The organism is Methanococcus mangrovi, from assembly GCF_054506835.1.
On record NZ_CP197114.1, the window covers coordinates 1378033 to 1433236 of the forward strand.

66 protein-coding genes and 3 tRNA genes (2 of these 69 running past the window's edge) are annotated in these 55204 nt (G+C 34.6%); 40 read left to right on the forward strand and 29 right to left on the reverse strand.

Annotation, left to right across the window (positions count from 1 at the left end; genetic code table 11):
* Positions 1-183, forward strand: the 3' end of a protein-coding gene (locus ACS5L2_RS07415; RefSeq protein WP_459201376.1) for a DUF3343 domain-containing protein. The gene continues 375 nt to the left of window position 1, outside the view; 183 of the gene's 558 nt are visible here — the last part of the coding sequence; its start codon lies off the left edge, out of view; the stop codon is at positions 181-183.
* Positions 180-1001: an NAD(P)H-hydrate dehydratase gene (locus ACS5L2_RS07420; RefSeq protein ID WP_459201377.1), complete on the forward strand. Its 822-nt coding sequence runs from the start codon at positions 180-182 to the stop codon at positions 999-1001. Before ACS5L2_RS07415 ends, ACS5L2_RS07420 begins: the two co-directional genes overlap by 4 nt.
* A 22-nt stretch (positions 1002-1023) precedes the next feature.
* On the opposite strand, the gene ACS5L2_RS07425 is transcribed toward ACS5L2_RS07420, so the two are convergent.
* The gene (locus ACS5L2_RS07425) at positions 1024-1341 is read right to left on the reverse strand and encodes a DUF4870 domain-containing protein (protein ID WP_459201378.1); all 318 of its coding nucleotides are present in this window, start codon (positions 1339-1341) and stop codon (positions 1024-1026) included.
* A gap of 160 nt (positions 1342-1501) precedes the next feature.
* Between ACS5L2_RS07425 and ACS5L2_RS07430 the strand changes: the two genes are divergently transcribed.
* Positions 1502-1576: transfer RNA gene (locus ACS5L2_RS07430), tRNA-Ile, on the forward strand.
* A 62-nt stretch (positions 1577-1638) separates the two neighbouring features.
* Here the strand turns inward: ACS5L2_RS07430 and ACS5L2_RS07435 are convergent.
* A complete protein-coding gene (locus tag ACS5L2_RS07435) occupies positions 1639-2229 on the reverse strand; it encodes a haloacid dehalogenase (RefSeq protein ID WP_459201379.1) in 591 nt (196 codons plus the stop codon).
* A gap of 267 nt (positions 2230-2496) precedes the next feature.
* Here ACS5L2_RS07435 and ACS5L2_RS07440 point away from each other — a divergent pair, with 267 nt between their 5' ends.
* The 5 genes from ACS5L2_RS07440 to ACS5L2_RS07460 are packed head-to-tail and all read left to right on the forward strand — an operon-like array spanning position 2497 to position 5859.
* A complete protein-coding gene (locus ACS5L2_RS07440) occupies positions 2497-3501 on the forward strand; it encodes a 50S ribosomal protein L3 (protein WP_459201380.1) in 1005 nt (334 codons plus the stop codon).
* 30 nt (positions 3502-3531) lie between these two features.
* Positions 3532-4290 carry a 50S ribosomal protein L4 gene (rpl4p, locus tag ACS5L2_RS07445; RefSeq protein WP_459201381.1) on the forward strand — a complete coding sequence of 253 codons (759 nt, stop codon included), beginning with the start codon at positions 3532-3534 and terminating at the stop codon, positions 4288-4290.
* A gap of 21 nt (positions 4291-4311) precedes the next feature.
* Entirely contained in the window at positions 4312-4572 is a 261-nt protein-coding gene (locus ACS5L2_RS07450) for a 50S ribosomal protein L23 (protein ID WP_459201382.1), read from the forward strand.
* 40 nt (positions 4573-4612) lie between these two features.
* Entirely contained in the window at positions 4613-5335 is a 723-nt protein-coding gene (locus ACS5L2_RS07455; RefSeq protein WP_459201383.1) for a 50S ribosomal protein L2, read from the forward strand.
* A 38-nt stretch (positions 5336-5373) separates the two neighbouring features.
* Positions 5374-5859: a 30S ribosomal protein S19 gene (locus ACS5L2_RS07460; protein ID WP_459201384.1), complete on the forward strand. Its 486-nt coding sequence runs from the start codon at positions 5374-5376 to the stop codon at positions 5857-5859.
* An 85-nt stretch (positions 5860-5944) separates the two neighbouring features.
* Here ACS5L2_RS07460 and ACS5L2_RS07465 read toward each other — a convergent pair whose 3' ends face one another.
* Positions 5945-6517, reverse strand: a complete 573-nt coding sequence (locus ACS5L2_RS07465; RefSeq protein ID WP_459201385.1) for a FumA C-terminus/TtdB family hydratase beta subunit — start codon at positions 6515-6517, stop codon at positions 5945-5947.
* Positions 6518-6594: 77 nt separating this feature from the next.
* Here ACS5L2_RS07465 and ACS5L2_RS07470 point away from each other — a divergent pair, with 77 nt between their 5' ends.
* Both ACS5L2_RS07470 and npdG read left to right on the forward strand, forming a co-directional pair.
* Positions 6595-7401 (forward strand): sugar phosphate isomerase/epimerase family protein, encoded by an 807-nt coding sequence (locus ACS5L2_RS07470; RefSeq protein ID WP_459201386.1) that lies wholly within the window; start codon positions 6595-6597, stop codon positions 7399-7401.
* Positions 7402-7417: 16 nt separating this feature from the next.
* The gene (gene npdG / locus ACS5L2_RS07475) at positions 7418-8089 is read left to right on the forward strand and encodes an NADPH-dependent F420 reductase (protein ID WP_459201387.1); all 672 of its coding nucleotides are present in this window, start codon (positions 7418-7420) and stop codon (positions 8087-8089) included.
* On the opposite strand, the gene ACS5L2_RS07480 is transcribed toward npdG, so the two are convergent.
* From ACS5L2_RS07480 to ACS5L2_RS07495, 4 genes are all read right to left on the reverse strand, one after another.
* Positions 8086-8304 carry a hypothetical protein gene (locus ACS5L2_RS07480; RefSeq protein ID WP_459201388.1) on the reverse strand — a complete coding sequence of 73 codons (219 nt, stop codon included), beginning with the start codon at positions 8302-8304 and terminating at the stop codon, positions 8086-8088. The two genes, npdG and ACS5L2_RS07480, sit on opposite strands and share 4 nt — an antisense overlap.
* 146 nt (positions 8305-8450) lie before the next feature.
* Positions 8451-9803, reverse strand: coding sequence for a signal recognition particle protein Srp54 (locus ACS5L2_RS07485; RefSeq protein ID WP_459201389.1), 1353 nt, complete (start codon positions 9801-9803; stop codon positions 8451-8453).
* Between the two features lie 26 nt (positions 9804-9829).
* Positions 9830-10387 (reverse strand): UbiX family flavin prenyltransferase, encoded by a 558-nt coding sequence (locus tag ACS5L2_RS07490; RefSeq protein WP_459201390.1) that lies wholly within the window; start codon positions 10385-10387, stop codon positions 9830-9832.
* Positions 10388-10627: 240 nt separating this feature from the next.
* Positions 10628-10712, reverse strand: a tRNA-Leu gene (locus ACS5L2_RS07495).
* Positions 10713-10841: 129 nt separating this feature from the next.
* Between ACS5L2_RS07495 and ACS5L2_RS07500 the strand changes: the two genes are divergently transcribed.
* Positions 10842-10956, forward strand: a tRNA-Met gene (locus ACS5L2_RS07500).
* A 72-nt stretch (positions 10957-11028) separates the two neighbouring features.
* Here ACS5L2_RS07500 and mmp10 read toward each other — a convergent pair.
* Positions 11029-12339: a methyl coenzyme M reductase-arginine methyltransferase Mmp10 gene (mmp10, locus tag ACS5L2_RS07505; RefSeq protein WP_459201391.1), complete on the reverse strand. Its 1311-nt coding sequence runs from the start codon at positions 12337-12339 to the stop codon at positions 11029-11031.
* A gap of 259 nt (positions 12340-12598) precedes the next feature.
* On the opposite strand from mmp10, the gene mcrB reads away from it, so the two are divergent.
* From mcrB to mtrH, 13 genes are all read left to right on the forward strand, one after another.
* Positions 12599-13930, forward strand: coding sequence for a coenzyme-B sulfoethylthiotransferase subunit beta (mcrB, locus tag ACS5L2_RS07510; RefSeq protein WP_459201392.1), 1332 nt, complete (start codon positions 12599-12601; stop codon positions 13928-13930).
* A gap of 11 nt (positions 13931-13941) precedes the next feature.
* Positions 13942-14421: a methyl-coenzyme M reductase operon protein D gene (gene mcrD, locus ACS5L2_RS07515; protein WP_459201393.1), complete on the forward strand. Its 480-nt coding sequence runs from the start codon at positions 13942-13944 to the stop codon at positions 14419-14421.
* 7 nt (positions 14422-14428) lie between these two features.
* Entirely contained in the window at positions 14429-15025 is a 597-nt protein-coding gene (gene mcrC, locus ACS5L2_RS07520; RefSeq protein ID WP_459201394.1) for a methyl-coenzyme M reductase I operon protein C, read from the forward strand.
* A gap of 9 nt (positions 15026-15034) precedes the next feature.
* Positions 15035-15817: a coenzyme-B sulfoethylthiotransferase subunit gamma gene (mcrG, locus tag ACS5L2_RS07525; RefSeq protein ID WP_459201395.1), complete on the forward strand. Its 783-nt coding sequence runs from the start codon at positions 15035-15037 to the stop codon at positions 15815-15817.
* Positions 15818-15864: 47 nt separating this feature from the next.
* Positions 15865-17526 (forward strand): coenzyme-B sulfoethylthiotransferase subunit alpha, encoded by a 1662-nt coding sequence (gene mcrA / locus ACS5L2_RS07530; protein WP_459201396.1) that lies wholly within the window; start codon positions 15865-15867, stop codon positions 17524-17526.
* Between the two features lie 268 nt (positions 17527-17794).
* Positions 17795-18694 (forward strand): tetrahydromethanopterin S-methyltransferase subunit E, encoded by a 900-nt coding sequence (gene mtrE, locus ACS5L2_RS07535; RefSeq protein WP_459201397.1) that lies wholly within the window; start codon positions 17795-17797, stop codon positions 18692-18694.
* A gap of 26 nt (positions 18695-18720) precedes the next feature.
* Positions 18721-19428 carry a tetrahydromethanopterin S-methyltransferase subunit D gene (mtrD, locus tag ACS5L2_RS07540; RefSeq protein WP_459201398.1) on the forward strand — a complete coding sequence of 236 codons (708 nt, stop codon included), beginning with the start codon at positions 18721-18723 and terminating at the stop codon, positions 19426-19428.
* Between the two features lie 37 nt (positions 19429-19465).
* Complete coding sequence (mtrC, locus tag ACS5L2_RS07545) at positions 19466-20254, forward strand: tetrahydromethanopterin S-methyltransferase subunit MtrC (RefSeq protein ID WP_459201399.1); 789 nt, start codon at positions 19466-19468, stop codon at positions 20252-20254.
* A gap of 10 nt (positions 20255-20264) precedes the next feature.
* Positions 20265-20591 (forward strand): tetrahydromethanopterin S-methyltransferase subunit B, encoded by a 327-nt coding sequence (locus tag ACS5L2_RS07550; RefSeq protein ID WP_459201400.1) that lies wholly within the window; start codon positions 20265-20267, stop codon positions 20589-20591.
* 21 nt (positions 20592-20612) lie between these two features.
* A complete protein-coding gene (gene mtrA, locus ACS5L2_RS07555; protein WP_459201401.1) occupies positions 20613-21332 on the forward strand; it encodes a tetrahydromethanopterin S-methyltransferase subunit A in 720 nt (239 codons plus the stop codon).
* Positions 21333-21348: 16 nt separating this feature from the next.
* Positions 21349-22110, forward strand: coding sequence for a tetrahydromethanopterin S-methyltransferase subunit A (gene mtrA, locus ACS5L2_RS07560; protein WP_459201402.1), 762 nt, complete (start codon positions 21349-21351; stop codon positions 22108-22110).
* A gap of 4 nt (positions 22111-22114) precedes the next feature.
* Entirely contained in the window at positions 22115-22339 is a 225-nt protein-coding gene (gene mtrG, locus ACS5L2_RS07565; protein WP_011867789.1) for a tetrahydromethanopterin S-methyltransferase subunit MtrG, read from the forward strand.
* 24 nt (positions 22340-22363) lie between these two features.
* Positions 22364-23323, forward strand: coding sequence for a tetrahydromethanopterin S-methyltransferase subunit H (gene mtrH / locus ACS5L2_RS07570; protein ID WP_459201403.1), 960 nt, complete (start codon positions 22364-22366; stop codon positions 23321-23323).
* Between the two features lie 83 nt (positions 23324-23406).
* On the opposite strand, the gene ACS5L2_RS07575 is transcribed toward mtrH, so the two are convergent.
* Genes ACS5L2_RS07575 through ACS5L2_RS07590 form a run of 4 tightly spaced genes read right to left on the reverse strand, consistent with a single transcriptional unit; the run spans position 23407 to position 25944 of the window.
* The gene (locus ACS5L2_RS07575; protein WP_459201404.1) at positions 23407-23943 is read right to left on the reverse strand and encodes a DUF2096 family protein; all 537 of its coding nucleotides are present in this window, start codon (positions 23941-23943) and stop codon (positions 23407-23409) included.
* Positions 23918-24226: a DUF749 family protein gene (locus ACS5L2_RS07580; RefSeq protein ID WP_459201405.1), complete on the reverse strand. Its 309-nt coding sequence runs from the start codon at positions 24224-24226 to the stop codon at positions 23918-23920. Before ACS5L2_RS07580 ends, ACS5L2_RS07575 begins: the two co-directional genes overlap by 26 nt.
* 10 nt (positions 24227-24236) lie before the next feature.
* Positions 24237-24992: a YchF/TatD family DNA exonuclease gene (locus ACS5L2_RS07585; RefSeq protein ID WP_459201406.1), complete on the reverse strand. Its 756-nt coding sequence runs from the start codon at positions 24990-24992 to the stop codon at positions 24237-24239.
* A gap of 16 nt (positions 24993-25008) precedes the next feature.
* Positions 25009-25944: a nucleoside recognition domain-containing protein gene (locus tag ACS5L2_RS07590; protein ID WP_459201407.1), complete on the reverse strand. Its 936-nt coding sequence runs from the start codon at positions 25942-25944 to the stop codon at positions 25009-25011.
* Between the two features lie 88 nt (positions 25945-26032).
* Between ACS5L2_RS07590 and ACS5L2_RS07595 the strand changes: the two genes are divergently transcribed.
* Entirely contained in the window at positions 26033-26329 is a 297-nt protein-coding gene (locus ACS5L2_RS07595; RefSeq protein WP_459201408.1) for a hypothetical protein, read from the forward strand.
* Between the two features lie 22 nt (positions 26330-26351).
* Here the strand turns inward: ACS5L2_RS07595 and bioD are convergent, their stop codons facing one another.
* The 3 genes from bioD to ACS5L2_RS07610 are packed head-to-tail and all read right to left on the reverse strand — an operon-like array spanning position 26352 to position 28852.
* Entirely contained in the window at positions 26352-26927 is a 576-nt protein-coding gene (gene bioD, locus ACS5L2_RS07600) for a dethiobiotin synthase (RefSeq protein WP_459202632.1), read from the reverse strand.
* A 60-nt stretch (positions 26928-26987) separates the two neighbouring features.
* Positions 26988-28109: an aminotransferase class I/II-fold pyridoxal phosphate-dependent enzyme gene (locus ACS5L2_RS07605; RefSeq protein ID WP_459201409.1), complete on the reverse strand. Its 1122-nt coding sequence runs from the start codon at positions 28107-28109 to the stop codon at positions 26988-26990.
* Between the two features lie 8 nt (positions 28110-28117).
* On the reverse strand, positions 28118-28852 hold the full coding sequence (locus ACS5L2_RS07610; RefSeq protein WP_459201410.1) for a 6-carboxyhexanoate--CoA ligase: 735 nt from the start codon (positions 28850-28852) through the stop codon (positions 28118-28120).
* A gap of 186 nt (positions 28853-29038) precedes the next feature.
* On the opposite strand from ACS5L2_RS07610, the gene ACS5L2_RS07615 reads away from it, so the two are divergent.
* Positions 29039-29194, forward strand: a complete 156-nt coding sequence (locus ACS5L2_RS07615) for a hypothetical protein (protein ID WP_459201411.1) — start codon at positions 29039-29041, stop codon at positions 29192-29194.
* 18 nt (positions 29195-29212) lie between these two features.
* On the opposite strand, the gene ACS5L2_RS07620 is transcribed toward ACS5L2_RS07615, so the two are convergent.
* Positions 29213-30838 carry a tRNA uridine(34) 5-carboxymethylaminomethyl modification radical SAM/GNAT enzyme Elp3 gene (locus ACS5L2_RS07620; RefSeq protein ID WP_459201412.1) on the reverse strand — a complete coding sequence of 542 codons (1626 nt, stop codon included), beginning with the start codon at positions 30836-30838 and terminating at the stop codon, positions 29213-29215.
* Positions 30839-30967: 129 nt separating this feature from the next.
* Here ACS5L2_RS07620 and ACS5L2_RS07625 point away from each other — a divergent pair, with 129 nt between their 5' ends.
* Both ACS5L2_RS07625 and ACS5L2_RS07630 read left to right on the forward strand, forming a co-directional pair.
* Positions 30968-31483 (forward strand): nicotinamide-nucleotide adenylyltransferase, encoded by a 516-nt coding sequence (locus ACS5L2_RS07625; protein ID WP_459201413.1) that lies wholly within the window; start codon positions 30968-30970, stop codon positions 31481-31483.
* Positions 31484-31630: 147 nt separating this feature from the next.
* Positions 31631-32086: a 30S ribosomal protein S15 gene (locus ACS5L2_RS07630; protein WP_459201414.1), complete on the forward strand. Its 456-nt coding sequence runs from the start codon at positions 31631-31633 to the stop codon at positions 32084-32086.
* Between the two features lie 69 nt (positions 32087-32155).
* Here ACS5L2_RS07630 and ACS5L2_RS07635 read toward each other — a convergent pair whose 3' ends face one another.
* The gene (locus ACS5L2_RS07635) at positions 32156-33727 is read right to left on the reverse strand and encodes a dihydropteroate synthase-like protein (protein WP_459201415.1); all 1572 of its coding nucleotides are present in this window, start codon (positions 33725-33727) and stop codon (positions 32156-32158) included.
* A gap of 121 nt (positions 33728-33848) precedes the next feature.
* Here ACS5L2_RS07635 and ACS5L2_RS07640 point away from each other — a divergent pair, with 121 nt between their 5' ends.
* From ACS5L2_RS07640 to ACS5L2_RS07665, 6 genes are all read left to right on the forward strand, one after another.
* Entirely contained in the window at positions 33849-35750 is a 1902-nt protein-coding gene (locus ACS5L2_RS07640; protein ID WP_459201416.1) for an IGHMBP2 family helicase, read from the forward strand.
* A 181-nt stretch (positions 35751-35931) separates the two neighbouring features.
* Positions 35932-36426, forward strand: a complete 495-nt coding sequence (locus ACS5L2_RS07645) for a pyruvoyl-dependent arginine decarboxylase (protein ID WP_459201417.1) — start codon at positions 35932-35934, stop codon at positions 36424-36426.
* Positions 36427-36549: 123 nt separating this feature from the next.
* Positions 36550-36918, forward strand: coding sequence for an adenosylmethionine decarboxylase (gene speD / locus ACS5L2_RS07650; protein ID WP_459201418.1), 369 nt, complete (start codon positions 36550-36552; stop codon positions 36916-36918).
* Entirely contained in the window at positions 36915-37757 is an 843-nt protein-coding gene (gene speE, locus ACS5L2_RS07655; RefSeq protein ID WP_459201419.1) for a polyamine aminopropyltransferase, read from the forward strand. Before speD ends, speE begins: the two co-directional genes overlap by 4 nt.
* Before the next feature lie 40 nt (positions 37758-37797).
* Positions 37798-38646 (forward strand): agmatinase, encoded by an 849-nt coding sequence (gene speB, locus ACS5L2_RS07660; protein WP_459201420.1) that lies wholly within the window; start codon positions 37798-37800, stop codon positions 38644-38646.
* Between the two features lie 102 nt (positions 38647-38748).
* Positions 38749-38991, forward strand: a complete 243-nt coding sequence (locus ACS5L2_RS07665; RefSeq protein ID WP_459201421.1) for a hypothetical protein — start codon at positions 38749-38751, stop codon at positions 38989-38991.
* Positions 38992-39012: 21 nt separating this feature from the next.
* On the opposite strand, the gene ACS5L2_RS07670 is transcribed toward ACS5L2_RS07665, so the two are convergent.
* Together ACS5L2_RS07670 and serA are read right to left on the reverse strand one after the other, a co-directional pair.
* A complete protein-coding gene (locus ACS5L2_RS07670; protein ID WP_459201422.1) occupies positions 39013-39426 on the reverse strand; it encodes an EamA family transporter in 414 nt (137 codons plus the stop codon).
* Positions 39427-39456: 30 nt separating this feature from the next.
* Entirely contained in the window at positions 39457-41028 is a 1572-nt protein-coding gene (serA, locus tag ACS5L2_RS07675) for a phosphoglycerate dehydrogenase (protein ID WP_459201423.1), read from the reverse strand.
* Between the two features lie 142 nt (positions 41029-41170).
* On the opposite strand from serA, the gene carA reads away from it, so the two are divergent.
* Both carA and ACS5L2_RS07685 read left to right on the forward strand, forming a co-directional pair.
* Positions 41171-42271, forward strand: coding sequence for a glutamine-hydrolyzing carbamoyl-phosphate synthase small subunit (gene carA / locus ACS5L2_RS07680; RefSeq protein ID WP_459201424.1), 1101 nt, complete (start codon positions 41171-41173; stop codon positions 42269-42271).
* A gap of 85 nt (positions 42272-42356) precedes the next feature.
* Positions 42357-43142 (forward strand): 7-cyano-7-deazaguanine synthase, encoded by a 786-nt coding sequence (locus ACS5L2_RS07685; RefSeq protein ID WP_459201425.1) that lies wholly within the window; start codon positions 42357-42359, stop codon positions 43140-43142.
* Here the strand turns inward: ACS5L2_RS07685 and ACS5L2_RS07690 are convergent, their stop codons facing one another.
* The 6 genes from ACS5L2_RS07690 to ACS5L2_RS07715 all read right to left on the reverse strand — a co-directional run bounded on the left by ACS5L2_RS07690 (position 43143) and on the right by ACS5L2_RS07715 (position 49087).
* Complete coding sequence (locus ACS5L2_RS07690) at positions 43143-44114, reverse strand: cobalt-precorrin 5A hydrolase (protein WP_459201426.1); 972 nt, start codon at positions 44112-44114, stop codon at positions 43143-43145.
* A 39-nt stretch (positions 44115-44153) separates the two neighbouring features.
* Positions 44154-45230: a tryptophan--tRNA ligase gene (locus ACS5L2_RS07695; protein ID WP_459201427.1), complete on the reverse strand. Its 1077-nt coding sequence runs from the start codon at positions 45228-45230 to the stop codon at positions 44154-44156.
* Positions 45231-45268: 38 nt separating this feature from the next.
* The gene (gene mmp11, locus ACS5L2_RS07700; protein ID WP_459201428.1) at positions 45269-46174 is read right to left on the reverse strand and encodes a methanogenesis marker protein 11; all 906 of its coding nucleotides are present in this window, start codon (positions 46172-46174) and stop codon (positions 45269-45271) included.
* A 12-nt stretch (positions 46175-46186) separates the two neighbouring features.
* The gene (locus tag ACS5L2_RS07705) at positions 46187-46729 is read right to left on the reverse strand and encodes a hypothetical protein (RefSeq protein WP_459201429.1); all 543 of its coding nucleotides are present in this window, start codon (positions 46727-46729) and stop codon (positions 46187-46189) included.
* Positions 46730-46791: 62 nt separating this feature from the next.
* Positions 46792-48408, reverse strand: coding sequence for an archaeosine synthase subunit alpha (gene arcS / locus ACS5L2_RS07710; protein WP_459201430.1), 1617 nt, complete (start codon positions 48406-48408; stop codon positions 46792-46794).
* 88 nt (positions 48409-48496) lie between these two features.
* Complete coding sequence (locus ACS5L2_RS07715; RefSeq protein WP_459201431.1) at positions 48497-49087, reverse strand: stage II sporulation protein M; 591 nt, start codon at positions 49085-49087, stop codon at positions 48497-48499.
* A gap of 19 nt (positions 49088-49106) precedes the next feature.
* Here ACS5L2_RS07715 and ACS5L2_RS07720 point away from each other — a divergent pair, with 19 nt between their 5' ends.
* The 3 genes from ACS5L2_RS07720 (at position 49107) to ACS5L2_RS07730 (ending at position 50946) form a co-directional block, all read left to right on the forward strand.
* A complete protein-coding gene (locus ACS5L2_RS07720; RefSeq protein WP_459201432.1) occupies positions 49107-49595 on the forward strand; it encodes a phosphatidylglycerophosphatase A in 489 nt (162 codons plus the stop codon).
* 116 nt (positions 49596-49711) lie between these two features.
* Entirely contained in the window at positions 49712-50266 is a 555-nt protein-coding gene (locus ACS5L2_RS07725; RefSeq protein ID WP_459201433.1) for a DUF483 domain-containing protein, read from the forward strand.
* A gap of 14 nt (positions 50267-50280) precedes the next feature.
* Entirely contained in the window at positions 50281-50946 is a 666-nt protein-coding gene (locus ACS5L2_RS07730; protein ID WP_459201434.1) for an NAD-binding protein, read from the forward strand.
* 53 nt (positions 50947-50999) lie between these two features.
* On the opposite strand, the gene ACS5L2_RS07735 is transcribed toward ACS5L2_RS07730, so the two are convergent.
* The 3 genes from ACS5L2_RS07735 to ACS5L2_RS07745 all read right to left on the reverse strand — a co-directional run bounded on the left by ACS5L2_RS07735 (position 51000) and on the right by ACS5L2_RS07745 (position 52985).
* The gene (locus tag ACS5L2_RS07735; protein ID WP_459201435.1) at positions 51000-51809 is read right to left on the reverse strand and encodes an ATP-grasp domain-containing protein; all 810 of its coding nucleotides are present in this window, start codon (positions 51807-51809) and stop codon (positions 51000-51002) included.
* 8 nt (positions 51810-51817) lie between these two features.
* On the reverse strand, positions 51818-52600 hold the full coding sequence (locus ACS5L2_RS07740) for a 50S ribosomal protein L11 methyltransferase (protein ID WP_459201436.1): 783 nt from the start codon (positions 52598-52600) through the stop codon (positions 51818-51820).
* A gap of 157 nt (positions 52601-52757) precedes the next feature.
* Positions 52758-52985, reverse strand: coding sequence for a hypothetical protein (locus tag ACS5L2_RS07745; RefSeq protein ID WP_459201437.1), 228 nt, complete (start codon positions 52983-52985; stop codon positions 52758-52760).
* Between the two features lie 330 nt (positions 52986-53315).
* On the opposite strand from ACS5L2_RS07745, the gene ACS5L2_RS07750 reads away from it, so the two are divergent.
* Positions 53316-54482, forward strand: a complete 1167-nt coding sequence (locus ACS5L2_RS07750) for a methanogenesis marker 16 metalloprotein (RefSeq protein ID WP_459201438.1) — start codon at positions 53316-53318, stop codon at positions 54480-54482.
* Positions 54483-54507: 25 nt separating this feature from the next.
* Here the strand turns inward: ACS5L2_RS07750 and ACS5L2_RS07755 are convergent, their stop codons facing one another.
* On the reverse strand, positions 54508-55204 hold the 3' portion of the coding sequence (locus ACS5L2_RS07755) for a DUF4013 domain-containing protein (protein ID WP_459201439.1). It continues 173 nt past the right edge of the window; only the last 697 of its 870 coding nucleotides appear in the window; the start codon falls outside the window, past its right edge — the gene reads right to left on this strand; the stop codon is at positions 54508-54510.

Sequence of the window (55204 nt, forward strand, 5' to 3'; positions counted from 1 at the left end):
GTGAATATTTCTGGAGGGGGTTGTCCTGACGTTCCATATCTAAATTTAAAATTAAAAGGAAAAAACATATTAAAAGTGCCTGAAGAGGATAGTCCTAAAAATTTAGGATACACACTTTGTGCATACACGCTCAATAAAGCTTTTGAAAAGGCGAAAACAATTGCATCAGGGGGTACAAAATGATTATTGCCGGTGCTGTACCTGTGAAAGGGATGGAACTTATTAAAGGGCCAATTAAAGTCAATAAAAACACTTTTGAAATAAAAAATAAAGAACTCCCTGTATCCATGGGAACTTGCGCTCTTTTAAGTGCTGCTTTTAAAACATTGGAATATTTTGGAAAAGAGGATGAACTAACGTTTATCACTGCTGGAGACATTGGGGATGGGAACGGAAGTTTAAAAATTTACGAAGAACTGCGCGAAATTGACGACGATTTGACAATAATTCACTACATCAAACCAAAAATATCCGAAATTATTAAAGTTGATTTCTCAAAAAAAGTCATTGGGGATGCCGGTGGAATGTACGCTGGAAAAGCCGCAGGAATAGGCGATAAATTCCACATGTTCTTTCCAGATGTTGGAGAACTCGCGTTTTTAGCAGATGAAAAGTCATCTCACCCTGCATACGTAAGAGGATTTATCTCAGAAATCGATGACAAAGAAATTCCAAAACTAATCAAAATGGCGTATACTCAAAAAATGCCAAAAAATATGGTTGTAAAAGGAAGTAAAGACCACATCGTGCATGATGGAAATATTATTGATACTGTTGAATATCCTAAATTTGAAGCAATGGAGTGTATTGGGGGAACGGGCGACACATTAACAGGAATTGCATCTTCATTAATTGCATGCGGAGTTAAAACAGAAAAAGCCGGGATATTAGGATGTAAAATCAACAGAAAATTAGGAGAACTGGTAAAACCAAGACCGGATACCCAAATTTATGAAATAATTCAAAAAATACCTGAAGCTTTAAAAGAATTTGAATTTTAAAAAAAGAAATAAATGAAAACAATTAAATTTGTTTTTCAGCAATATCCCCGATTATTGGGAATTTATATTTTTCTCCCTGGTATGCTTTTACCATTCCAACAATCCAGATGATTAACCCGATTAAACTTAAAAGGCTACCTAAAATACCGCCAACTCCAGGAATATAGCCTGCAATTATATTTAAAATAAATATTGCCCCGAAAGCTATCGTTGATTGCATTGCGTGGAATTTTACAAAGCTACTTTCTTTTTCAAGGAGTAACACAATAATTCCAGAAATAAACCCTAAAAGATATGCCAAAACTGCCGTGTGTGTATCTTTAAGACCAAATAGTGCCATGCTCTACCTCTATCATAGTTTAACATATATAACGTATATATCATCTGCCACTACAGGTAATTATTACTTTTGGTTTGAAACATTTTAAAAAACAGTTTCATAGAAAAGTTTATATATGAAAACACCTTATTTCATTTTGCTTCGAAAAGCATTGGAAATTAGGGCAGTGGCTCAGCCTGGTTAGAGTGCTCGGCTGATAACCGAGTGGCCCGGGGTTCGAATCCCCGCTGCCCTACTTTTTTTTTCATTTTGGGAAAATTAATTTATACATCTGAATTTATAAATAATTAAAAAAGATTATTTATTAAATTTTGAAAGTTCCATTCTAAGTTTCAGATTTTCATTGAAATTAACGATATCCCCGTGTGTTTTTTCAATTAAACTTCTTGAAACATCTTGTTTTCTTCGAAGGCCATCGATTACGTGATAGTTATCAAATTCCATTAAAAAGTCGTAAATTTTCTCCATGTATTCAAAATAAAGTTCTGCTTTTGTTTTTTCATCTTCTCGAATCGATTCAAGAGTTATTCTTCTAAGTTCACCAATAACATCGCACAACCCCAAAATATAGTTTTCTTCCAAGATATTTTCAAAATCAGAAAAGCTCAAAATTTTATTTTCGAAAATTATCGAATTATAAACTTTTGCTTCGACATACTCTTGTTCAGGAGTTCCACGATATTTTTGGAATTCGAAGTGAATTTCCGAGAATTTTTTTAATTCTTTTAATTTTTCTTCGATATTTGAAAAATCAATCCTTTCACCTTTCTGTATTTTTCGAATAATAAGCCCTGAATCGTTTACAATTTCTCTTGAAATCTTCAAAATTTTTTCTCTCATTTCATTCTTTTTTTCAAAGAATTCGAGTAAATAAATACTATTTTCCACATAATCACCATTTTTAATTAACTAAATACAATAATAAGTAAAAATATTTCTTTTTTAGAATAAATACTGATTTAGTCAGTTGTGGAGTTAACTATTTATATTGTAATGATTAATGTTTGTAGGCAACTATGTGGAAGACCTGAAAAGGCGCGAGCCATTAATAGGTTGCTTTGTTTTTAAAAAAACTTAACAAACACTTCAAAAAACGACTAGTTCTACGCGAATAAAACACGGGAATTCTAGTTAACTATCATAGGAGGTTATACTATGGGTATGAAAAAAAGCAGACCTCGTAGAGGTTCCCTAGCATTTAGCCCAAGAAAAAGAGCTAAGAAATTAGTTCCTAAAATCAGATCATGGCCTACAGATAAAAAAGTAGGGTTACAAGCATTCCCTGTATACAAAGCAGGAACAACACATGCTTTATTGATCGAAAACAACCCTAAAAGTCCAAACAATGGTCAGGAAATATTCACACCTGTAACCATATTAGAAACACCGGACATTACCGTAGCAGGAATCAGACTCTACGAAAAAACAACCAAAGGGTTACAAGCATTAACCGAAGTATGGGCTGAACAGTTAGATGGCGACTTAGGAAGAAAATTAACTTTAGCTAAAAAAGAAGAGAAAAAAACTGCTGATGCTTTAGATGCAGTTTTAGAAAAAGCTACTGAAGTAAGAGCTATTGTTCACACAAACCCAAAAACTACAGGAATACCAAAGAAAAAACCTGAAGTTGTTGAAATTAGAATCGGTGGATCATCAGTTGCTGAAAGATTAGCTTACGCTAAAGAAATCTTAGGCAAAACACTCGCAATTAGCGATGTATTTGAAGCTGGAGAAAGTATCGATACTTTAGCAGTTACCAAAGGTAAAGGATTCCAAGGATCAGTTAAAAGATGGGGAATCAAAGTTCAATTCGGAAAACACAGAAGAAAAGGTGTTGGTAGACACACAGGTTCAATCGGTCCATGGAGACCAAAAAGAGTTATGTGGACTGTACCATTACCTGGTCAGATGGGTTTCCACCAAAGAACTGAATACAATAAAAGAATCTTAAAATTAGGCAGCGAAGGCGCTGAAATTACACCTAAAGGCGGATTCTTAAACTACGGTGCTGTTAAAAACGGATACGTTGTAGTTAAGGGAACTGTTCAAGGTCCTGCAAAAAGATTAGTAGTTTTAAGAGGATCTGTAAGAGCTGCTGAAGACAAATTCGGCTTACCTGAAATTGCTTACATCAGTACAGAATCCAAACAAGGAAACTAATTACTCAAAAACACGAGCAGGTGTTAACTTATGAATGTTAAAGTTTACAATTTAGATGGTTCTGAAAAGGGAGATATCGAATTACCCGCTGTATTTGAAACAGAATACAGACCAGATTTAATCAAAAGGGCAGTAATCTCATCACTAACCGCAAAATTACAACCAAAAGGTTGCGATGCATTTGCAGGTTACAGAACTTCAGCAAAATCAATCGGAAAAGGACACGGTAAAGCGAGAGTTAGAAGAACCGCACAAGGTGCTGGTGCATTCGTTCCCCAAGCAGTTGGTGGAAGAAGAGCTCACCCTCCAAAAGTTGAAAAAATCTTATTCGAAAGAATAAACAGAAAAGAAAGATTAAAAGCATTAGCAAGCGCTATTGCAGCTTCAGCAAACCCTGAAATCGTTTCAGCAAGAGGCCACAAAATCGAAGGCGTTCCTTCATTACCATTAGTTGTTAACGCAGACTTCGAAAGCCTTGCTAAAACAAAAGAAGTTTTAGGAGTTTTCACAGCTTTAAAATTAGATGCTGATTTAGAAAGAGCTAAAGATGGCGTTACAATTAAAGCTGGAAGAGGAAAATTAAGAGGAAGAAAATACAAAAAACCAAAAAGTGTTTTGGTTGTTGTAGGCGATGCATGTGACGCAGTTGCTGCATCAAGAAACCTTGCAGGTGTAGATGTAATTACAGCTAACGATTTAAGCGCAATACACATTGCACCAGGAACAATGGCTGGAAGATTAACACTCTGGACTGAAAATGCCATTGAAAAAATAAACGGAAGATTTTAAGCTCAATATGAGGTGAATGGCATGGATGCCTTTGATGTTATAAAAACACCGATCGTCAGTGAAAAAACAATGAAACTCATTGAAGAAGAAAACAGATTGGTATTTTACGTTGAAAGAAAAGCAACAAAAGCAGACATTAGAGCAGCAATCAAAGAATTGTTCGATGCTGAAGTTGCAGATATAAACACAAGCATTACTCCAAAAGGAAAGAAAAAAGCATACATTACGTTGAAAGCTGAATACAACGCTGGAGAAGTAGCTGCAGGTTTAGGAATCTACTAATTCGATTTAAGAAAACACTATTAAGTAATATGGTGATATAATGGGTAAAAGACTGATTTCCCAGAATAGAGGACGAGGGACCCCAAAATACAGATCCCCAACTCATAAAAGAAAAGGTGCAGTTAAATACAGAAGTTACGACGAAATGGAAAAGGACGGAAAAATCCTCGGAACCGTTGTGGACATCTTACACGACCCTGGACGATCTGCACCAGTTGCAAAAATAAGATTTGCTAACGATGAAGAACGATTAGTATTAATTCCAGAAGGAATTCAAGTTGGAGAACAGATTGAATGCGGTATCAGCGCAGAAATCAAACCTGGAAACGTTTTACCACTTGGTGAAATCCCAGAAGGTATTCCGGTATACAACATTGAAACCATCCCTGGAGATGGCGGTAAATTAGTAAGAGCTGGTGGATGTTACGCACACGTTGTTTCACACGACGTTGGAAAAACAGTTATAAAACTACCTTCAGGCTTTTCAAAAGTTTTAAACCCTGCATGCAGAGCAACAGTTGGTGTTGTTGCAGGCGGTGGAAGAAAAGAAAAACCATTTGTTAAAGCAGGTAAAAAACACCATTCATTAAGCGCTAAAGCTGTTGCATGGCCAAAAGTTAGAGGTGTTGCAATGAACGCTGTAGATCACCCTTACGGTGGTGGAAGACACCAACACATAGGAAAACCTTCAAGCGTTTCAAGAAATACCTCCCCAGGTAGAAAAGTAGGACATATCGCTTCAAGAAGAACCGGTAGAAAATAACAACTTAAGCTATCTCTTTAAATTTTAAAGGTGAAAACATGGCCAGACAACAAAAGTATAGTGGCAAAGGTGGCGCCAAAAAGAAAAATAAACAAAAACAAAGTGTGGCACCAAGAAGAAGAGTAGAATTCAGATATAAAGGCTTCAATTTGGAAGAACTTCAAGAAATGCCTATCAAAAAATTCATGGAAATTGTTCCTTCAAGACAGAGAAGAACAATGGCTAGAGGAATTACCCCTAACCAAAGAAAATTAGTTATGAAAATCAAAAAAGCCAGAAGATTAACAAACAGAGGCAAAGAACCAAGAGTTATAAGAACTCACTGCAGAGACTTCGTTATAACTCCTGAAATGATTGGATTAACCTTTGGTATCTACAACGGTAAAGAATTCAAAGAAATCAAATTAGTTGAAGAAACCGTTGGAAGATTCTTAGGAGAAATGGCCCCAACAAGAGCAATTGTTCAACACGGTTCACCAGGTATGGGTGCAACAAGAGGTTCAATGTTTGTTCCAATTAAATAATTGGAATTCAAAATCTCTTTTTTTATTTTTGGAAAATAATATTTGTAAATTTAAATTAATAGAATTAATATTCATTTTAAAAAAATTATAAGTTTTTGAGAATATTTTCTAAATTTTTATCGACGTTGTCATTAACTTTAGAATATAAACTATTCCCATGCGAATCCATTGCAACAATTAATGGTCCAAAATTTTCAACACGTAATTCCCAGAACGCTTCCGGCATTCCAAGTTCAAGATGATAAACGTTTTTTACGTTTTTTACTGAATCTGCCAAAAGCGCTGCACAACCCCCGGGTGCTGCAAGATAAATTACACCAAATTCTTCAAAAATTTTCAAAAGCTTATCTTCCATGCCACCTTTTCCAATGATTGCTGAAATATTTGTAATCCTTATGAATTCTTCTTCGAGTCCGTTCATACGGGCAGATGTTGTCGGCCCGATGGCAACACATTTCCATGTTTCATTTTCTTTTTTCATTATTGGGCCTGCATGGTAAATTACCCCATTTTCAAGATTTATTGGAGGTTTTTTTTCTTCTATCGTTGTTATGTGTGCTTCATCTCGTCCAGTACATATATCGCCGCTTAAATATACGATATCCCCAACTTTAAGTTTTTTAACGTCTTCCTTTGAAATTGGTGTTTTTAATTGCACGTTATCACCAGAATAAAAACTGATTAATAGATAGAATGCTTTTATTATATTAATAGATAAAGCGGGGAGAGATAGTCATGAAATACGGAATATCATCTTTAGTATTTTTACCAGAAACTCTCCAGTCCTCAATGGAAAAGGTTGCAACAAACTCCTTTGACTGCTGGGAAATCGTTTCTGAGGGAAGTCATCAATTAAATCCAAAAAATATAAAATATTTAAGAAATTTAAGGGAAGAATACGATGTTGATTTGGTAATTCACGCACCGTTTTCAGATTTAAATCCTGCGTCAATGAATAGGGATGTTAGAAATTTAACAACAAACAGCATTATTGAAGCAATTGAGGGTGCTTTTGAACTCGATGCAAATGTTGTTACAGTTCATCCAGGCTATTTACCGCCTCTTTGGTCTGACTATACAAAAGAAATTTTAGATAACAATTTTTCTTCATTAAACGACATAGTGGAAATGGCAGAAGACTACGAAGTAATGATTGGGCTTGAAAATATGCCAAATTACCATGGAGTTTTGGGAGTTACTATTGAATCATTAAAGGATATTATAAAAGATATCAACTCGAAATACCTTGGAATTACCTTTGATATTGGTCACGCAAACACTGCAACAAAAAACCCCGAAACTTTCGTAAAAGAGTTAAATAAAATTGGACAGGGAATTGTTCACGTTCATATTCATGATAATCAGGGAACTGAAGACGAACATGCATTAATAGGTGCTGGAAACATCGACTTTTTAAAAATATTAAGTGAATTAAAAGATATTAATTACGATAATGTTTTATCTTTTGAATCTAAAAGTATAAGAGATGCAGTAAATGGCAGAGAAACGATAAAAAAATATCTATCGATGCTTGAAAAATAAATTAAAAGGTGTGATTATGAAGATTGCGATAATTGGTGGAACAGGAGACCAGGGATTTGGCCTTGCACTTAGATTTTCAAAAAATCATGAAATATTGATCGGATCGAGAAAAGAAGAAAAAGCTATTGAAGCTTCCGAAAATGCGTTAAAAATACTTTCGGATAGGGGATTTTCTGCAAATATTAAAGGAATGACCAATATTGAAGCTTCAAAGTTAGCTGATGTAGTTATTATAGCTTTGCCTTTCGAATATACAATTTCCACATTAAAAGAATTAAAAGAAGGGTTAAAAGGAAAAATTGTTGTATCAATTGGAGTTCCACTTGCAACTGCAATTGGAGACAAACCAACAAGAGTTATTGCATGCCCCCAAGGCTCAGTTGCAGAATTAATCCAAGAAATGCTTCCGGAATCAAAAGTTGTCAGCGGATTTCAAAACATCTGTTCAAAATGTTTAGAAGATTTAGACTGTGAAGTTGCGTGCGATGTGTTAATTGCAGGAAATGATAACGATGCTAAAAAAGTAATTGTTGAACTTGCAAGCGAAATTCCTGGTGTTAGAGGAATTGATGCTGGAAAATTAGAAATTTCAAAATTTATAGAACAGATTACGCCATTATTGATACAATTAAATATAAAATACAAATTAAAAGGTGCAGGAATCCACATTACTGGGTTAAACCTTTAATATCGAATTACTACTCCTTTTTTCCAAAAAACAATAGATATTACTGCAAACAATACTCCAAGAAATCTTAGAGTATTTACAATTATCCATACTATCTGATTCACGATCGGGTTATTAATATCTGACAAAAACACAGCGTGTACACCCTGCAATAAAAAAGCAATAATAAATACTGCAACGCTTGTTATTAACGAATCATTTACGGTAAATCTCATTTTTTATCTCCAAAAAACATTTATATCAAACATTAACCCATATTCAACTGATCCAAAGTTAGCCTATAGCAAACACGGTTTTTTGATATATATTATTTTCGTGAAAATGATTCGATTAAAAAAAGAGTAATAATTGATTTTTTTAGTTAATCTTTATACATTAACTGCCTCATGATCTGGCCCATCTGTCCACCCATTTTTGGCATTTTTCCACGCTTCAAATTTCCAAAAGCATTTTTGGTAGTTGAATAGTATTTTAAAAGGTCTTTTATTTCTTCCTGTTTTACTCCCGCACCCCTTGCAATCCTCTGGAGCCTTGAAGTTTTTATAAGTTCAGGATTTTCTTTTTCTTCCATTGTCATTGAGTCCATCATGATTTTGTATCTTTTTAACTTGTCTTCAGTTAACTGTGCAGCTTCTTTTGGCATGTTTCCACCCATTCCAGGAATCATGCTTAAAATCTGTTTCATTGGACCCATTTTTGATATTGTTTCAAGCTGTGCGTAAAGTTCGATTAATGTAAATTTACCCTTTAAAATTGAATCAATGCTTTCTTCCGTTGATTCATCCATTATATCTTCAGTTTTTTCTAACAAGGACTCTAAATCCCCCATTCCAAGAATTCTCGAGATGAATTTTTTTGGGTCGAACTGTTCTAAATTGTCGACTCCTTCACCAGTTCCAATAAATTTAATCGGTGCATCTATCTCTGCAACAGCACTCAAAGCACCACCACCTTTTGCAGAACCATCCAATTTTGTAACGAGAATGCTCCCAATTTCTGAAACTGATTCCTTGAATGCTTTTGCTTGATTTTTAGCCTGCTGACCTAATGTTCCATCGATTACAAGGATTATTTCGTTTGGATTTGTTAAATCTTTCATTTCTTTCATTTCAGCTAAAAGACCTTCTTCTTCCTTGTGTCTACCTGCTGTATCGATGATTAAAACATCCGCTTTTTTCAGTTTTTCCATTCCTTCTTTGGTAATTTCTACAGGTGTTTTTGTTCTTGTTTCGTCACCAAATAATGGAACATTTATTTTTTCAGATAGCTGTTTTAATTGCTGGTATGCTGCAGGCCTGTAAACGTCCGCTGCGATTAATCCAGGCCTTAAACCTTTTTTCTGGATATACCTTGCAAGTTTTGCAGCACTCGTAGTCTTACCACTTCCCTGAATACCAATAAGTAAAATTACAGATTTTTTGGAAGGGTCAAGCTCTAATTTTTGAGTGGTTTCACCGAGTAATTTTACGAGTTCATCGTAAACAATCTTTACAATATGTTCTTTTTTTGAGAGCCCTTTTGGAGGTGCTTCTTCGATAGCTTTTCTCTCAATTTCCTTGCTCATGTTAAATACTAATTTCACGTTAACATCAGACTGTATTAACGCTTTCTGAATATCTTTAATTACTTCTTTTACGAGTTTTTTATCGACAAAAGTAGCGTTCTTAATTTTGTTTAGTGCGTCAGAGAGGTTCTGGCCTAATTTATCAAGCATATTTTCACCAAATTATCAGCAGGTAATTATTCTCCCCATCTCTTAAATACGTTATTTTCGATTTTTAAATTGTCCAAAATTCTTCCAACTACAAAGTCCACGAGGTCATCTATTGTTTTTGGATCGTTGTAAAATCCCGGGGCTGGCGGAATTACTGAAACTCCCAAGTTTGACAGTTTCGTCATATTTTCAAGATGAATTGTACTAAATGGCATTTCTCTTGGAACGATTATTAAATCTCTTCGCTCTTTTAATGCAATATCACAGACTCTTCCAATTAAATTATCGCTGTATCCTGTTGCTATCGATGACAACGACTTCATAGAACATGGAACTACCACAGCTGCTTTAAATTTATGAGAACCCGATGCTACGGGTGAAAAAAAGTTATCATTTTCATAGTAGTTATCGGCAAGCTTTTTAAATTCGTCAATTTCCATTTTAAGTTCGTGTTTAATTATTTTTTTCGCGGAATTTGAGATTATCAGCGATGTTTTAATATTTTCTTCTTTCAAAACTTCTAAAAGCCGTTTTGAATAAATTACACCGCTTGCCCCTGTAATACAAACTATTATCTCATCCATTCTATCCCTTCGATGATTATAATAAAAACTATTCCTCTGACCTTTATATATAGAATTGTGTAAAAATTGAAAAATTTAGATAATATAATATTTACAATAGATATGGAAAAATCATTTTTAAAATAAACTTTAGAAAAAACGCATTGACTTGTTTAAAAAATATGCGAGGGAAGGGATTTAAACGCAACCCTTTGAAAAAGTGTTGCATCCCAAAAATCGCATTGACTTGTTTAAAAAATATGCGAGGGAAGGGATTCGAACCCTCGAACTCCTATGAGACTAGGCCCTCAACCTAGCGCCTTTAACCAGGCTTGGCAACCCTCGCACAGTGAACCTTTTAAAAGTGCTTATTCAATTAAGCATAGTGTAGTTTTGTATTTCAGTATATAAAACTTTCTACAAAAACTATATATATTTGTTCTGCTTACTTTAAGATGCTTTGATGAAGCACATTGCCGAGGTGGCTTAGGCTGGTTATAGCGCTCGGCTCATACGGAAATTCCTAAGGGGTTCTTCCCCTTGGGTCCTGGGAAACCGAGAGGTCGGGGGTTCAAGTCCCCCCCTCGGCATTTTTCTTTTTGGGTAAATTAATTTATATATCTAAATTTATAATTATATTTAATTATAAAAAAATTAAAAAATTAAACAGGATTTCCAAAGAAATTTATCTTTTCAATTAATTCATTGAAGGCATTTACTTCAAATTCTATTGCATCTTCTTTTGTAAAAATTCCTGAAACTTCCCCATCCATTGTTAATTTATCGATTCCCCTTAAAACAATTCTTTTCATACCATCTTTTGTAAAAATATCTTCTGCATCTCGCTCGTGAACAAGTGCATTTTGGGGATAAAGTACTGTATCGGTTACTTCTGACAAATCAACTGTTTCGAGGTCTTTTTTGGTAATTAAATCTGCAATATCTTTATTTACAGAAATAACTTTTATTGGAGTATTCTCAAAAATTTTACGTAAATATCCGTAAGATACATTTCCAGTAATTATCGTTGCTTGTGCTTTAATTTTAGCTCGTAATTCATTCAAAATTTCGTCTTCATAATAAATTGCAAACGGAGTGTTTGTTACTGGATCATATACTGGAGTTCCAGAAATTCTTACACTATTTCCAAACAATTCATACATTTCTTTGACAGTTTTTCCAAATTCTTCAACAGTTTGAACAGATATACCCTCAATCAATGGTTCATTTCCGAAAATAAGTCCATTTTCTTCGTTATTTGCAAACCTCATCAGTATTACTGCATTCGCACCCCATGAAACGAGGTCTGAAATCGTATTTTTTAACACTTCCCCATCATTCACTCCAGGAACTACGATTATCGCACAGTGGGTTTCACAGGTTTTACAGAAATATTTCAAACATTCGAGAGATTTTTCAGGATTTTTATCGTTCATCCATTCTTCCCTAAGTTTTGGGTCAGTTGAAAAAACAGAAAATGTAATTTCATTTACGCCGGAATCAACAAGATATTTTGCCGATTCAATACCGGTTAAACCCTTACCTGAAGTGTATCCAAGATGTATCTTTAAACCCATTTCACCGAGTATTTTACATAAATCTTCAAGATATGGGTAGTAACTGGTATCCCCGCCGCTTGTAATATTTACTTTTTCATATCTTTTAAATAATAATGCATTTTGAACCTGTTCAATTGCAAAAGGCACAGGAATAAAGTTTCCATTGATTTCCCTTATCGAATTTGTACAGTAGTCACATCCTACTTGAAAGGTACACTGTCCACAGCCTAAAGGTTCAGGATTATTAAAATTAACTTTCCTAAAGTAACAAAATTTACAAAACCCGCCACAATTCTTCCCAGGTTCTCCTTTGAGGTCTATTAAAAGCTGTGATTTAGTATTTACGTTATTATCATTATTATCTTCAAAGCCGAAACCCACATCAATATTATTAAATCCAAACTTTTGGTTCATATTACCATCTTATTTGAGTTTATAAAAATAGTAATTCCTATTAATTCATTAAAAACATCCGGCATATCTCAACGATACTTTGGTTAATTTTAATTTAACACAGTATTACGTAGTAAAAATTGAAATATTTAACCTAATCTAAAACTTAATCGATGATAGAGAGTATATATATTTTTCTATTTGAGTTTAATGAAAACTTGAATATATATTCCTTCAATAATGTTATGATGTATATATCAAAAAAATAGGAGTGGTTCCTATGGTAAAGTATGAAGATAAGATAAGTTTGTACGATGCGAAAGGAAACCTAGTAGCTGATAATGTACCATTGGAAGCTATTAGCCCATTATACAACCCTACCATCAAAAGCATGGTAAAAAATATTAAAAGAACAGTTGCTGTTAACCTCGCTGGTATCGAAAGCAGTTTAGCTATCGGTAAAATCGGTGGAAAAGGATGCCAAGTTCCAGGAAGAACTTTGGACTTATCCGTAGTAAGCAACGCTCAGGCTATTGCTGACGAAGTAGAAAAAATATTAAAAGTATCCGACGATGACGATACAGCCGTAAAATTAATTAACGGCGGAAAACAAATGGCTGTGCAAGTTCCAACCGCAAGATTGGACGTAGCTGCAGAATACTCAGTATCAATGCTCACAACTGCTATGGCATTGAAAGAAGCACTTATTAAAACATTCAACATCGACATGTTCGATGGTTCAACAGTGCACGCTGCAATTATCGGTAACTACCCACAGGTTATGGATTACGCAGGCGGTAACATCGCTTCACTCTTAGGTGCACCTTCAAACATGGAAGGTTTAGGTTACGCTTTAAGAAACATCCCTGTTAACCACGCAGTTGCTACAACCAAGAAAAACATGATGAACGCTATTGCATTCTCATCAGTTATGGAACAAACTGCAACATTCGAAATGGGTGACGCAGTAGGAGCATTTGAAAGACAGCACTTACTTGGTTTAGCTTACCAAGGATTAAACGCTGACAACTTAGTTATTGACTTCATTAAAGCAAACGCAAAAGGAACTGTTGGTTCAGTCGTTGAAACAGTTGTTGAAAGAGCAATTGCTGACGGCGTAATCGTTGTTGACAAAACAATGAGCTCAGGATTCAACATGTACAAACCAGCTGACGTAAACAAATGGAACGCTTATGCAGCAGCAGGTTTAGTTGCAGCAGTTGCAGTAAGCTGTGGTGCAGCAAGAGCAGCACAAAACGTTGCTTCAGTTATTTTATACTTCAACGATATTTTAGAGTACGAAACTGGTTTACCTGGTGTTGACTACGGTAGATCAATGGGTACTGCAGTAGGATTCTCATTCTTCTCACACTCAATCTACGGTGGTGGTGGACCTGGTATCTTCAACGGTAACCACGTTGTAACCAGACACTCCAAAGGATTCGCAATTCCTCCAGTATGTGCAGCAATGTGTGCAGATGCAGGTACACAGATGTTCTCACCTGAACACACTTCAGCATTAGTTGGTGCTGTATACTCAGCATTCGATGAGTTCAGAGAACCAATGAAATACGTAATTGAAGGAGCTTTAAGCATTAAAGACCAGTTCTAAGGTAATAAACAATGATTGAATTAGAAGTCTTCCCACATAGGTATTTAAAAGCGGAAACTACCGAAAAATTCCTGAATAGTGCTTATTCATTGAGTACAGTTCAAAGAGTAGTATTACATGGAGAATCACTCCCTAAAAAAGTTGGATACGGTCCAGCTAAGGGAACTCTTGTAAATCACTCTGAAAAAAAGGAAATTACTGTTAAAGGAGTCCCTGTAGAACTCATGCTTCAAGTTGGAAGGTTATGGGTTTTATTAGATGATGAAAGCGAAATTGAAAAAATCGAAGAAATCTGTAAGGATCTTTTCCCATTTGGATACCGGTTAACAAAGGGTAAATTCTTAAGGGATACCCCTACGGTAACGGATTTCATAAAATACGGGGAATCTGCTGTTAATGATATTGACAAAAGATTATTAGGTGCAACTGATCCAAGAAGCAAATTTGATTCTTCTGTTGCCATGATACCAAAACGTGAAGCAGACGAATAGTGATTTTATGCCAGTAGGTAGAAAAGAACAAATCGTTGACTGTAGAGCCGTTATGGGCCTTGGTGAAGGAGGGGGGCTTGCTCAAAGAGGAACATTTGCAGAAGGGCTACGTAACGACGTAGTCGTTGTTGCAATGTCTCCAGGAAGAAGACACATTACAAAACCCGTATGTGAAATTACCTATGGAATAAGGGAAGCGGGAATTCAGACCAGTGTTCTTGTATTGGATGCAGGAGGGGGAATTCCGTCAGACGCTCCACAAGGAAGTTTGGGTTCTACATTTGGACTTAAACCCGAGGAAGCTGAACAAGTTAATAGACATAAATTATGTGTAATACACTTCGGAAATGTTAAGAGCCATATAATCTACAAAGCTAGATTATTCTTAAAATACGTGGATATTCCTACAATAATTGTTTGCCAAGCTCCCGTGGATATGGAAGACTTTGCAGCAGTTGGAGTAAAAACGAGAGACGCGTTGCCTTTAGAACCCAAAACTGAAGGTACTGTCGTTGAAATTATTACTGGAGTAATTAGAGGAGAATCTGCTCCTCAGAAAAAAATTGATGAAATCATTGAACGCATAAAAAAACATTTAGGTTAAGGTGATCTTATGGCATACAAGCCTCAGTTCTACCCTGGTGCAACAAAAGTTGCTGAAAACAGAAGAAATCACTTGAATCCAAACTACGAATTGGAAAAATTAAGAGAAATCCCTGATGAAGATGTTGTAAAAATCATGGGACACAGACAACCTGGTGAAGACTACAAAACAGTTCACCCGCCACTTGAAGAAATGGACTTCGTAGAAGACTACGCAAGAGACTTAGTAGAACCATTAAACGGTGCTAAAGAAGGACACAGAGTTAGATACATTCAGTTTGCTGACTCAATGTACTTTGCTCCTGCTCAACCATACGACAGATCAAGATCATACATGATCAGATTAAGAGGAGTAGATGCAGGTACACTCTCAGGAAGACAAGTTGTTGAATGTAGAGAAAGTGACCTCGAAGAATTCTCCAAAAACATACTCATGGATACAGAACTCTTTGACCCTGCAACATCAGGTGTTAGAGGTGCAACTGTACACGGACACTCTTTAAGATTGGACGAAAACGGTATGATGTTTGATGCATTACAAAGATCCGTATTCGACGAAAAAACCGGACACGTTATGTACGTAAAAGATCAGGTTGGAAAACCACTCGACGCACCTGTTGATGTTGGAGAACCACTCCCTGAAGCAAAATTAAGAGAAATGACAACCATCTACAGAAAAGATGGTATTGCAATGAGAGCAGATCCTGACGTTATCGAAGTTGTAAAAAGAATTCACAGAGCAAGAACACTCGGTGGATACATCCCTACAAACGAAATATTCAAAGGATTATAATTAATTCGTAAATTAAAAAAAACCTCTTAAACCTTTGAGGTGAACTTATGGAAGCTGAAAAAAGATTATTCTTGAAAGCATTAAAGGAAAAATTCGAAGAAGACCCAAAAGAAAAATACACAAAATTCTATACCTTCGGCGGCTGGCAACAGTCCGCTAGGAAAAGAGAATTCGTTGAAGCTAATGAAAAAATCGTAGCTGAAAAAAGACATGGAATCCCACTCTACAACCCAGACATTGGTGTTCCTCTCGGACAAAGAAAATTAATGCCTTACAAATTGTCAAACACTGACGACTACTGTGAAGGTGACGACTTACACTTCATGAACAACGCTGCTATCCAACAGTTATGGGACGATATCAGAAGAACTGTTGTTGTAGGTATGGATACCGCTCACTCAGTTTTAGAAAAAAGATTGGGTGTAGAAGTAACACCTGAAACAATCAACGAATACATGCACACAATCAACCACGCTCTTGCTGGTGGTGCTGTTGTTCAAGAACACATGGTTGAAGTTCACCCTTCCCTTGCATGGGACTGTTACGCTAGAATATTCACCGGTGACGATGAATTAGCTGACGAATTAGACAGCAGATTCTTAATCGACATTAACAAATTGTTCCCTGAAGAACAAGCTGAAACTTTAAAAGCTGCAATCGGTAAAAAAACATACCAAGTATCAAGATGTCCATCACTCGTAGGTAGAGTATGTGATGGTGGTACAATCTCAAGATGGTCTGCAATGCAGATTGGAATGTCATTCATTACAGCATACAAACTTTGTGCAGGGGAAGCTGCAACAGCTGACTTCTCATACGCTTCAAAACACGCTGACGTAATTCAGATGGGTAACGCTTTACCAGGAAGAAGAGCAAGAGGACCAAACGAGCCAGGAGGAATCCAGTTCGGTATCCTTTCAGATGTTGTACAAACTACAAGAGTTTCAGATGACCCAGTTGAACAATCATTAGAAGTAGTAGCAACAGGTGCTGCTTTATATGACCAAATCTGGCTCGGTGCATACATGTCGGGTGGTGTAGGTTTCACACAATACGCTACCGCATCATACACCGATGATATCTTAGATGACTTCTCATACTACGCACTCGACTACGTTGAGAAAAAATACGGTAGAATGGGAACAAAAGCTACAATGGATGTAGTAGAAGATGTTGCTGGAGAAGTTACACTCTACTCATTAGAACAGTACGATGAATACCCAGCATTATTAGAAGACCACTTCGGTGGATCACAAAGAGCTGCAGTTGCTGCTGCTGCATCCGGTATCGGTGTATGTATGGCAACAGGAAACTCAAACGCTGGTGTAAACGGCTGGTACTTATCACAAATCTTACACAAAGAATACCACAGCAGACTCGGATTCTACGGTTACGACTTGCAGGACCAGTGTGGTGCTTCAAACTCACTCGCAATCAGAAACGACGAAGCTGCACCTCTTGAATTAAGAGGACCTAACTACCCTAACTACGCAATGAACGTAGGTCACCAGGGAGAATACGCAGGTATTGCACAAGCTGCTCACTCCGCAAGAGGAGATGCATTTGCAATGAACCCACTTATTAAAGTTGCATTCGCTGACCCAATGCTCGTATTCGACTTCTCCAAACCAAGAAAAGAGTTTGCTAGAGGAGCATTAAGAGAATTCGAAGCTGCAGGAGAAAGAGACGTTATCTTACCTGCTAAATAAATTCTCTAAAAATTAAGGGAGCCTCATGGCTTCCTTTTTTTATACCTATTATATATTGTTTCATAATCATTAACAATTATAGTTTAATTAAAATCTACTTTAATTAAATTAAAGAAAATATGGCTTTATTCGATGAAAAACGGAATACAAAGTAATATATATCATATAACAAGATAATAACTGAATAGCTAACGGCATAGATACATCTCTAAGCTTAAAAAGCCAGTAAAGGCATAGCTAACAGTCCCGTATATTGTGAGGTGAAATAATGGATCCAACATTGATTTCTCTGGGGGCATTGGCCCTAGCTGGGGCGGCTGCAACTGTCTCAGGTTGTGCTGAAGACTTGGAATCCGATGTCGGTTCACAGTCAAACCCTAACTCTCAGGTTCAATTAGGTCCGCAAATGGGCAATATCCACAGATACTTTAACAAGGCCATATCTGGGGAACCGGTATCATACGGTTTGTATGTTGCAGTTGCAGGTACCATTGCTTGGGCACTAATTAACGCTGGATTAAACGTAGTCTTAGCGATAATCGTAGGTTCAGGTGTTGCTGCAATCGTGCACGGTGCTTACTCAGTTAGTGCATTCCTTGGAAGGATTGTGGGTCAGTCCAAAAAGTTCGGACAACCTGTTTACATGGATGTTCTTACATCACACATAGGTCCAATCGTAGGACACGGATTTATAGCTGTTTTCACAATGGTTATTGCTGCATATTTAGCAACAACAGCATTAGGAAACCCATTCCCATTACCATTGGTTGCATTAATCTTCGGTATTACTGTAGGTGCTATCGGTTCATCAACTGGTGACGTTCACTACGGTGCTGAAAGAGAATACCAAAAATACCCATTCGGTGGCGGTATTCCTGTTGCTAACCAAGGTGACATCGATATTTACGCAGAATACGGTGTAAGAAACGGATTAGATTCTTCATATTTCTGTTCAAGATTTGGTGGTCCACTTACAGGATTATGCTTTGGTTTAATTATCTTCCTCGATGGATGGAGAAGCATTCTCGGTAACATCGTTGGTGGAGACTTAGTAACAAAAACATCAATCGCACTTTTAGTAGGTCTCTTAGTAGTGGCCGTTGCAGCAGTTATCAACAGGAAACTCGAGGTATATGCTAGAAACAAATACGGACCATACAGAAATTAATTAAAATAAGGAAGATTGGTGATATTATGGATGCTACAAGCTTTATATTACCTCTTGCGGAAATAACCATTGCAGGAGCGATTATCAACGCAAGCGTTCACTTCGTTCCAGTAGGTGGTGCTCCAGCAGCGATGGCTACTTCAACAGGGGTAGGTACAGGTACAACACAGTTAGCAGCAGGTGCAGGTTTTACTGGTCTCTTGGCTGCAGCTACAATGGCTTCACAAGCTGGTGTTTCATTGGCTAATCCAGTTCACATGTTATTAATCATGTTATCAGGTGCTGTCGGTGCAATGATCATGTTAGGCCTTACAATGTTAATTGGTCAGATTATCTATGTATACGGTATTGGTATCGTCCCTGCAGCAGATAAGTGTGAAAAAGACCCAATTACAGGAGATATTCAAAAACCATACATCACACCAGGTACAACAGGACACGGTATTCCAACCGTTTGTTTTGTAAGTGGTTCAATTGGTGCAGCGCTCGGTGGTCTTGGTGGTGCTCTTGCATACATCGCACTCCAACAGTTAGGATTTGCTGCAGCTATTGCAGGTGTTTTGGCAATTGGTTTCTTCTTCATGAACGCAGTTTTAGCTTCATACAACATTGGTGGTACGATCGAAGGATTCCACGACCCTAAATTTAAGAAAATGCCAAACGGAGTTATTGCTTCATTTGTTTCTTCATTAATCGCAGGTGCAGTATTAATTGGAATGGCTATGGGACTTTAAGTCTGCATGGTTTTCAAAAAATATTTGAGGTGTAATTATGTCACATGGTGGCGGAGGACACGCAGCAGAACTATTCCCTGAAAATCAGGTTTTAGCAATCGGTGCTGTATTATCACTCATCGGAATGTACGTAGCACAATTTGTTCCGTCATTAGCTATGCTCATTGGTGGGTTATTGGCAGCAGGAGCGTGTGTTGCAGGTGCAAACACTACAAGAAGAGTAGCCGCATACGGTTTAGGTACCGGTGTTCCATCAATAGGAATGGTAAGTTTAGGTATGGGTACAATTTCAGCATTGGCAGGTATTTTAATACCCTCAGTATTTGGAATTCCAGCACTTGCTACACCAATCCTTGCTGCAGTGATTGCAGTGATTGTTGGATTTATCGTTGGTAAATTAACACAAAATCCAGTAGGAATGAAAGTACCTATTATCGTTTCAAGTATGACTAAACTCTCATTAATGGGTGCTTTAGCAATTTTAGGATTCTGTACTGCATTTGCAGGCGGATTTTCAGCTGATATAATTATTAATGGTGCAATCACCAATGGAGTTATTGCATTGGCATTTATTGCAGCAGGTATGTCAATTTTACACCCATTCAACGCATGTATCGGTCCAGATGAAAGCCACAAGAGAACAATCACTCTTGCAGTTGCATGTGGATTAATGGCATGGTTGATATTCTCAATTGCAAAATTAGACATAGTTTCAACAGCAGTAGCTGCAATCTTCTGGTTATACACTTATGGATCATTCGTAAAAATGTCACTTGCTGACGCTTGCGAAGTTAAATATGTACCAGAATTGCCTAAGAAAGAGTAAGGTGGTATAAATGGATATCGTCAAAGTATGTCCCGAACTTCATATAGTAATGGACGTAGACTCAGGTTTAATAGCCGAAATGAGAAAAGACATTCTCGTTGTAGATTTACACCCTGTTGAAGACGAAATAAACAAATTAGCACAATATGCAAAAGCATTAGAAAACTCACTTGATCCAAGAAACTCACCTATGAAAGCATACGCTGGAAGAGAAGGAACCTACAAACTTGCAGGTATGTTCCAAGGAATGTTCTTTGGTTTCTGGGTAACAATGGCAATTCTCGTGCTTGTAACTATATTGGCTGTTAAAATGAATTTAAGCCTAATAGGGTTGTAATCTGAATAGGAGGTGCAAACAATGGCAGATAAAAAAGCCCCAGCAGCAGGATGGCCTGTTGCTAACGGTGAATATGTAGTGGGTAACCCTGAAAGCTGTGTTGCAGTAGTTACACTCGGTTCCCACGGTTTGGACCAGGCTGCGATTGATGCTGGTGCAGCTATCTCAGGGCCATGCCACACAGAAAACTTAGGAATTGAAAAAGTTGTTGCAAACTACATTTCAAACCCAAACATCAGATTTATGGTAATTGCTGGATCAGAAGTTCAAGGACACATTACTGGACAATGTATCAAAGCATTATATGAAAACGGAATTGGTGACGATGGTGGTATCATCGGAGCTAAAGGAGCTATTCCATTCATGGAAAATGTAGGAAAAGAACCAGTTGGAAGACTCCAAACTCAAATTGTTGAATGCATCGATTTAATTGATGTTGAAGACAAAGGAAAAATTGCAGATGCAATCAAAAACTGTATTTCAAAAGACCCTGGAGCATTTGAAGAAGATGCAATGGTCATTGAATTAGAAGGTAGCGCAGCTGTTGCTGGTGACGAATCAACTTCAATAAAACCTACCTCACCAGAAATGGCATTATTAGAAGCTAGAATGAGAATCGTCTCCGAAAAAATGAATGAAGCTGCAATGATTGCTAAATTTAACTCAGGATACTACAACGGAAAAATCCAAGGTATTGCAATAGGCTTGTTCCTTTCAATATTGGTATTCTCATTACTCTAAGGAGGAGGTGCAAACAATGGCAGATAAAAAAGCCCCAGCAGCAGGATGGCCTGTTGCTAACGGTGAATATGTAGTGGGTAACCCTGAAAGCTGTGTTGCAGTAGTTACACTCGGTTCCCACGGTTTGGACCAGGCTGCGATTGATGCTGGTGCAGCTATCTCAGGGCCATGCCACACAGAAAACTTAGGAATTGAAAAAGTTGTTGCAAACTACATTTCAAACCCAAACATCAGATTTATGGTAATTGCTGGATCAGAAGTTCAAGGACACATTACTGGACAATGTATCAAAGCATTATATGAAAACGGAATTGGTGACGATGGTGGTATCATCGGAGCTAAAGGAGCTATTCCATTCATGGAAAATGTAGGAAAAGAACCAGTTGGAAGACTCCAAACTCAAATTGTTGAATGCATCGATTTAATTGATGTTGAAGACAAAGGAAAAATTGCAGATGCAATCAAAAACTGTATTTCAAAAGACCCTGGAGCATTTGAAGAAGATGCAATGGTCATTGAATTAGAAGGTAGCGCAGCTGTTGCTGGTGACGAAGAAGGGGGCCTCATGATTGAAGGTATCCCTACTGTAGCAGAACCAGACCTTGAATCAATAAAATCATTAAATGAAGCATTGGATTACAAAGTAGGATTGATGACAAGAGACATTGGATTAGCTTCCGGTGTTCAAACTGAAACTGTTACAGGATTAATGTACGGTTCAGTATTTGCTATCGTATTAGTTGCAATCCCAATAGCTTTAAAATTCTTGATGGGGTGAGTAGATGTCTGAAATTCCAACAGTAGTCACACCAACAAAAGACTACAAAAAACTTCAAGCAAAACTCGATGAAATTGAAAACACCGTTGAAAATACCAACGCTGAAATAATCCAGAGAACCGGTAAAAAGGCAGGAAGAGACGTAGGTATTGCATACGGACTCGCAATAGGATTTATATTCGTATATGTTCTCGGAACCGTTTTACCATTATTTGACTTAATAAAATAAGAGAGCCTAAACAGAGGTGGAATAATGTTTAGATTTGACAAAGAACAAATGGTCATTGAGTTCGCTGGTGCAAAATTCGGTGGACAACCAGGAGAATACCCAACCGCATTATCCGGTACAATTTTCTACTCAAGACACAAAATTGTAGAAGATGCTAAAAAAGGTATCTTCGATAAAAAAGCTGCTGAGGCTTTAATCAACAAACAAGCTGAAATGCAAGACATCACAGGAAACTCAGCATTCGTGCAAGTTTTCGGTGGTACTGAAGAAGCTTTAGTTAACTACATTGATTTCGTTTCCGAAGTATGGGAAGGTCCAATGTTACTTGACTCAACATCCGGTAAAGCAAGAATGGCTGCTGCAAACAGAGCTACAGAAGCAGGATACGCAAACCAGTGTATCTACAACTCAATCAACGTTGCTGCAGAAGACGAAGAAATCGAAAACTTAACTAACAGTGATGTTGAAGCTTCGATCGTTTTATGTTTCGACCCAATGGACCCATCTGTTGGAGGTAAATTAAACGTATTAAACGATGGTGGTAAAACAAAAGACATCGGTATGTTAGAACTTGCAGAAAAAGCAGGTATCAAATACCCACTCATCGACGTTGCAGTAACCCCAATGGGTAACGGTGCAGGTCACGCTGTTAGGGCTGCTTTTGCAGTTAAAGCAAAACTCGGTTTACCAGTAGGTAGCGGTATTCACAACGTACCTTCCGCATGGGACTGGCTCAGAGAATTCAGAAAAGGATTAAGAGAAGAAGGAAAAGAACAGACCGCAAAAGATGTACACCACGTATGTGACATTGGTGCAAACATTGTACAAACAATGGCTTCAGGTGACTACGTTTTATACGGTCCAATCGACAATGCTGAACTCGCATTCCCTGCAGTTGCAATGACCGACATGATCATCGCAGAAACCGCAAAAGAAATGGGAACAATGCCTGTTGCAGAACACCCATTAAACAAATTAATTTAATTAATTTGTTTTTTCTTTTATTTTTGGAAAATAATATTTGTAAATTTAAATTTATAAATTATAGTTTATAAAAAAATAAAAAATTAATTATCATGAAATTTCCATATTACGGAAAAATCTTTTAATGCGGCAGTTATTTTTTCTTTTACGCCTTCAATAAGAACTTTTTGCTCATCTTCCTGACTTAATTCAAATATTACCCCGTTGTGCTCACTAAGTTCCCCAAGAACTTCAATGTGAACTTCCACAGGCAGGGTTATCCTTATTGTTTCAGAACTTTTCTTTCTTTTAACTTCAGTATTAAATTGTGTTTTTTTGAGCGGAAATTCAAGATCAATCTCATTTCTCAATGCCTGACCCATTTTAATCAGATATTCTTTTGAAGTATCTGGCTCAGCCATCCCAAATAAGATTGCCTGTATTTTAGAGATTTCCTTTTCAGCATCCCTTAAAACTTCAAAATCTGCGTGTTCATCAAGTAAATAGTAGGTAATTATATTATTTGCAATCCTGAGTTTTGAATAAACGTCTTCAGGAAGTGGCCGATTTTTAGAGATTTTTGATGCCAGTTCGTTTAGTATTACCCACTGTTTATCAATCCCCTTGGCATCCTTCATCATTCATCCTCTCGATGTATTTTTTAATTATCTCTTCGGAATTGTGGTTTAATAATGCGCCGTATTTTTCCAAATCTGCCTTTATATCTTCAACATTTGTATCTGGATCAACAAAATACGCTTGGTAACTCGTAGTTCCTTCGATATTAAGAATTGCCACATTTTGATTTGGGTCAAGTTCCCTATCATCATACGAAGCTCTGACTCTAACTGTTCCAGAAACTTCAGAATTCAGTGCTTCTTCAACTTTTATAATCGATATCAATTTTGCAGTAAATTTTACCATTATCTCACCCTCAGATATGGTATAACCTCTTTGTGTTATCGTATATAATTTTAGTGATTTCATCTAAAGCGTATTCATCCTTTTTTAATTCCCATATCGCTTCAACAACCTTTACTACATTTTTTGGTTCATTTTTTTCACTTTTTATTGGTGAAAGATAAGGACTATCTGTTTCCACGACTACATTTTCAAGACCCATATTTTTAACCAGATTTTTGTGATGTTCAGAAAAACATACTAATGTAGAATATGAAATAAAATTGCCGTTTTCAATCAATTCTTTTGCAAGCTCCACCGAACCGCTGTAGCAGTGATACATCGAAACTACATCATTTTTTAAAATTTCAAATGCCCTATTTTCCATGCCTCTCGCGTGAATTACTACCGGTTTATTTAATTCTTTTGAAAGATTTATAAATTTTTTAAATATATTTTCCTGTCTTTCAATATTTTCTACATCAAAATCAAGACCGATTTCCCCGACTGCCAAAATATCCTTTTCTTTTGATTGAATAAACCTGTAAACTTTTTCAATTGCATTATCTTCTGCATTTACTCTTCCGGGATGGTATCCAAGAGTTATGTAAATTCCATATTTCTCTTTTAATTCAACTGCTCTTCTACAGCTGCCCAAATTCGTTCCACTCGTTACCATCTGCACTTTTTCGTCAAAAGCCCGTTTCAAAATATCTTCACGACACTTGTTGAGCGATTTATCTTCCACGTGACAGTGCGAATCTATATACTTAAAATCTTCTAAATTCATAAAAACACCAAAACACTTAAAATGACATTAAAAGCCAGATTATCAATATATCCAAAACTATTGTAACACTCGAATTTAAAAGTATTATTTTAGTACCTCTTTTTGAACCGAATAATGAAAAATGAAGCGGAATTGAATGTTTTACCGACCTTGTGGAAAATGCCACGATGTTTCCGAATATGAGTCCGATTAAAACCTCGTTTTGTGATAAGGTTGCGTCATTTAAAAAAGTTCCTGCCATCACCATTGCAGCTGAGACATTTATTATCTCGGTTATCGCCAAAATTCCAGTATTTGGATTTAAATTAAATATGTTCGTTACAGGCATTATGATTGTAGAAAAAACATTAAAAAATCCAGTTTTTGATAAATACAAAACCAAAAACATCGAAACAAACATTACCGGAACAAATCTTCTCGCAAATTTAAATGTCTTCTCAAAGGGACTCGTTTTATTATTTGTGTTATTTAACTGATTATTTACTTTCTTTTCACTTTTTCTTGAAATCATCAAAAGAACCGCTAATCCAAGAATACTTTTCATAAATGCAATCGAAAGTCTTAAAATCACGTAAATTATACCAGTATATCCCAAAATCGGTATCACGACTGGAACGTAATAGGTTAAAACATGCGATAAAACCGCTGGAAACGAATTTGCAAGCGTTCCGGCCAAAACTTCTGTTTCGGTTAATTCTTTTTCGTCTATTCCATCCGCAAGCATCGTGTATCCGACAGTCGGGCTGAAAAACGAAACGAGTATTGAAGAAACTAAAAAGCTGTTTAAATTAAGTTTTTTAGTTACTGGTGAAGTATACCTTGAAATTTTTTCTAAAAGCCCCTTGCTAACGAAATAATTCACGATATAAATTGTTAGAAGTACAACTGCAGAAATCCTTAAAGTATATAAAAAAGAACTGTAAAAAGAGTCTGCAATTAAGGTACTATCCAAATTATCACCATGTAAACTAATAAATATGATTTTTGCGTAAAAATGATTATATTTATTACCAATATATAACCTGTTGTATGGTTTTAAAATGACAACAAATGAAAAAAATGACCTTACCGACCTTAAAAAACGCTTAACTATTATCACAAAAACTGAAACGTTAGAAGTTGAATCCAAAATAGAAGAAATTGGAAAAAAATGGCAAAAAATAATTGAAGAAACTAAAAATGATTTTGAATTAGCTTCGATTTTGCATTTAATCGATTTTCGAAAAGAAAAACTAATATCTGAAGTTTTTGAAAAAAACATTTCTGAAAAAGATAGAGAAGTTCTTATCGCCAAAATTTACGAAATAAGACAGAACTTAGAAATTACAAAAAAATAAAAAATTTAAAAAAACAGTTTAATTAAAGCAGTTTTTCAATTTTTATATTATAATCGTCCTTATTTCTCACAACCCCGATTATCTCGATATTTCCAAACTCTTCAATTGCCTCGAACGTTTCCTTGTAGTAAGGAACACTTTCAAGTTCGTTGATACAGTTTATAATTACCCCTTTTACCAAAATTCCTTTTTTTCGCAGATATTCAACTGACAGTATCGTGTGGTTTATAGTTCCAAGGTCAGGCCTTGTAACCAAAACACAGGGTAAATTTAACTCTTTAATTAAATCAGCCATTAAATAATTAGTTTTTACTGGAACACAAACCCCGCCTGCACCTTCAACAATCATATAATCGTGACTTTCCTTTAATTTTTGAAAAGATTTTTTTATTTTTTCGATGTCTATCTCGATATTTTCGATTGCTGCCGCGATATTTGGTGATAGGGGATTTTTCAAATTCACAGGATTTAAAACTTCGATATCTTCGGAAAGTTCAAGTTCAGTTTTAGCGTAAACCGTATCTTCAACCCCGCCTGATTCGATAGGCTTAATGTATCCAACATTTACGCCCCTTTCCTTTAAAATCTTTCCTAAAATTACTGAAACGTAAGTTTTTCCAACTCCTGTATCGGTTCCTGTTACAAATAACGTTTTAAATCACCTGCTATTTATTTTTGAAATACATTCACATAAATATTCAAAATCTTCCTTTTTATTATCTGCAGTTATACTTACTCTTATTCGCTCAGAACCTTTTTTAACAGTTGGATACCTTATTCCAACACAAAAAATTCCATAATTTGAAAGTTCTTCCGAAATTTCTATTGATTTTTCACCAAATATAAACGGATATATTGGAGTAATCTGTTCTTTTTCAATAACCCCTGATAATTTAAAGATTTTGTTTGCAGTATCAATATTTTTAGATAATTTATCGGTAAATTTGCCTGTTTTTATCAGTTCAAAGGATTTAATACTCGCAGAAATTACTGCTGGAGGAAGTGCTGTTGAATAGATAAAACTTCTTGAAGTATTTATTAAATAATCGATTAATTCTTCAATTCCACTTACAAATCCCCCTACAGTTCCAACTGCCTTTGAAAGAGTTCCAATTTGAATAATATTATCCGTTGGTTTTATTTTAAAATGGTGAAGTGTTCCTTTTCCACCACCCAAAACACCGGTCCCGTGAGCATCGTCAAGTATCAACACAGCGTTATACTCATCTGCTATTTTTTTTAATTCGTCCACCTGTACAATATCTCCATCCATGCTGAAAACTGCATCTGATACAATAAATTTATTTTCGTAATTTTTGTTTTTTTCCAAAATTTCGATTAAATTACCAGTATTGTTGTGAGAATAAATCTTTTTGTCTGCCCTTGAAAGCCTTATTCCGTCAACTATTGATGCGTGGTTTAATTCGTCGCTTAAAATCAAATCTCCGTTTTTACAGAGCGAACTTATAACGCCCAAGTTTGTGCCATATCCTGAAGAATAAACGAGTGATTTTTCAGTTTCCTTAAATTCTGAAATTTTTTCTTCGAGTTTTTCGTGGTTTATGTTTCCAGAGGTCAGTCTTGAACCCGTTGCTCCTGCACCGTATTTCAATCCGTCATTATAGGCTTCAATTACTTCACTATTTTTTGATAATCCTAAATAATCGTTTGTAGTAAAGTTTAAACTGGTATTTTCTTTATTTTCATATTTTTTTAATTTTCGATAGAGATTTTGATTTTTTATCAAATCAAGTTCTTTTTTTAAGTTTTCTCTAAACATAAAGACACCTAATAAACAATAACAGGCATATTTTCAAGTTTATCATACAACTCATCAACATCCGAATCTTCAACAAAAAACACTCTTCCCCCAACCTGGCCCTTATCTTTAAGGTTTAAAATTCTAAAATACCCGTCTTTGGTTGCAACGTAACCTGTCGTATAAGAAAAATTATCCGAAGTACATAGTTCTGCGATAACATTGCAGTTTACAACTTTTGTCGCGATTGCAATTGCGTCAATTGTTCTTTCTGTTAACGAAATATCATTTAAAATTTTTTCTGAAAGTTCTTCGGCAGTATCTATATTTCTTACGCGAATACCTCTATCGGAACTGTTTTCAAGCCTGTTTCCATCCAAATCTAAAATTGCAGCCCCTCGCATATTTCCTGCATCGACAATTTCTAAGGCAAAATCTATCAACCCATCGATTTTTTCAACATTTTTTCCATTTTTTAAGAAATATTTTTCAAGCTCATTTTTCAAAATATTTCTTGCAACATCCCTTGAATTTTCTTTTGAATCTGAATCAATCGTATTTATTTTGAGATGCTTGATGTAATTAATTTTTTCAGTGACTTTTTCTACCTTTAAATTTATAAAATCTGGAACGCCATTTTCATGATTAAGCGCACGTTTTATCAGTTCTGAAGAAATTTCTTCAATTTTTTCTTCTTTAACTAACCTTTCAGCCCCGGAAACATGAATTCCATTGCTTGAGGCCCTCATTTTTAAACTAAACATTTTTTTAATCCCTTAATTTTTCTTTAAATATAAATCAATTTTTTTGTATTTATCATTATCGATAATTATAATAAAGACGGGTAATCTGTCATTATTTTTCATTAAAAACATCTATCACGATTTATAATGAGCAAATAGCTATATATATGGGCTATTTCATAGTAATATCCAACAACAGGTGAAATTATGATAAATACAAAAGTTAAAACCCAAGAATTAGAATTCAAAGAAATAGATGAAATTTCAAACGACCTTAAAAGACCATACAGGGGAAACAACGCCATAAAATACGTAGCTTACGCATTCAACATGGTAGTAATCGCATCTTTATTCTTACACTAATTTAAAAAAGTAAAAAAATTATTTAAGATTTTTACCCATATAAGGACCGACTCTTTTGTATCCAAGTTTTTTATAGTATTCTCGGACCCCAATTCCGCTGTTAATTAACATCAAGTCTTTTTCGAACTCTTCTCTTGCAATTCTTTCAGCTTCATCAATTAGAAGTCTTCCGTAACCTTTGTGTTGCCAAGAAAGTTCTTTTGAACTACCTTCAAGTTCTTTCTGCTGTCCACAAATATGAACCTGCCTTATAAGTGCTGTTTTATCGGTTATTTCTTTTCTAAATGGATTATCTGGAATTCTAAGTCTTAAATAACCTATCAAAAGGTCGTTTTTAGTGTCTTCGAAGGATAAAAATATCTCTTTTCCACCACTCGCTTCGTAATCTTCCCTACATAATGCAATACTTTCTAAATCGGGTTTTATTCCTTTTTTGTAAGTGACATGGCCAACTTCCCTGCATCTTATACATTTGCAGTGTATTCCTTTTTCTTCTAAATTATTGTACACGAGTTCTCCAAGGTTACTTTTCATAACCCCTGCATCAATTACGGTTACGGGAATATCTCTTTGGATTCTCGAAGTCCTGACCCATTTTGGCATGATTGATTTTCCATAAGTAATCACGTCTACTGCCTGTTCATCAGTCATCGGATTAAATTCTCCACTTTGCCACAAGCCATACACTTCGGTTCCAGGAATTACGAGGCACGGGTAAAATTTAATCAAATCAGGTTTAAAGTTTGAATTTTCAAATACTGTTTTAATTGTTTCTTTATCCATTTCAGGAGTTGTTTTTGGAAGTCCCGGAATTAAGTGATATGAAACTTTTAAACCGCTATCTTTTAAAAGCTGGGTTGCCTTAATTGATGCGCCTGTTCCGTGTCCTCTTTTTACAAACTCTAAAACTTCATCGTTTGTACTTTGAATTCCAAGTTCTACTCTTGTAGTGCCTAATTTTAACATTTCATTTATTTCCTTTTCATTACAGTAGTCAGGTCTTGTTTCAAGGGTAAGTGCAACACACCGGTGCTTTGCAGTTTCGTTTTTTTCTTGTGCTTTTTCAAGTGTTTCTGAAACTTCACCATTCATTGCATCGAGACATCTTTTTATAAAATTTTCCTGATATTCAATGTCTCTTGCTGGAAACGTTCCGCCCATTATTATCAGTTCTACTTTATCTGTCGGGTGACCTACTTTTTCAAGTTGTGAAAGCCTTTCACTCGTCTGGATGTAAGGATCAAAGTTGTACATTACTCCACGCATTGTCGCGGGTTCTTTTCCAGTATAACTCTGCGGAACATCTCCAAAGTTACTTTCCTTTCCACCGGGGCAGAACGAACATTTCCCGTGAGGACATGGTTCAGGTGAAGTCATTACTGCAACAACTGCAACACCTGAAAGTGTTCTTATCGGTTTTTTTCTTAAAAGTGGAAGCAATTCCTTTTTTTCTTCTTCTGAAGCCTGATTGATAATGTCTGAATTTGGAGGAAATCCAATATTTAAATCAAATTTACGAAGACATCTCGCCTTGATATCCTCTACTTTTTGTTTTTTTCGCTTTGAGTCCAAATCCTTTATTTTTTCTTTTTCTGCTAAAAGATTAGAAATGATACATCGTATGAATTCTGAATAGTCGCTCAAAAAATCACCTGTCTCGAAATGCTAAACAGTAATATATAAAAACAGAATATAATTTTATTAACTAATTCTTAGTTCGTTATCTTATTCAATTATATTTATGTTTATCTTTTTACGAAAATTGGTGGTTTTATGAGAGCTTTTCTAATCGGCAGGTGGCAGCCATTTCACAAAGGGCATTTAGAAATAATAAAAAAAATATCAGAAGAAGTTGACGAGATAATTATTGGTATTGGAAGTTGCCAAAAAAGCCATACTTTAACAGACCCATTTACTGCAGGGGAAAGAATGATGATGATTACAAAGACCCTTGAAAACTACGGCATAAATTATTACGCAATCCCAATTAATGATATTGATTATAATGCAGTATGGGTTTCATGTGTTGAATCGTTAACTCCGCCATTTACTACCATTTATACCGGAAATTCACTTGTTCGAGAATTATTCTCTGAAAAAAACTATGTTGTCAGAAAACCCGAATTATACAACAGAACTGAATATTCTGGAACTAAAATAAGGAAAAAAATGCTCGAAGGAAATAGCTGGCAACATCTCGTTCCAGAAGAAGTTGTAAAAGTAATTGAAGAAATCGACGGGATTAATAGGATTAGAAGATTGAGCGAAAAAGATTACGATGAAGAGTAATCAAAATAAAAAAAATGAAATAAAATAAAACTCAAACTAAGCCACCCAATAATTATATATAATATACCGAACTAACAGGTCTAAGTCAATGACTTAGGTAGTAACCTTACTCATTGAACTGGGAATCATCTATTGAGGTAGATACAAATGGCAAGATTACACTCAGGAAAAAGAGGTTCCTCCGGTTCAACGAGACCATTAAGAACAGAAGTTCCAGAATGGGTTTCAATGAGCGCTGAGGATATTGAAGCAAAAATCGTTGAAATGGCAAAAGACGGTAAACAGTCAGCTATTATCGGAAACATTTTAAGAGATATGTACGGAGTTCCTAACGTAAAATTAATCACCGGCAAAAGTGTTTCATCAATCATGAAAGAAGCTGGATTTTACGCAGAAGTTCCAGAAGACCTCTTCAACTTAATGAAAAAAGCAATCAACTTGAGAAACCACTTGGAAAACAACCCAAGAGACACTCACTCAACAATTGGATTAAAATTAATCGAATCAAAAATCAGAAGACTGGTTAAGTACTACAGGGATTCAAAAGTATTGCCTGCTAAATGGAGATACTCACCAGAAACTGCAAGATTATTGGTCGAATAATCGAATTATTTCTTTTTTTATTCTTTTTGAAAAATTAAAAAAACAGTATTTTAATGGTTTCATGATATTTTATTGATTCCAAAATTCATTGTAAAACAAATCAAAGTCTTGATTGTATTTTTTACCGAGTTTTAGTGCAAGTTCGGCATTTCTTAGTTCTTTTCCAAAATATGCCGCGTGATCCATTTTAGTGATTAAATTTTCCCTTAAAGCAGTTTCATAGATTTTTTTAGGAGTATTACCTTTTAAAATTAATTTTGGTTCGTTGTATAGATAATAAGTTGCAATTATTTCTTTATTTTTCCGATCAACTCGAATCTTAAAGCTTCCTTTATCCAGAATCTGTTTTTCGTTTTCAAATGCATCAATTACCTTCACATCTTCTAAATCAAACTCTTCATCGAATTTTTTATCTTTGTAGTTTATAAGGTCATATCCAACATCTTTTGGAAGTGAATTTCGCATTTTTGCTAAAAACAACATTTTTGATGCGGTTTTCAATTCTTTTATTGAAAATTTACACTTTTGTGAAGCTTCAGGAGTAAATAAAATATTTCCACCAATTTCTTGACCTATTGCTGCAATTGCAGCATTTACTCCGTTACTGTCAACATCGAAAAGTTCAGTAACATTTCCAATTCCAAAAAACATAGGTATATTGTTTCTTTTTTTGAATTCATAGCATGCAATAACACTTTGTGTGAAATTACATCCGCTGTTGTTTATAGGTTCTAAAATCGGGTCTGCAACAGCTAATAAATTATTTTCTTCGAATTTTTCAAGAATTTTTTCCATATTTTGAATTTTTTCAGATATTTTTTCCGGAACTTCATTTATTTTGTAATTTGTTGGAAGAACTACTGATACCGTGTTTTTTTCTTTTAAATGTGGAAGCAATTCATCGAAATTTCCTGAATCAACACTTAATATCATATCTACGTCTAAATTTACTGCTTCGATAAGTTCTTTAGTATTCAGCGTATCAACACTGACAGGTTTATCGGTAATATCCCGTACAGTTGTTATTATCTGCTTTAAATCTTTAGAATAATCTTCATTACTAATCATTCCTAAATCAATCATATCTGCTCCGGATTCGACATAATAAGTTACTTTTTCTTCGAGTTCTTCTTTAGAAAGCCAAGGAACATGGACAATTTCTCCGAGAACCCTCATCGGGTAATCATTTCCAACTTTTAAATTTCCTATTTTGATATTTCCGGAGGTTAACGGTAATTTTTCGGCATTTTTTATATCTTTTTCGGCAATTTCTCGTATGAATTTAGCAATCTGTGAATCTGCATAATCCAATGTTGAAAGTTTAATTTTTTCGAGATTTTTTATTAAAACTGGAATGTCTGACGCTTCCCTCGTTGATTTAAAACATTTTATTCCTGTTTCTTCGTAAATTCTTGCTAAATCATGCCTTATAAGTCCTGTCACGAGTACAAAATCATATATTTCGGCTAACTTTTTGTTTTTCAATGCTTCAAGCTTTTTTATTTCTTTTATTATCAAATTTGGAGTTAAAAATGCAGCAATTGAAATGTTCGCTTCATAAATGTCTATAAAGTCATAATTTTTAATTGCAGATGAAACTTTATTAAACGCCTGCTTTCCAGTTATAACAAGTATTTTCATTAAATCACCGAAAAATATGGAATTTTTAAATTGAAACTGAAAATATTTCCGATTTTTTTTGGAATACCCTTAAAAATTACTACTACATATATTTTTATTAGCTAATAATGTTTGTGATAAGATGGATTTAAAGCAGATTTATGTTAACAAATTTAAAGGCCTTGTTAGAAAAGAGCGGGACCAAGAAATAAATTTTCACAAAGAAGAGATTAAAAAACTTGGAATAAAGCGTGAAAATGTTGGAAGGGCGATTTTAAATTTAAATGGAAAAGTTCTTCGAGAATTCTTTGGAGAATACGTTGTAAGATATGGAAGACGTGAAAAATTTAAGAAAACTGACATTTCTGTTGGAGACGTTGTTTTAATAAGCAGGGGAAACCCACTCCAAAGCGACCTTTTAGGAACTGTAATTGAAATCGGGTCAAATCACGTCGATGTTTCGATGGAAAATGTTCCAAAATGGGCTTTAAATGATATAAGAATCGATCTTTACGTAAATGACGTTACATTTAAAAGAATGCTGAATGCACTTGATAAATTTAACTACACCGATAATCGGCTTATCGACATTATTTTAGGAGTAGATGGACCAGAAAAATCCAAAAAAACAGAAATTCGATTTTTAGATTATAGTTTAAACGAATACCAAAAAGAAGCTGTTTTAGAAGCCCTCTCTGCAAGAGATTTATATTTGATACACGGGCCTCCAGGAACTGGAAAAACAAGAACCATTTCTGAAGTAATTTTACAGGAAGCCCTGAGAAAAAACAAAGTCATTGCAACTGCCGACTCGAATATCGCGGTTGACAACATTTTATCAAACATTTCAAAGTACGAATCATTTAAAATCGTTAGAATCGGACACCCATCAAGAATTTCTAAAAAATTGATGAAATATTCCCTCCAAAATAAAATTACGGAACATGTTGATTACCAAAAACTAAAAAAAATGAAAACAGAACTTCAAAAAAATTACGACCTGCGTAAAAGTTTCAAAAGACCGGACCCAAAATGGAGAAGAGGAATGACTGATGACGATATAATTATTTTTTCAAAATTAAATAAGGATATAAGAGGAATCCCGAAAGAAACTATTAAAAAAATGGCTGATTGGGTAATTTGTAGTGAAAATATCGCTAAATTAAAAGAAAATATCCAAAAATTTGAGAAAAAGATAATCGATGATATCATATCAAACAGTGACGTTGTTGTTGCTACAAACTCGATGGCAGGAAGCGAGATGTTAGAAGATTATAAATTTGATGTCTGTGTAATTGACGAGGGAAGCCAGTCAATGGAACCTTCTTCATTGATTCCAATTGTAATTTCGAGAAAATTGATTATTGCCGGAGACCACAAACAACTTCCACCAACTGTTCTCAGTGAAGAATTAGAACTTAAAAAAACACTTTTTGAAAGGATGATTAACCAGCACAAAGACTTTTCAAAAATTCTTCAGGTTCAGTACCGGATGAACGAAAAAATTATGAAATTTTCAAATGAAATGTTTTATGAAAATAAGCTTATTGCTCACGAATCTGTAAAATCGCACAATTTACTTGATATTGTACAAAATATCTCAAAAGAAGATAAAGACATCATAAACAAAAAGCCTCTTCAATTTGTAAATGTCAATGGTCAGGAAAAGCAGGATTCCTTTAAATCTTCTTACAACGTTGAAGAAGCTGAAAAGGTAATTGAAATTATCTCAAAACTTCAAAAATATGACATTCCTGTAAGTATACTCACTCCTTATGATGCGCAGGTCAAATACATCTCTAACAGATTAAACACTGACGAAATAGAAGTAAAATCCGTTGATGGGTTTCAAGGCCGGGAAAATGAAGTAATAGTAATTTCTTTTGTTCGAACTGATAAAATGGGATTTTTAAAAGACCTCAGAAGATTAAACGTCGCAGTTACACGGGCAAGACGAAAGTTGATAGTTATCGGCTCCAAAAATTTATTGATAAAGGACGATGCATACTCAAAATTTTTAAATTGTTTCAATGATAACCGATAATCAAAAGAAAAGATTGAATATTTCCCGAAATAATCAAATAATACCGCGTTATTCCTTTTCTTTTTACGACCGAATGATTTATATATGATAATATTTTATTTAGTTTGATAATTATTATTCTCTATTTTGTATAACTATTTAAAACTTAAAAATTTAAAAAATACGAGAGGTGTCTATCCTTATGACAAAAACAAGTGCAATACATTCCCCATTTGAAGCTCCAAACACGATTTCCCTTGTTGCGGGAACCGGAGATTCTAACAATCCGTTAAACTCATTTGACATGGCACTGTTGAAATCAGGTATCGGAAACTTAAATTTAATCAGAATCAGCAGTATTATGCCACCAAAAGCAGACATTATTCCACTCCCAAAAATACCGCAAGGTTCACTCGTCCCTACAGCATACGGTTACCAGATAAGTGAAATAAAAGGCGAAACCGTTGCAGCAGGTATCAGCGTTGCGATTCCAAAAGATAAAGAATTATGCGGCCTTATCATGGAATACGAATGCATCGGCGGTAAAAAAGAGTGTGAAGACACCGTTAGAAACATGGCAAAAGAAGGTTTTGAAATGAGAGACTGGGAAATCGACGAAATCATTTCAATCGCTTCAGAACACACCGTTGAAAACATCGGATGTGCATTTGCAGCAGCAGCTCTCTGGTACAAATAAGATAATATACCTGTAAATCAGAATATCATAAAATTTCACATATGTGGGATATTGAAACTATGATTTTAAAAAGAAGTGTCCAAAAAAGCATAAAACTTAAAAACGCTAAAAGAGGCGAGACCGTTGAAACAGTTAGGAAAACACATCATCCTCGAACTTTGGGGATGCGAGAGTCAAGCCCTGGATGACCAGCCAGGCATAGAAAAAATGCTTGTTAATGCAGTAAAAGCATGCGGAGCTACATTAATCTGTGTAAAAACACACAAATTCTCACCACAAGGGGTAACCGGGGTTGCAGTATTATCTGAAAGCCACATAAGTATCCACACGTGGCCGGAACTTGGATACGCTGCAATGGATGTATTTACCTGTGGAGAACACGTTAGACCGGAAGATACAATCCCAGAAATTGAAAAATTCTTAAAACCTGAAAAAACAGATATTATGGATATTAAAAGAGGAATTATTGATGATGAGGAGGTGAAAGAATGAAATTCGATGCATGGTATACAGAACCACAAACTGAAAATTTAAGCCTTTCAACTAAATTAAAAGATATCCTTTACGTTGGACAGTCCGAATACCAAGAAATTCAGGTTCTTGACACTTACGAATTTGGAAGAGTTTTAATTTTAGAAAACACTTACCAGACTACAGAAAGAGATGAATTCATATACCACGAATTGATTTCACATCCTGCACTCTTTACTCACGGAAACCCTAAAAAAGTTCTTGTTATCGGCGGCGGAGATGGAGGAAGTGTTAGGGAAGTTTTAAAACACAAAAGTGTTGAAAAAATAGACTTCGTTGAACTTGATGGACAAGTTGTAGAAGTTGCTAAAAAATTCCTTCCAACCCTAAGCTGCGAAATAGATAACGAGAAAGTAAACACGATTATTACAGACGGAATAAAATACGTTGCAGAAACTACTGAAAAATACGATGTAATACTTGTAGACTGCCCAGACCCAGTAGGCCCTGCTGCAGGATTATTCGAAAAAGAGTTCTACAACAACCTCTTCAAATGTTTAAATGAAGACGGAATCATGGTTCAACAGACCGAAAGCCCACTTTTACACGAAAAATTGATAAATAAAATCAAAGGACACTTAAAAGATGCTGGCTTTTCAACGATCAGACCCCTTGTATGCAGTATTCCAACATACCCCAGTGGATTCTGGAGCTTTACATTAGCTTCAAAGAAAAACGATCCCTTAAATTCAGATGTTTCAGAAATTGAAAACAAATTAAAAGGTATGGTTACAAAATACTACGATCAGGACGTTCACAAGGGCGTATTTTTAGCTACACCCCGATACTTAAAAGATTAATTCCTAACTTTTTTATTGTTTATTTCTTTGGTGATATCACATGTATTTTGAAGATTATTCCAAGTTTATTGCCGCTTATGATAATTTTAACGATGCTGATTTTGTTATTTTTGGAATCCCATTTGATGCTACTACATCCTACAAACCAGGAGCAAGATTTGGACCTGACGAAGTTAGAACTGCTTCATGGGGACTTGAAACATTTAGCCCGATTTTAAAGAGAGATTTAATCGATGTAAAAATTTGCGATAAATACAATCTTTTAATGGAAGGAAACCAGTCTGAAATAATAAACAGGGCATACAACGCTTCAAAAGAAATTTTAGAAGCTAAAAAAATCCCTGTGATGATTGGTGGAGAACATTCCGTAACTTACCCTGTTGTAAAAGCCGTAAAATCAGTTTACGATGACTTTGCAGTAATTCACTTTGATGCTCACTGCGATTTAAGGGACGAATATATGGGAAATGAACAGTCCCACGCAAGTGTTATAAGAAGAACTTATGATTTAACAAAAGATATCTTCCAGTTTGGTATTAGAAGTGGCGACCAGGACGAATGGGAATTTGGATGGGAAAACACCAATATTTCAATGGAAATGCCTACAAAAGACGATATCAAAAAAATTAAAGAACTTGAAAAACCAGTTTACGTAACAATTGACATCGATGTACTCGATCCTGCATTTGTACCGGGAACTGGAACTCCTGAGCCTTGCGGATTTACTCCAAAAGAACTTATAAACTCGCTTTATCTTTTGGAAGAAATTAAAGAAAATATCGTTGGTTTCGACGTGGTTGAAGTTTCACCTCATTACGACATTGGCAAGATTACATCTGTTACAGCAGCAAAAATCATTCGTGAATTGATACTCACCATAAGCAAATAATACGTCAATTTTTGCAAAAATACGCGTTAATACAAAATCAAATGTTAAAATTTAAATATAAAAATAAACATATCTGTAAAAAGTAAGAATCGTGGTGATATTTTGGTATCTAATAATGTAATGAAAACTATTGAGGAAATAGAATCACAAATCTCCCAAGACACTAGGTACATCGAACTTGTAACAACTGTCGAATATTTAATAAGTCTCGTTTCAGAAGATAAAAAAGAAGTATTTAGAAAAGCTTTAAACGATGCTGAAAACGTTGAAGACGTAAAAGAAGTATTAAATGCTATAAAATTACAAATCGGATCCCAAGGCGCTAAAAAATACCTCGGAATTTAATTAAAACACCTTTTTCCTATTTTAACTGTTTATTGAAAGCATTATAACGCCCCCAAGAATCATTACAATTCCCGCGATCTGAGGAAATGATAATTGCTCTTTTAAAAAAATTACTGCCAAAACCGTGGTTATTGCAGGGCCAATTGACGATAAAGGCACTACAACACTTGCTTTTCCTTTATTCAATCCATAATAAAGCGCAAGCGTTCCAAGTATCACCAAAACTGCCGCAATAACCCCATAAATTAAAACCTTGTTTGGATAATCGAGTAAGCTCCGGCATTTTCCACCAAATAATATAACGCATAAAACTATTCCAACAATATTTACAATAATCCACTGAAGATATGGGTCTTCATTTGAAACAACTTTTGCAAAAAAAGTGCCTACCCCGTATAAAACAGCAGCAAGTATTCCAATCATTACTCCATCCATACCCTGCCCCCGAAAAATTAAAAAATTAAATTAAATGTTTATTGATTTTGCAGTCCTTACATTTTCTATTTTCTTGATTTCATCTAACACGTCTTCTGAAATCATGTGGTCAACATCTAAGAACATTATACTGTGTCCCCCTGGCTCTTTTCTTCCAACTTGCATTCCTGCAATGTTTATTCCGTGTTCACCAAGGAGCACCCCAACTTTTCCAACCATTCCGGGTCTGTCGATGTGTTTTATAATACAAATTGTTCCTTCAGGTTTTATATCCATTCTGTATCCATTGATTTCCCTGAAAACAACTTCATTGTGTTCAATACTTCCGATTATTGAAATTTCGTCATTTTCTCCTTTAGCAACAATTTTTATCGAATTTCCGTAGTCGCTTTCGGCCATTGTTCCTTCTGCAATTTTGATGTTCCTGCTTTTTGCAATTACTGGGGCGTTTACTAAATTAACACCTGCAAGCAATATCGGGGCCAAAATACCTTTTAAAAATGACCTTTTAAGTATTTCGGTCTTTTCTTTTGCAAGTCCACCCATGTAAGTAATTTCTAAAAGTTCTATCGAATTATCGAGGTACTGTATTGCCATAGAACCCATTTTTTCAGATAAAATCATGTATGGTTTTAATTTTTTCATTTTTTCAGTTGGAACCATTGGGAGGTTTACAACGTTCTCTGCAGATTCTCCTTTTAATATTTTAACGGTTTGTTCTGCGACAATCGTTCCTGCACTGAGCTGTGCTTCTTCTGTTGAAGCCCCCTGGTGCGGAGTTCCGATTAAATTATTAAGTGTTAAAAGCGGGCTTTCTTTTGGAGGTTCTTGCTCAAATACATCGAGTGCAGCTGCTTTAATTTTTCCACTGCTTAATGATTCATAGAGTGCATCTTCATCGATTAAACCGCCTCTTGCACAATTCATGATAACCATATTGCTTTTCATGAGTGCAATCTGCTCTTTTCCAATCATGTGTTTTGTTTTAGGGGTTAATGGAACGTGAAGGGTTATAAAGTCACTTACAGTACACAGTTCATCTACAGTTAATAATTTTATTCCAAGTTCTGATGCTACATCTTCTGGAATGTATGGATCATATGCAACAATTGTCATTCCAAAAGCTTGCGCTCTTTTTGCAACTTGCTGTCCAATTCTTCCAAGTCCAACAATTCCGAGAGTTTTTCCGTAAATTTCCATTCCTTTAAATGATTTCCTGTCCCACTCGCCCCGTTTAATCGATGCAGTAGCCTGAGGAATATTTCTCGCTGCTGAGAGCATCATACCAAATAAAAGCTCTGCAACTGATATTGACGATGCATCTGGCGCATTTACTACAACTACTCCTTTTTCAGTTGCAGCGTCTAAATCGACGTTATCTACACCAACACCTGCTCTTGCAATGATTTTTAAATTCTCTGATGCTTCGATAATTTCTCTTGTAACAGTAGTTCCACTTCTAACAACGAGTGCATCTACATCTTTAATTTTTGATTTTATCTCTTCGACTTGTAAACCCGTTGCAACTTCAACTTCGCCTGCCTGTCTTAAGATTTCAACAGCGCTTTCATGCAGCGGGTCTGTTATAAGTATTTTTGACATTTAATCACCTAAATGAATACAATTTACTACACATCTCAAATTACACAAAATAATTATGACTAATAATTTAAATAACTACTCGAACTAACCTAACTGATAAATATCATGATAACAAACTTATAGAAAAATTACGGTGGAATTGATGTACGGAATTTTAGTTTTGGAAGACGGCACAATTATCCAGGGAAATGGATTTGGTGCAGAAACCGAAGTGCTCGGTGAACTTGTATTTAACACTTCCATGACAGGATACGTTGAAATATTAACTGACCCCTCATACAAGGGCCAGATTGTTACAATGACGTATCCTTTGGAAGGAAATTATGGTGTCGAAAAGGAATGGTTTGAAAGTGATGGAATTAAAGCAGAAGGATTCGTTGTAAAGGATATGACTGGAAAAGAACTCGATGAATTCTTAAAAGAATACAATATTCCGGGAATTTCAGGCGTAGACACGAGATACATTACAAGAAAAATAAGATCAAAAGGGGTTATTAAATCCCTCTTAAAAACATCCACCAACCCGATAACTGAAGATGAAGAAAGAGAATTAATTAAAAAGGTAGTAACTTATCCAGATATTTCAGAAATAGACCTTGTTCCAGAAGTATCTACAAAAGAAACAGTTGTATACAACGCAGACGATGAAAAAACAAAGTGTGTACTTATTGATTGCGGTGTAAAACAGAGCATTGTAAACTGCCTTGTTGAAAGAGGATGCAGCGTTATAAAAGTTCCATACAACTGCAAAAAAGAAGAAATTTTATCATACAGCCCAGACTTTGTACTTGTTTCAAACGGTCCTGGCGACCCTGAAAAAATGTTTGAAACAGTCGATATAGTTAAAAATTTAATTGGAACAATTCCAGTTACAGGAATTTGTCTTGGACACCAGATTATCACAATAGCACTTGGCGGAAAAACTTACAAGTTAAAATTCGGTCACAGGGGCGGAAACCAGCCTGTAAAAGACATGGAAACTGGAAAAGTATACATAACATCCCAAAACCACGGGTTTGCAACAGACACGACCGTAGTTCCAGCAGGTTCTGAATTGATGCACGTGAACTTAAACGACGATACCGTTGAAGGAATAAGAAAAATTGGATCATGTGACCTCAAAAATACCGTATGGAGTGTTCAGTACCACCCTGAAGCTGGCCCTGGACCGCATGATGCAAGATTCCTCTTTGATGAAATGGTCGAACTTGGAATTAAATTTAAAGCAGAAAAAGCAAACTAACTTTTTAAACTACTACTTTTTTAAAAATTTAAGATAAACTTTGAACATGACTTTATTTTTTAGCTTGAAACCAAAGGAAAAAATCATGAATCCACAAATTAAAACTGCTGCTCTTGACTCATCAAAAAAAACCCTTGATTCGATATATCAAAAAAATGAAATTTCAAAAGAAATTTATGAAAAATTATCAGAACTTCACGATGTTAGAAACAAGGATTTTGATGAATTTTTAGCATATCTAAAAATGGATAATAATACTCAAAACCTGAAAAAAGAAAAAGCAGTAGTTGCATTTAGTGGAGGCGTAGATAGTAGTGCATCAATAATTGTTGCAAAGAAAATTTTTGAGATTTATGCAGTTACCGTGCGTTCTAAATATATAATAGATGCAGAAACTGAAAAAAATGTATCGGAACTTGGAAAACTGTTAAAAGTTTCGCATGAATTTATCGATGTAAATTTGGATTCTATTTTTGAAGATACCAAATCTGGAAAATACCACCCTTGTGGAAGATGTCACAGCACAGTTGAAGCGGAAATCTTAAATTATGCTGAAAAAAATGGCATAAAATACATAATATACGGGGACATGCTTTCGATTGGGTATTTATCGATTAAAAAAATTGATAAAAAAATTATTCGTATAAATATTCCATCATTTTTATCAATGGCTAAGGATGAAAGCAGAACTATTTTAAAAGAGTTTAAAATTACCATAAATCAGTCTTACGGCTGTCAGCTAATTAAAAAAGCGCATAAACATAAAAGCATGCAAAAATTTACAATTCAAAGGATATTAAGGGAAGTAAGGGCCCAAGTCATTACTCCTGAAGAAGGTTTAAAAAATATACTCGATGTTGTTAAAATTTAACTACTGTATCGCAATTGAAACTGAAACACCGTCTTTTTTCATTTTGTTTAAAACAAGATTTTTCATTTCAAATTCTTTCATTCCAGTAATTTCTGAAATTCCAAGAATCGCACAGGGTTCAGAAACTCCATATGTTCCAATCGTTTTAAATACAAAATCTGACTTTTTTAATGGATATTTTGAATAGATTTCATTTATTTCATCGATTTCAAAGATAAACAGATTTTTATCAAATCTTTCAGCAGTTTTTAAAATTCCGTATTCATCTTTTTTAACGCTTACCGTAGAAATTGCATCGATTCTCCATGGGGATATGTCTCTTAAATAGAGTGCTTTTTTAACTGCCCAGTAAACTTTGCTCTTTTCGATATTTTTTCTTGAACCTAAACCCAAACTTACGGTTTTGGGTTTTAAAATTATATCATCAATTAAAACATGATTTTCGTTGTGAACAGAAATATTGTAAGAATTTAACAGCTTTTTTGAAGTTTTCCAAGCTTTTGGAATAACTAAATCAGGTTTTTCGGATAAAACTTTTTTATTTATCAAAAGTATGTCTTTTTTCAATGGATTTTCTAAAAAATAGATTTTTGATAGTTCATCAATCCCAATTTTTCCATTAACATCTGTTGCAGTTGTTTTTACAACGTTTAAATTTAAAAAATTTCCAATTAAGTCTGAAAAATAGTTTCCCCCGCCGATATGGTTTGAAAGAAGCGGTACCACGTATTTTTCTGATTCATCCATTAAAATTACAAAAGGGTCTTTTAACTTGTCATTTTGAATTTCCGGAATATATTTTCTTAAAACAATTCCTGAAGCCATTATAAAAACAAAACCAGTTTCATTCCCAGTTATTTCAAAATCTTTTATGTTAAAAACTTCGTTATCATAAAAATAGTAATTAAAAACCGATTTTACATCGTTTGCCAGTTTTTCGGCATTTTCTGTAATGTAAACAATTTTTATCATCATAACCCCGAAAGATGAAATTTCAAAAAATAATTAATTTTAAAGAAGTTTTGCAGCAACTTCTTTTGCCTGCTCCCTTTTTTCTTGTAAATCAGTCATGAATTCAACTAATTTCTGGTAGCATTCTTTTTTACAGGTTCCACAGGTTAATTCTCCGCTTTTACACTGTTCATATAATTTTTTAAGTTCTTTATCATTTTCTATTAAGTGGTAAGTGTATAATTCATACACGACACACTCTTCAGGAACTCCACCAAGTTTTTTCTGCTCTTCAAGAGTCTCTCGCCCGCCAGTTTTACATGACATAACTTTTTTCTTAAATGATTTTGTTGGTTCATCTGAAAGATATATTGCGGTTTCAGGCTTTGATGAACTCATTTTTCCGCCCAAAAGGCCAGTTATAAACCTGTGGTATGTTGAAGATGGTGCAATAAATTTAAAATCTTTGTATCTTCCAGCAATATCTCTTGTAAGTCTTATGTGGGGGTCCTGATCAATTCCAACAGGAACTACAACTGGAACCTTTTTTTCAAGCTGAGGGTGGAGTATGTCTGCAACCTGAACAATCGGTGCAAAAACGTGCCCGATATTTGTTTCCCCACTAAATCCGTAAATTCCTTTCATTTCAGTGAAATTTACCCGTTTAGAAAGGCGCATTGCAAGGTCTTTTACTGTTTCATTTTTTGATTGAAGATAAACATTGATTTTTTCTGGATCGAGTCCTAAAGCAATGTAGTTTGTGATGTATTCTTCAATTGCAAGCTTTTTAGTGGTTTCAAAATCCATTCCTCTTGCCCAATAAGCTTCTAAATCTGCAATTGGAATGTATATGTCTGCACCGTACTTTTGGTAGTATAAAAGCTGGTCAACAACCATTTTGTGTCCAAAATGCATTTTTCCAGAAGGCATCATTCCAGAAACTACTGTAAAATCTTTCCCATTATTCATAGCATCTGCAATTTTCTGAAAATCTCTGTGCCCGAACACAATACCTCTTTTCATGAAACTGTGCGGTTCTTTTAGCGTGTTTACAATTTCAGAAATTGGATTTACACCAAATTGCTCCATTGTCTTTTTATAGTCTAAATCGTCCGAAACATCCCAAGGAGTAATCAATATTTCACCTTAATTAAATCAAATACAATTCTTAAAAATTATTCGTAATTTTCAGGCAGTTTTGCAGCGGTTTTGTGGCATTCTGAAAGACCGAGTGCAGCTACAGCACCAATTATACCGCCATCACCAGTAACTTCTATAAGTTCAATGTTGTTTCTCATTGCAACCATTTTAGCCTCGTTTATAGGAACCATTTCCCGTTTAACTTTCATGGTGTACAGTTTCATGCTTTGGGAAGGAGTAAGTCCCCTGTAAATTGCAATTGCAGTTTTTTCTGAAAGTGTTTTTTCTTTTAAAAGCTTTTCAATTTCTTTTCCGATTTTATATTTGTATTCTGGGTAAACCGCAAAAGTGAGTGCAATTGACACACAATTTTGTGTTTTATTTGGGTTTCCAGGGAATAACTGGATTATCGTGTGGTCGACGTAAAAACCCATTTTGGATTCTTCAATTAAATTTCCAATTTCATTTGCTAAAACCCAAGTGGCACCTTCTTCTTTAGTATCGGTATCATCTATTCCAACAGTTATTTTTTCCATTTTGGGAGTCTGGATCATTCCCCGTCCAAGTTTTGACCCGCCACCTTTTTCGATTAATTCTGCGGCAACTACATTTTCTGCATTTTTTCTTAGTTCAATTCCAACTCCTGCACCTGCAAGACCTGCGTAAACAATGTGAACATTGCCATCTTTTAAATAAATTTCTTCAATTCCTGCTGCACTGATTGATGGAACAAGTTTAAGGTCGTTTTTCCCATTTTTCAAAATAAAATGGTGCTTGTTTCCATTTCTCCATGCTGAAACAATTACTGGGGAGGTTCTCTGGTACTGGTACATCAGCCATTCTGAACCACTTGGGCACGGGTGTTCTTCGACAAGTTCAGTTAACCCCAGTTCCTCGTCAACCATTGCAATAATCCGTTTATAAGATACATAATCAGTCATATTCTCACCAAATTAAGCTCCACGTTCTTCAAGGTAGTTCGTGATTTCGTCGTAAATTAAATCGAATAAATCCTTTTCGTAATTGGATATTTTTTTATCTATATCGGTTCTTGAAAGAGCGTAGTTTAAAATTATTAATTCGAGTTCTCTTTCAATGCCTCGCAATTTCCTGTCGAGTCCGACCATTCTATTGTATATATCCCATTTTAATGAATTATCAACAGAAATATTTAAGTTTTTCAACTTGTGAAGGCAGCACAACAACTCATCATAGTTTGAAATTCTTTTGTGCGAATGCAATTTTCTAAGGTGCGTTTCAAGGTCATTTAATTTATGAGTATACGCCCTAAGTTCATTATCTAAAAACTGAATTTCGCGCACATTTACAAGGTCCCTGTCAAGGTCTTTTAGCGTCTCTTCTAAAATGCATATTTCATTATACATTCCCACATAATTTTTAAAAACATCTTTTAACTTTGAACTTTCTTCAAATTGGGGGTCTTTTAAAAGTATGAGTTCCGCGAGTTTTTTTAACTTCTTGTTGTATTCTGCCATAGTTTCACTTGGTCGAATATTAAGATTTAAAAGTTGTTGAATCTTAAATATTTCAGCAATTTTTATTTAACATGTCTTATATTTACCAAAACGCCGTGAGTTGCTTTCTTCATTTCTTTTCCGCTCATTAATGCTCTTCCAACACCCAATACATTATTATTTTTTATGATAACTACTTCATCGTTTACAGAAATCGCATCATCAGCATTTCTAAATCCTGGAGCAAATAATGAACCTTTTTTAACGTCAAAATCAACTTCTACCCAGTTTGTTTTACCGAGAAGTTCTCCACCTTGCGAAGTAAGTACAAAAAGGCCGTTATCATTAATTGAAGCCAATTGAACTGTATTTTTGCCGTCTTTTATGAAGAATTTAACATGTCTTCCTTTTATCATTACGTCTTCAGGTAAAAAGTTCTTTCCAAGCTGGAATTTTGCAAGTTCTTGATAATTGTGAAGTCTCTGTGCACGTTTTGATTTTGTATCAGCAGTTTGATCTAATTCTTTTAAGATATTTTTTAAATTTTTTAACGAATTGTCAGACGTTGGGTCTCCATCTGAAGAAATTATGTAATCTTCATCGATATCCAAAATTTCGAGGTAGTGTTCTGGAAGATGTGCTATTATCTTTACTTCTTCGAATTTAGATTTTGCGATTTCGATATAATTTTTCAAATATTTGTTTATAAACTCTATTTCATCATGGCTCCAGTCTCCAGTTACAGGAATATCATAATCCACGAGTCTTTCGAGTGCTCTTGGAACTACCCCATAAGGTGAAGTTAAAATCAATTCTTCTACGGGCATTCTTACTGAATTAATTGCATTTATGAAGAACTGGTGGCTTTTTGAATATGAATACGGTTTTTTTGATGAACACGGCAAAAGTATGATTACATTTGTATATGGTTCGTAATTTTTTGCCCTTTCGATGTATTTTTGAACTTCTGGAATTTTTGTTTCATCAATTGTTACAATTATTTTATTATTTTTTGAAATTGGAATATTTGTAAGTTCGGGTTTAAACCGCCTGTAATTTGACCTTAAATAAGGGTTTGAAATCGTGGTTTCCTCTACGAGATTTCTTAAAGAACCTGTCTCGATACAGAATTTCACTTCTTCTAAAACCTGATCGATTATAGATTCATTGAATTTTTTTAAACTTTCAAAATCTTCTTCTGATTTTATAAGTCTATTTTTACTAAATTTGTAGCCTTGTGCTGCATAATAACTTGCAGACGAATAATCAAAATAATCTGCACCCATGTAAACGAGCAGTGGAATTTCCAAAGGCATTGCACCTGGAACATATATTCCAGAATTTGGAGAAATAATTTCTCTCACTTTTGGGATAATTTCAATCATTTCCCTTCTTTTTACCATCTGTCGAAGGTCGGAAATTACGTAAACATCCATGCCTTCTTCAATATCAATTAAATCAGCATATTTTCCAGTATTTATTATCTGGTAGCTTATTTCACTTTTTCTCACATATTCTGATTTATTTAATTTTACGAGTTCTTCTGCAACTTCCCTTGGTGCGTCAAATGGAATTTTTAACGCGCTCAGGTTAGGAACTGTTATCTCAAACTCGATTATTTTCGGGGTTGTCGCGGAAGAAGTTAATTCGTGTTTCTCCTTGCAAATTCTTCCTATATCGTATAATACCGGCTCTAACATCTAAACACCTTTTTAATAAAAAATAAATAAAAATTAAAACTTAAAATCTGATTAAACTTTTAAACTTAAAATATATATTTCTACATTATTAAGCTATCCAAAGGGCTATTTGATACGTGATAAAGACCTCTATTAGTGCTGCGATAACAAATAATATTACAGAAATTAAAAAAATCCGCAAAGAATCTTTGAAATAATCAATATAATGCTTTTCTTTTCTGAATTTCTTGATTACACTCATTGAAAGAATCAGGCCTGAAGTGGCGGCTAAAATAAGTGCAGGAATTTCAAAAATTCCATGGGGCCCGATTAAAAGTATAAATTTTAACGGCTCTGTTAAATAAAGAACATAAGCGAGTAAATATGAATTTACCGCGATATTTATAAGTGCAAAAAACATAATGATATATGTAAAAGCTGCAACAAAGAGGTTGTTTGCCAAAATTATTGTAAATATTTCGATAGGACCTTTATCATCTATTGAAAAGCTCTGAACTTTTATTTTAAATGTTTCATACATCAAATTTCCAAAATAACGGAATTGAAACATGTCATAATAAATAAATACGTAAGAAAGTAGAAATGTTGCCAAAAATATAGTCGAAACTAAGTAAATTGTATTCTTGTGCCTTTTTAGTGCATCAAAAATCTCTAAAATTTCGTAAACTTCTTTACTCATGGTACCCAAGCGTGATATTGTGACTGAATCTTTAAAAAATAAATGCAATTCATCGAATAAAAACATGTTGGAAAGTGATGTTGTCAAACTTTTGTCTGATTTGGGCGTTAATTTTGACAATATGCTAAAATGCGGAATGTACATGTGCATCTGCGATGAATCCGAAAAAAAAGAAATTGAAACTAAATTTCTGAAAATCATGGAAAAACAGATTAAAAATCCAAATGTATCGACTCTTTTAATATCTGCAATTGTCATGGATGAAAGGGGAAGAAATGGTGGGCTTCCATTCGATTACAATAGTGATCCGACTTATGTTTACGCAGATGAAGTTATCGGAATGGCAATTGCAAATGAAATCGCGGGAACTAAAGCTACATTTAATTTTAAATGGTACGATGCAAAAAAACCAGGAATTATTGGAAAACTCGATAAAGAAGGCTACATGTTTTTAGATGATGCTGTTGCAGGGTTTGTTGCGGGATGCATGTCCAAGGTATTTGAATAAAAATTTAAAATAACGCCTGAAAAAATTTCAAAAATTAAAAACAAAAACAATATCTTTTTTTAATACCTCGGGTAAATAGTATAAAGAGAACTTATAATTTCAAGAACGGGAAAGCTATGGAAATTGAAAGACTTTATAAAAAGATAGTCGAATTAAGAGAGAATAATTCTGATAAATTTCAGGTACTCTCAAAGCATATCCAGTCAATGCCTGAAGATATGTTTGATTACATCTTAAAAAGATTGGAAAAACAGATTGAAATTGTAAAAAAATACGGAATAGAAATAAGGCCCGCGATAGACCCATTTGTTTCTTCAGAACTTGGGATATACAGAAGACTTGATGATTTAGAACTTGGTGAACTTCTTGATTATCCAGAATGCTGTGTAAAATCATTTTCTGACACTGCACGGTACGGAATTGATTCTGAGCATTTAAAAGAAGTCGAAAACATGGAATTTGACGAAGATACTTATGCAATTATACTTCCATCAGGATTCATTCCATGCAGTATCAATTGTAAAAAAGCCATTGATAATAAATTGATTGGAAAAATAGATAAAGAAACTTACGATAAACTTTTAAAATTAGAAGAAGAACTTTTTAGAGAATTGCCACACTATCACGGGGCTTATGATGAATATTTTGAAAAAATAATTATAAAAAAATAAAAAGGGTTGAATCTATGTATATTATCATTGCGGGAATGGGCAGAGTTGGAATGTCACTTGCAAAATCACTTTCCGGAAAAGGACACGACCTTGTACTGCTCGACCAGAACAAAAAAACATGCGAAGAAGTTGCAAGTGAAATCGATGCCCTCGTAATCAACGGGGACTGTACTAAAACGAAATCGCTTGAAAACGCAGGAATCGAAGATGCGGATATATTTATCGCAGTTACCGGAAATCAGGAAATTAATCTGATCAGTGGATTAATTGCAAAAAAATTTAACGTCCCAAAAACTATTGCAAGAGTAAGTGAACCAGATTACAAGGACGTATTTGAAAGTCTCGGGATTGGCGTTGTAATTAGCCCTGAACTCGTTGCAGCAAACTATATTGAAAAATTAATCGATAGACCTGGTGTTGTAGACCTTGCAATAATCGGAAGAGGAGATGCAGAAATTTTAGAACTTATAATCCCTCCAGCTTCAAAAGTTGCAGATAAAAAAATTAGGGAACTTGGCGGAGCAAAAGACTACGTCATAATTGCAATTTACGAAGGAAACGAACTAAAAATTCCTGATGGGAATACTGAACTAAAAGCATACGATAGAATCATAATACTTGCGAAAACATCATCGTTAGATGAAGTTAGAAAGGTCTTTTCAAGCGAAACAAGGGAATAATTTAAGAATAAACCCCGTAAAAAAACATAAAATACAGTAAATACTTTAAAAAATTATTTTAAATAATTTAAACAGAAATTCGCAATTTTTTCAGGGATATTTACAAAATTCATCATTCCCCTAAATTGAGGAGTTATATTTGCTTCTAAAATGTAATTTTTATTCTTCGAAATCAAAACATCCATTCCAACAATATCTGCACCTAATTTTTTTACGGAATCTAAAACCATGTCTTCAATATCTTTTGATAAGAGAAATTCCCGTATTTCCGCACCGCGAGAGTAATTTGCCTTCCAGCTATTTTTTGGAATTCTTTCCATCGACCCGATAATTTCGTTATCCAATACGAAAACCCGAAGGTCGTGGATGTAAGGAATGTATTCCTGAACAAAAAGTTCGTCTTTTTCTCCCAATTTACTAAAAACTTCGATAAATTCGGATTTTGAAGTTATTTTAAAAACTCCGTCCCCATATCCCCCATATATTGGTTTTAAAACAAAAGGAACTCCAAAATTATTATCGATTCTATTAAAAATTTCGGTAATGTCTTTTGAATATGTTAAAAACGATTTAGGGGATATTTCTTTTAATTTTAAGTACGTGAGATATTTATTCTGGCACGTTTGAATGGTTTCAGCAGAATTTATAACAGGAATGTCTTTTGAAAGGTATTTTAGTGCATAAATTCCCTCGTTTAAAAAATCTCGCTCAACTCTTGATAAAATTAAATCAAATTCATACCGTTCAAAACCTGAAAAAACTTCTAAAGGGTCGATAAATTCAACACTACACTTTTTCCCAAGTTCTTCAAAAATCATCAAATTTTCAGGCGTTTTTTTGTGGGCCAATATTCCTATCTTCATAAAAATCCCTATTTTACAATTTGAACGTTTATGGACTCCAAATCCCCGCCCATTATGTAGGATAATTTTAGTTTAACAGTTTCTGCATTTAATTTTCCATTTATCGGAATTACAAGAGGTGGGTTTAACATAGGCGTTGCTCCAGAGATTAAATCTTCTTTTAATTTAGTATACGTGTTTAATCTTACGGCCGGATTTTTTACATCTTCTCTTAGATTAAATTCGAGTAAATATTCCACGCTTTCTTCATTTACCTTATAAAAATTGATAGTATCATAAACAATTTCGTTTGAAACTTCTTCTGATGTTACTTCTTCATCGTAATAAATGTGGCCCATTTTTGATTTAACCAACTGTGCAGAATTATAAACTTCTTCTGGAATTATTATTCCGCCATCTTTTAATAAACCCCTTTTAATTATCGAATTTAAAACAGGAACCTGCGGTTCGGTAATTAATCCGGTGTCAAGAAGTTCTGCAATTACAACATCCGCTTTTTCGGGAAATGGATAATATGCTGCGTCATCTTCGATAACTTTAATATTTTTAAAATTATTTTCTTTTACATTTTCTTTGGTATATTCTGTTGTTATTGGGTCCAATTCTACTGCGTAAACCTGTTTTGCAGTTCTTGCCGCAATCATTGCAAGAATCCCACTTCCAGTTCCAAGGTCAAATACTACGTCCCCTGGTTTTACCGTGTCTTCGACTGCTTCTTTAAATACTGAAACTCGTTCATCATCTAAAAGCATGCTGTAGTGCCACTGAGGTACAGACAATTTTAATTCCACTAATACCACCAGAATTTTATTTAAAAATGAGATATGCAGAAATGATATATTAACATGCCTGAGTGTAAACTGTTAAAAATAGCAAAAAAATGTAAAAATGTAAAAATGTAAATATAACTAATATAAAAAAAACTTAAAATGGCGAAAATATAGGTAATCATTCAAATTTTAGGGAATATTCTCCTACAATAATTTCAGACAATATTTCGTTTCCTGAACACATTCTATGAATTTTTTTAGAGATTTCGTTTAAAAACGCGGTTAATTTAATTCCTTCGTCTATATTTTTGGGAACAATGAAAAGTTTCCCGTTTGGCCCCAAATCACGAATATAATTTCCGTTTGCAATAATTTCTTTTTTATGAATTATTTCAAAATTTAACATAATATCCCCTCAAAAACAATGTATATCTAAAAAATAATTAAGACCTAACCAAAACATCTTTTAAATATGCCAAAAGTATAATTAAATCATTTAATGGGGAATTAAAAACTATATTAAACGTTATTTTAGTACCACACTTAAATTATGAATTTAATCAGTATATAAAAGTATAAGTGGTGTTAAAAATATAAAAAATAAAAATTAAATTGTAAACTTTTAAATGAATAGTGGCGGGTTTTTTCCAAAAAATTCTTAAAATGGTAAATAAAAACACTACATCATAAAAACCTTGGCAGACTATCGGTAGTTAATTCAATATTGGTGTTTCTTATGGAAAAAGTAGTAATTACAGTTGATGAATTAAAAAAAATGGTAAGAAATAACGAAGAAGATAAAATTGACGAAGTTGATGTCGTAACTGCGGGAACTTGCGGGATAATGTCTGGAACTTTAGGAATATTTCACATCCCTCTTGGTGAATCATTTAAAAAAGCTGAGAAATTTTATTTAAACGGAATTGAAGGGTATCCTGGACCCTGCCCGAATGAATTTTTAGGAAGCGTTGACTGCACAATTTACGGAACAAAACATCATGGAAACTACGGCGGCGGTTTTTTATTTAAAGATTTAATCTCTGGAAAAGAAGTCGAAGCGGTAGTTGAATCAGGTGGAAAAACGTATAAAAAAATGTTAAAGCTAAATGATATGCCAACTGCAAAACTTATTGGAACAAGAAATGCATTTAAAAATTATGTGGCATTAACAAACACTGGAGAGCCAGTAAACACGATATTTCATAGAAAAATGTTAAAATCAGGCGAAGCCTCGTTTTCGGGTTGCGGGGAACTAAATCCGCTTCAAAACATGCATTCTGGTGAAAAATATCTTACTGGAAAAAAAATACTTGTAAATGGGGCATACGGTCTTATTTTAGGATATGGTACCCGTTCTTCAAAAGAAAAACCAAATTTAATGATTTCAGCAGATATGCATGAAATGGATGAATACTACATTGGTGGATTTACTACATCCGAAGGTGCAGAGATTTTTAACACTATTGCAGTCCCAATTGAAGTAAACGAAAAAAATAAAGAATATTTAAAAACGCTTGATTCTGAAATAGAACTTCCATTAACAAACGTGTTTGGAAGAACGAGTCTTGGTTCTGGAAAATATTCCGAAGTATGGGAAAATGCTGAATTAAGGCCTAAAGTTGATATTAACAGGTGCAGAATTTGTGATTCTTGTGAAGCTCAAAAAATGTGCCCGACAAATGCAATTGTAAGACTCGACCATTTGGGAAAAAGAACACTTCCAAACGAAAACTGTTTTGGATGCGGAGTATGTGTTGATTCTTGCACTTATGGAGTATACCAGATGGATAGAAAAAGTATCATGGGCATTCCAATAACCTGCAGGCAGTCGGATAGAGTTAGAGCACTAAAACTTGCAAAAGAACTTAAAAAACGAATTGAAAAAGAAGAATTTGAAGTATAAAAATTATTTTAAAATTAAAAATTAATTATTCATTATTTTCAAAATCCGTATTTTCTTCTAATTTAATTTCTTTTTTGGATAAAAAATAATTTGTATAGCTTCTGTATTCAAATACTGTCAAAAACATCTGTAAAAACGGCATTGCAAGTACAATAAGAGCTATTGCAAGCATTAATATTATTTTTTGTGTAAATATGCCGATTAATACGGGGAATAATAATACAATAATCACCGGAAGAACTATCAATACTGAAACAATCGATACTGCAACGAGTACGAGTACATATTCGATTGATATTTTTGAAATTACTTCTTTTACGTCAAAAAATCCCATGAATTCCTTTTTATCCACGAAATTAATCATTGCAAGTGATATGTAAAGTGATTCGCATATCGACAGTACAAAAGATATTAAATTCATGAACATGTTAAAAAGCAGCATGTTTGAATAGGTGTCATTTGTTATTAAGAGTATAACAAAAGGTGCTGTAATTACAAGACTTATTATTCCAAATATGACCTGTAAAACAAAAATTCCCACTAAAAAATACGCCCCCTTCTTTAAAAGTTCCTTGAAATTTTCCCATTCAGGAAGTTCGAAGCTGCCCTGAAGAGTATTTTCAATTACATTCATGTAATATCCGCCGATCAATACCGTGAAAACTACACCAATCGTTGCAATTATAAGTCCAAGTAAAATTCCGCCAAGAGACGTAAATAAT

What these genes read in the sequence shown, in the direction of transcription:
- ACS5L2_RS07420 (WP_459201377.1), top strand. Translation starts at nt 180, where the DNA reads ATGATTATTGCCGGTGCTGTACCTGTGAAAGGGATGGAACTTATTAAA.
- ACS5L2_RS07425 (WP_459201378.1), bottom strand. Translation starts at nt 1,341, where the DNA reads ATGGCACTATTTGGTCTTAAAGATACACACACGGCAGTTTTGGCATAT.
- ACS5L2_RS07440 (WP_459201380.1), top strand. Translation starts at nt 2,497, where the DNA reads ATGGGTATGAAAAAAAGCAGACCTCGTAGAGGTTCCCTAGCATTTAGC.
- rpl4p (WP_459201381.1), top strand. Translation starts at nt 3,532, where the DNA reads ATGAATGTTAAAGTTTACAATTTAGATGGTTCTGAAAAGGGAGATATC.
- ACS5L2_RS07450 (WP_459201382.1), top strand. Translation starts at nt 4,312, where the DNA reads ATGGATGCCTTTGATGTTATAAAAACACCGATCGTCAGTGAAAAAACA.
- ACS5L2_RS07455 (WP_459201383.1), top strand. Translation starts at nt 4,613, where the DNA reads ATGGGTAAAAGACTGATTTCCCAGAATAGAGGACGAGGGACCCCAAAA.
- ACS5L2_RS07460 (WP_459201384.1), top strand. Translation starts at nt 5,374, where the DNA reads ATGGCCAGACAACAAAAGTATAGTGGCAAAGGTGGCGCCAAAAAGAAA.
- ACS5L2_RS07470 (WP_459201386.1), top strand. Translation starts at nt 6,595, where the DNA reads ATGAAATACGGAATATCATCTTTAGTATTTTTACCAGAAACTCTCCAG.
- npdG (WP_459201387.1), top strand. Translation starts at nt 7,418, where the DNA reads ATGAAGATTGCGATAATTGGTGGAACAGGAGACCAGGGATTTGGCCTT.
- ACS5L2_RS07480 (WP_459201388.1), bottom strand. Translation starts at nt 8,304, where the DNA reads ATGAGATTTACCGTAAATGATTCGTTAATAACAAGCGTTGCAGTATTT.
- ACS5L2_RS07485 (WP_459201389.1), bottom strand. Translation starts at nt 9,803, where the DNA reads ATGCTTGATAAATTAGGCCAGAACCTCTCTGACGCACTAAACAAAATT.
- ACS5L2_RS07490 (WP_459201390.1), bottom strand. Translation starts at nt 10,387, where the DNA reads ATGGATGAGATAATAGTTTGTATTACAGGGGCAAGCGGTGTAATTTAT.
- mmp10 (WP_459201391.1), bottom strand. Translation starts at nt 12,339, where the DNA reads ATGAACCAAAAGTTTGGATTTAATAATATTGATGTGGGTTTCGGCTTT.
- mcrB (WP_459201392.1), top strand. Translation starts at nt 12,599, where the DNA reads ATGGTAAAGTATGAAGATAAGATAAGTTTGTACGATGCGAAAGGAAAC.
- mcrD (WP_459201393.1), top strand. Translation starts at nt 13,942, where the DNA reads ATGATTGAATTAGAAGTCTTCCCACATAGGTATTTAAAAGCGGAAACT.
- mcrC (WP_459201394.1), top strand. Translation starts at nt 14,429, where the DNA reads ATGCCAGTAGGTAGAAAAGAACAAATCGTTGACTGTAGAGCCGTTATG.
- mcrG (WP_459201395.1), top strand. Translation starts at nt 15,035, where the DNA reads ATGGCATACAAGCCTCAGTTCTACCCTGGTGCAACAAAAGTTGCTGAA.
- mcrA (WP_459201396.1), top strand. Translation starts at nt 15,865, where the DNA reads ATGGAAGCTGAAAAAAGATTATTCTTGAAAGCATTAAAGGAAAAATTC.
- mtrE (WP_459201397.1), top strand. Translation starts at nt 17,795, where the DNA reads ATGGATCCAACATTGATTTCTCTGGGGGCATTGGCCCTAGCTGGGGCG.
- mtrD (WP_459201398.1), top strand. Translation starts at nt 18,721, where the DNA reads ATGGATGCTACAAGCTTTATATTACCTCTTGCGGAAATAACCATTGCA.
- mtrC (WP_459201399.1), top strand. Translation starts at nt 19,466, where the DNA reads ATGTCACATGGTGGCGGAGGACACGCAGCAGAACTATTCCCTGAAAAT.
- ACS5L2_RS07550 (WP_459201400.1), top strand. Translation starts at nt 20,265, where the DNA reads ATGGATATCGTCAAAGTATGTCCCGAACTTCATATAGTAATGGACGTA.
- mtrA (WP_459201401.1), top strand. Translation starts at nt 20,613, where the DNA reads ATGGCAGATAAAAAAGCCCCAGCAGCAGGATGGCCTGTTGCTAACGGT.
- mtrA (WP_459201402.1), top strand. Translation starts at nt 21,349, where the DNA reads ATGGCAGATAAAAAAGCCCCAGCAGCAGGATGGCCTGTTGCTAACGGT.
- mtrG (WP_011867789.1), top strand. Translation starts at nt 22,115, where the DNA reads ATGTCTGAAATTCCAACAGTAGTCACACCAACAAAAGACTACAAAAAA.
- mtrH (WP_459201403.1), top strand. Translation starts at nt 22,364, where the DNA reads ATGTTTAGATTTGACAAAGAACAAATGGTCATTGAGTTCGCTGGTGCA.
- ACS5L2_RS07575 (WP_459201404.1), bottom strand. Translation starts at nt 23,943, where the DNA reads ATGATGAAGGATGCCAAGGGGATTGATAAACAGTGGGTAATACTAAAC.
- ACS5L2_RS07580 (WP_459201405.1), bottom strand. Translation starts at nt 24,226, where the DNA reads ATGGTAAAATTTACTGCAAAATTGATATCGATTATAAAAGTTGAAGAA.
- ACS5L2_RS07585 (WP_459201406.1), bottom strand. Translation starts at nt 24,992, where the DNA reads ATGAATTTAGAAGATTTTAAGTATATAGATTCGCACTGTCACGTGGAA.
- ACS5L2_RS07595 (WP_459201408.1), top strand. Translation starts at nt 26,033, where the DNA reads ATGACAACAAATGAAAAAAATGACCTTACCGACCTTAAAAAACGCTTA.
- ACS5L2_RS07605 (WP_459201409.1), bottom strand. Translation starts at nt 28,109, where the DNA reads ATGTTTAGAGAAAACTTAAAAAAAGAACTTGATTTGATAAAAAATCAA.
- ACS5L2_RS07610 (WP_459201410.1), bottom strand. Translation starts at nt 28,852, where the DNA reads ATGTTTAGTTTAAAAATGAGGGCCTCAAGCAATGGAATTCATGTTTCC.
- ACS5L2_RS07615 (WP_459201411.1), top strand. Translation starts at nt 29,039, where the DNA reads ATGATAAATACAAAAGTTAAAACCCAAGAATTAGAATTCAAAGAAATA.
- ACS5L2_RS07625 (WP_459201413.1), top strand. Translation starts at nt 30,968, where the DNA reads ATGAGAGCTTTTCTAATCGGCAGGTGGCAGCCATTTCACAAAGGGCAT.
- ACS5L2_RS07630 (WP_459201414.1), top strand. Translation starts at nt 31,631, where the DNA reads ATGGCAAGATTACACTCAGGAAAAAGAGGTTCCTCCGGTTCAACGAGA.
- ACS5L2_RS07635 (WP_459201415.1), bottom strand. Translation starts at nt 33,727, where the DNA reads ATGAAAATACTTGTTATAACTGGAAAGCAGGCGTTTAATAAAGTTTCA.
- ACS5L2_RS07640 (WP_459201416.1), top strand. Translation starts at nt 33,849, where the DNA reads ATGGATTTAAAGCAGATTTATGTTAACAAATTTAAAGGCCTTGTTAGA.
- ACS5L2_RS07645 (WP_459201417.1), top strand. Translation starts at nt 35,932, where the DNA reads ATGACAAAAACAAGTGCAATACATTCCCCATTTGAAGCTCCAAACACG.
- speE (WP_459201419.1), top strand. Translation starts at nt 36,915, where the DNA reads ATGAAATTCGATGCATGGTATACAGAACCACAAACTGAAAATTTAAGC.
- speB (WP_459201420.1), top strand. Translation starts at nt 37,798, where the DNA reads ATGTATTTTGAAGATTATTCCAAGTTTATTGCCGCTTATGATAATTTT.
- ACS5L2_RS07670 (WP_459201422.1), bottom strand. Translation starts at nt 39,426, where the DNA reads ATGGATGGAGTAATGATTGGAATACTTGCTGCTGTTTTATACGGGGTA.
- serA (WP_459201423.1), bottom strand. Translation starts at nt 41,028, where the DNA reads ATGTCAAAAATACTTATAACAGACCCGCTGCATGAAAGCGCTGTTGAA.
- carA (WP_459201424.1), top strand. Translation starts at nt 41,171, where the DNA reads ATGTACGGAATTTTAGTTTTGGAAGACGGCACAATTATCCAGGGAAAT.
- ACS5L2_RS07685 (WP_459201425.1), top strand. Translation starts at nt 42,357, where the DNA reads ATGAATCCACAAATTAAAACTGCTGCTCTTGACTCATCAAAAAAAACC.
- ACS5L2_RS07690 (WP_459201426.1), bottom strand. Translation starts at nt 44,114, where the DNA reads ATGATAAAAATTGTTTACATTACAGAAAATGCCGAAAAACTGGCAAAC.
- mmp11 (WP_459201428.1), bottom strand. Translation starts at nt 46,174, where the DNA reads ATGACTGATTATGTATCTTATAAACGGATTATTGCAATGGTTGACGAG.
- ACS5L2_RS07705 (WP_459201429.1), bottom strand. Translation starts at nt 46,729, where the DNA reads ATGGCAGAATACAACAAGAAGTTAAAAAAACTCGCGGAACTCATACTT.
- arcS (WP_459201430.1), bottom strand. Translation starts at nt 48,408, where the DNA reads ATGTTAGAGCCGGTATTATACGATATAGGAAGAATTTGCAAGGAGAAA.
- ACS5L2_RS07715 (WP_459201431.1), bottom strand. Translation starts at nt 49,087, where the DNA reads ATGAGTAAAGAAGTTTACGAAATTTTAGAGATTTTTGATGCACTAAAA.
- ACS5L2_RS07725 (WP_459201433.1), top strand. Translation starts at nt 49,712, where the DNA reads ATGGAAATTGAAAGACTTTATAAAAAGATAGTCGAATTAAGAGAGAAT.
- ACS5L2_RS07730 (WP_459201434.1), top strand. Translation starts at nt 50,281, where the DNA reads ATGTATATTATCATTGCGGGAATGGGCAGAGTTGGAATGTCACTTGCA.
- ACS5L2_RS07735 (WP_459201435.1), bottom strand. Translation starts at nt 51,809, where the DNA reads ATGAAGATAGGAATATTGGCCCACAAAAAAACGCCTGAAAATTTGATG.
- ACS5L2_RS07745 (WP_459201437.1), bottom strand. Translation starts at nt 52,985, where the DNA reads ATGTTAAATTTTGAAATAATTCATAAAAAAGAAATTATTGCAAACGGA.
- ACS5L2_RS07750 (WP_459201438.1), top strand. Translation starts at nt 53,316, where the DNA reads ATGGAAAAAGTAGTAATTACAGTTGATGAATTAAAAAAAATGGTAAGA.